This is a genomic window from Methanofollis formosanus, assembly GCF_019633745.1.
GTDB classification, from domain to species: Archaea; Halobacteriota; Methanomicrobia; order Methanomicrobiales; family Methanofollaceae; genus Methanofollis; species Methanofollis formosanus.
In genome coordinates this window covers 746957-804627 of sequence record NZ_CP037968.1, presented here as the reverse complement: position 1 = coordinate 804627, position 57671 = coordinate 746957, and the positions used below count along the sequence as shown (strand labels likewise).

General features: G+C 61.1%; 50 protein-coding genes (1 of these 50 cut by a window edge). 27 read left to right on the top strand and 23 right to left on the bottom strand.

Annotation, left to right across the window (positions count from 1 at the left end; genetic code table 11):
• Both fdhF and E2N92_RS03525 read left to right on the top strand, forming a co-directional pair.
• A protein-coding gene (gene fdhF, locus E2N92_RS03530; RefSeq protein ID WP_220682321.1) for a formate dehydrogenase subunit alpha crosses the window boundary here: on the top strand, positions 1-991 show its 3' end. Its footprint begins 1076 nt before the window's first position; the window shows 991 of its 2067 coding nt (coding positions 1077-2067); its start codon lies off the left edge, out of view; the stop codon is at positions 989-991.
• 2 nt (positions 992-993) lie between these two features.
• The gene (locus E2N92_RS03525; protein ID WP_220682320.1) at positions 994-2235 is read left to right on the top strand and encodes a Coenzyme F420 hydrogenase/dehydrogenase, beta subunit C-terminal domain; all 1242 of its coding nucleotides are present in this window, start codon (positions 994-996) and stop codon (positions 2233-2235) included.
• Positions 2236-2698: 463 nt separating this feature from the next.
• On the opposite strand, the gene E2N92_RS03520 is transcribed toward E2N92_RS03525, so the two are convergent.
• On the bottom strand, positions 2699-2953 hold the full coding sequence (locus tag E2N92_RS03520; protein WP_220682319.1) for a SemiSWEET family sugar transporter: 255 nt from the start codon (positions 2951-2953) through the stop codon (positions 2699-2701).
• 124 nt (positions 2954-3077) lie between these two features.
• Between E2N92_RS03520 and E2N92_RS03515 the strand changes: the two genes are divergently transcribed.
• The 4 genes from E2N92_RS03515 to E2N92_RS03500 all read left to right on the top strand — a co-directional run bounded on the left by E2N92_RS03515 (position 3078) and on the right by E2N92_RS03500 (position 5475).
• Complete coding sequence (locus tag E2N92_RS03515; protein WP_220682318.1) at positions 3078-3473, top strand: TspO/MBR family protein; 396 nt, start codon at positions 3078-3080, stop codon at positions 3471-3473.
• A gap of 115 nt (positions 3474-3588) precedes the next feature.
• Complete coding sequence (locus E2N92_RS03510; protein ID WP_220682317.1) at positions 3589-4119, top strand: PAS domain-containing protein; 531 nt, start codon at positions 3589-3591, stop codon at positions 4117-4119.
• A 106-nt stretch (positions 4120-4225) separates the two neighbouring features.
• Positions 4226-4813 carry a flavin reductase family protein gene (locus E2N92_RS03505; RefSeq protein WP_220682316.1) on the top strand — a complete coding sequence of 196 codons (588 nt, stop codon included), beginning with the start codon at positions 4226-4228 and terminating at the stop codon, positions 4811-4813.
• A complete protein-coding gene (locus E2N92_RS03500; protein ID WP_220682315.1) occupies positions 4810-5475 on the top strand; it encodes a class I SAM-dependent methyltransferase in 666 nt (221 codons plus the stop codon). Before E2N92_RS03505 ends, E2N92_RS03500 begins: the two co-directional genes overlap by 4 nt.
• Before the next feature lie 258 nt (positions 5476-5733).
• On the opposite strand, the gene E2N92_RS03495 is transcribed toward E2N92_RS03500, so the two are convergent.
• The 4 genes from E2N92_RS03495 to wtpA all read right to left on the bottom strand — a co-directional run bounded on the left by E2N92_RS03495 (position 5734) and on the right by wtpA (position 9295).
• Positions 5734-6192 carry an acylphosphatase gene (locus tag E2N92_RS03495; protein ID WP_246589298.1) on the bottom strand — a complete coding sequence of 153 codons (459 nt, stop codon included), beginning with the start codon at positions 6190-6192 and terminating at the stop codon, positions 5734-5736.
• Between the two features lie 25 nt (positions 6193-6217).
• Positions 6218-7300, bottom strand: a complete 1083-nt coding sequence (locus tag E2N92_RS03490; protein WP_220682314.1) for an ABC transporter ATP-binding protein — start codon at positions 7298-7300, stop codon at positions 6218-6220.
• On the bottom strand, positions 7287-8099 hold the full coding sequence (locus E2N92_RS03485; protein WP_220682313.1) for an ABC transporter permease: 813 nt from the start codon (positions 8097-8099) through the stop codon (positions 7287-7289). Before E2N92_RS03485 ends, E2N92_RS03490 begins: the two co-directional genes overlap by 14 nt.
• 98 nt (positions 8100-8197) lie before the next feature.
• The gene (gene wtpA, locus E2N92_RS03480) at positions 8198-9295 is read right to left on the bottom strand and encodes a tungstate ABC transporter substrate-binding protein WtpA (protein ID WP_246589297.1); all 1098 of its coding nucleotides are present in this window, start codon (positions 9293-9295) and stop codon (positions 8198-8200) included.
• Positions 9296-9412: 117 nt separating this feature from the next.
• Here wtpA and hisD point away from each other — a divergent pair, with 117 nt between their 5' ends.
• Together hisD and E2N92_RS03470 are read left to right on the top strand one after the other, a co-directional pair.
• Complete coding sequence (gene hisD, locus E2N92_RS03475; RefSeq protein ID WP_220682312.1) at positions 9413-10669, top strand: histidinol dehydrogenase; 1257 nt, start codon at positions 9413-9415, stop codon at positions 10667-10669.
• A 464-nt stretch (positions 10670-11133) separates the two neighbouring features.
• Positions 11134-11397: a hypothetical protein gene (locus E2N92_RS03470; RefSeq protein WP_220682311.1), complete on the top strand. Its 264-nt coding sequence runs from the start codon at positions 11134-11136 to the stop codon at positions 11395-11397.
• Positions 11398-12625: 1228 nt separating this feature from the next.
• Here E2N92_RS03470 and E2N92_RS03465 read toward each other — a convergent pair.
• The 6 genes from E2N92_RS03465 to E2N92_RS03440 form a co-directional block, all read right to left on the bottom strand.
• Complete coding sequence (locus tag E2N92_RS03465) at positions 12626-13594, bottom strand: HD domain-containing protein (RefSeq protein WP_220682310.1); 969 nt, start codon at positions 13592-13594, stop codon at positions 12626-12628.
• A gap of 12 nt (positions 13595-13606) precedes the next feature.
• A complete protein-coding gene (brxD, locus tag E2N92_RS03460; protein ID WP_220682309.1) occupies positions 13607-14881 on the bottom strand; it encodes a BREX system ATP-binding protein BrxD in 1275 nt (424 codons plus the stop codon).
• Positions 14882-14886: 5 nt separating this feature from the next.
• Entirely contained in the window at positions 14887-16689 is a 1803-nt protein-coding gene (locus tag E2N92_RS03455; RefSeq protein ID WP_220682308.1) for a tetratricopeptide repeat protein, read from the bottom strand.
• A 96-nt stretch (positions 16690-16785) separates the two neighbouring features.
• On the bottom strand, positions 16786-21915 hold the full coding sequence (locus E2N92_RS03450; protein WP_220682307.1) for a PAS domain-containing hybrid sensor histidine kinase/response regulator: 5130 nt from the start codon (positions 21913-21915) through the stop codon (positions 16786-16788).
• 234 nt (positions 21916-22149) lie between these two features.
• Positions 22150-22665, bottom strand: coding sequence for a DJ-1/PfpI family protein (locus E2N92_RS03445; protein WP_220682306.1), 516 nt, complete (start codon positions 22663-22665; stop codon positions 22150-22152).
• Between the two features lie 1318 nt (positions 22666-23983).
• Positions 23984-24211: a hypothetical protein gene (locus tag E2N92_RS03440; protein ID WP_220682305.1), complete on the bottom strand. Its 228-nt coding sequence runs from the start codon at positions 24209-24211 to the stop codon at positions 23984-23986.
• Positions 24212-24292: 81 nt separating this feature from the next.
• Between E2N92_RS03440 and E2N92_RS03435 the strand changes: the two genes are divergently transcribed.
• The 8 genes from E2N92_RS03435 to E2N92_RS03400 all read left to right on the top strand — a co-directional run bounded on the left by E2N92_RS03435 (position 24293) and on the right by E2N92_RS03400 (position 31396).
• Entirely contained in the window at positions 24293-24715 is a 423-nt protein-coding gene (locus E2N92_RS03435; protein WP_220682304.1) for a PaaI family thioesterase, read from the top strand.
• Positions 24716-25351: 636 nt separating this feature from the next.
• Entirely contained in the window at positions 25352-25531 is a 180-nt protein-coding gene (locus E2N92_RS03430; protein WP_220682303.1) for a hypothetical protein, read from the top strand.
• A gap of 50 nt (positions 25532-25581) precedes the next feature.
• Positions 25582-27168 (top strand): CTP synthase, encoded by a 1587-nt coding sequence (gene pyrG / locus E2N92_RS03425; protein WP_220682302.1) that lies wholly within the window; start codon positions 25582-25584, stop codon positions 27166-27168.
• Between the two features lie 14 nt (positions 27169-27182).
• A complete protein-coding gene (guaA, locus tag E2N92_RS03420; RefSeq protein WP_220682301.1) occupies positions 27183-28100 on the top strand; it encodes a glutamine-hydrolyzing GMP synthase in 918 nt (305 codons plus the stop codon).
• A gap of 12 nt (positions 28101-28112) precedes the next feature.
• A complete protein-coding gene (locus E2N92_RS03415; protein WP_220682300.1) occupies positions 28113-29252 on the top strand; it encodes an aspartate aminotransferase family protein in 1140 nt (379 codons plus the stop codon).
• The gene (hisC, locus tag E2N92_RS03410; RefSeq protein ID WP_220682299.1) at positions 29233-30297 is read left to right on the top strand and encodes a histidinol-phosphate transaminase; all 1065 of its coding nucleotides are present in this window, start codon (positions 29233-29235) and stop codon (positions 30295-30297) included. Before E2N92_RS03415 ends, hisC begins: the two co-directional genes overlap by 20 nt.
• Positions 30294-30806, top strand: coding sequence for an adenylate kinase family protein (locus tag E2N92_RS03405; protein WP_220682298.1), 513 nt, complete (start codon positions 30294-30296; stop codon positions 30804-30806). Before hisC ends, E2N92_RS03405 begins: the two co-directional genes overlap by 4 nt.
• Positions 30803-31396, top strand: a complete 594-nt coding sequence (locus E2N92_RS03400) for a CDP-alcohol phosphatidyltransferase family protein (protein WP_220682297.1) — start codon at positions 30803-30805, stop codon at positions 31394-31396. Before E2N92_RS03405 ends, E2N92_RS03400 begins: the two co-directional genes overlap by 4 nt.
• A gap of 958 nt (positions 31397-32354) precedes the next feature.
• On the opposite strand, the gene E2N92_RS03395 is transcribed toward E2N92_RS03400, so the two are convergent.
• From E2N92_RS03395 to E2N92_RS03385, 3 genes are all read right to left on the bottom strand, one after another.
• On the bottom strand, positions 32355-33212 hold the full coding sequence (locus E2N92_RS03395) for a PKD domain-containing protein (protein ID WP_220682296.1): 858 nt from the start codon (positions 33210-33212) through the stop codon (positions 32355-32357).
• Positions 33213-33223: 11 nt separating this feature from the next.
• Complete coding sequence (locus tag E2N92_RS03390) at positions 33224-36502, bottom strand: MEMAR_RS02690 family S-layer glycoprotein (RefSeq protein WP_220682295.1); 3279 nt, start codon at positions 36500-36502, stop codon at positions 33224-33226.
• Between the two features lie 376 nt (positions 36503-36878).
• Positions 36879-37934 (bottom strand): hypothetical protein, encoded by a 1056-nt coding sequence (locus E2N92_RS03385; protein WP_220682294.1) that lies wholly within the window; start codon positions 37932-37934, stop codon positions 36879-36881.
• On the opposite strand from E2N92_RS03385, the gene E2N92_RS03380 reads away from it, so the two are divergent.
• Entirely contained in the window at positions 37915-38106 is a 192-nt protein-coding gene (locus E2N92_RS03380; protein ID WP_220682293.1) for a hypothetical protein, read from the top strand. The genes E2N92_RS03385 and E2N92_RS03380 overlap by 20 nt on opposite strands.
• 640 nt (positions 38107-38746) lie before the next feature.
• Here E2N92_RS03380 and fen read toward each other — a convergent pair.
• Positions 38747-39748, bottom strand: a complete 1002-nt coding sequence (gene fen, locus E2N92_RS03375) for a flap endonuclease-1 (RefSeq protein WP_220682292.1) — start codon at positions 39746-39748, stop codon at positions 38747-38749.
• Between the two features lie 30 nt (positions 39749-39778).
• Entirely contained in the window at positions 39779-40093 is a 315-nt protein-coding gene (locus E2N92_RS03370) for a hypothetical protein (RefSeq protein WP_220682291.1), read from the bottom strand.
• Between the two features lie 56 nt (positions 40094-40149).
• On the opposite strand from E2N92_RS03370, the gene E2N92_RS03365 reads away from it, so the two are divergent.
• The gene (locus E2N92_RS03365) at positions 40150-41058 is read left to right on the top strand and encodes a presenilin family intramembrane aspartyl protease PSH (protein ID WP_220682290.1); all 909 of its coding nucleotides are present in this window, start codon (positions 40150-40152) and stop codon (positions 41056-41058) included.
• Here E2N92_RS03365 and E2N92_RS03360 read toward each other — a convergent pair.
• A complete protein-coding gene (locus tag E2N92_RS03360) occupies positions 40951-41976 on the bottom strand; it encodes an NOG1 family protein (RefSeq protein ID WP_220682289.1) in 1026 nt (341 codons plus the stop codon). The two genes, E2N92_RS03365 and E2N92_RS03360, sit on opposite strands and share 108 nt — an antisense overlap.
• A gap of 44 nt (positions 41977-42020) precedes the next feature.
• Here E2N92_RS03360 and E2N92_RS03355 point away from each other — a divergent pair, with 44 nt between their 5' ends.
• The 3 genes from E2N92_RS03355 (at position 42021) to E2N92_RS03345 (ending at position 44198) form a co-directional block, all read left to right on the top strand.
• Positions 42021-42896 (top strand): CBS domain-containing protein, encoded by an 876-nt coding sequence (locus E2N92_RS03355; protein ID WP_220682288.1) that lies wholly within the window; start codon positions 42021-42023, stop codon positions 42894-42896.
• Between the two features lie 760 nt (positions 42897-43656).
• On the top strand, positions 43657-43866 hold the full coding sequence (locus E2N92_RS03350) for a histone family protein (protein WP_220682287.1): 210 nt from the start codon (positions 43657-43659) through the stop codon (positions 43864-43866).
• A gap of 80 nt (positions 43867-43946) precedes the next feature.
• Entirely contained in the window at positions 43947-44198 is a 252-nt protein-coding gene (locus E2N92_RS03345; RefSeq protein ID WP_220682286.1) for a PRC-barrel domain-containing protein, read from the top strand.
• On the opposite strand, the gene E2N92_RS03340 is transcribed toward E2N92_RS03345, so the two are convergent.
• The 6 genes from E2N92_RS03340 to E2N92_RS03315 form a co-directional block, all read right to left on the bottom strand.
• A complete protein-coding gene (locus tag E2N92_RS03340; protein WP_220682285.1) occupies positions 44180-44878 on the bottom strand; it encodes a phosphoglycolate phosphatase in 699 nt (232 codons plus the stop codon). The genes E2N92_RS03345 and E2N92_RS03340 overlap by 19 nt on opposite strands.
• A gap of 12 nt (positions 44879-44890) precedes the next feature.
• A complete protein-coding gene (radA, locus tag E2N92_RS03335; protein ID WP_220682284.1) occupies positions 44891-45871 on the bottom strand; it encodes a DNA repair and recombination protein RadA in 981 nt (326 codons plus the stop codon).
• A 2227-nt stretch (positions 45872-48098) separates the two neighbouring features.
• A complete protein-coding gene (locus E2N92_RS03330; RefSeq protein WP_220682283.1) occupies positions 48099-49409 on the bottom strand; it encodes an OB-fold nucleic acid binding domain-containing protein in 1311 nt (436 codons plus the stop codon).
• Positions 49410-49421: 12 nt separating this feature from the next.
• Entirely contained in the window at positions 49422-50714 is a 1293-nt protein-coding gene (lysA, locus tag E2N92_RS03325) for a diaminopimelate decarboxylase (protein ID WP_220682282.1), read from the bottom strand.
• Positions 50711-51859 carry an LL-diaminopimelate aminotransferase gene (locus E2N92_RS03320; protein ID WP_220682281.1) on the bottom strand — a complete coding sequence of 383 codons (1149 nt, stop codon included), beginning with the start codon at positions 51857-51859 and terminating at the stop codon, positions 50711-50713. Before E2N92_RS03320 ends, lysA begins: the two co-directional genes overlap by 4 nt.
• Positions 51860-51953: 94 nt before the next feature.
• On the bottom strand, positions 51954-52328 hold the full coding sequence (locus E2N92_RS03315; RefSeq protein ID WP_220682280.1) for a transcriptional regulator: 375 nt from the start codon (positions 52326-52328) through the stop codon (positions 51954-51956).
• Positions 52329-52448: 120 nt separating this feature from the next.
• On the opposite strand from E2N92_RS03315, the gene fdhD reads away from it, so the two are divergent.
• The 6 genes from fdhD to E2N92_RS03285 all read left to right on the top strand — a co-directional run bounded on the left by fdhD (position 52449) and on the right by E2N92_RS03285 (position 57096).
• Positions 52449-53177, top strand: coding sequence for a formate dehydrogenase accessory sulfurtransferase FdhD (gene fdhD, locus E2N92_RS03310; protein ID WP_220682279.1), 729 nt, complete (start codon positions 52449-52451; stop codon positions 53175-53177).
• 3 nt (positions 53178-53180) lie between these two features.
• Positions 53181-53651, top strand: a complete 471-nt coding sequence (locus E2N92_RS03305) for a DUF1890 domain-containing protein (RefSeq protein WP_220682278.1) — start codon at positions 53181-53183, stop codon at positions 53649-53651.
• Complete coding sequence (locus tag E2N92_RS03300; protein WP_220682277.1) at positions 53639-53911, top strand: DUF1894 domain-containing protein; 273 nt, start codon at positions 53639-53641, stop codon at positions 53909-53911. The genes E2N92_RS03305 and E2N92_RS03300 overlap by 13 nt, the downstream gene beginning before the upstream one ends.
• Complete coding sequence (locus tag E2N92_RS03295) at positions 53908-54186, top strand: ubiquitin-like small modifier protein 1 (RefSeq protein WP_220682276.1); 279 nt, start codon at positions 53908-53910, stop codon at positions 54184-54186. Before E2N92_RS03300 ends, E2N92_RS03295 begins: the two co-directional genes overlap by 4 nt.
• 795 nt (positions 54187-54981) lie before the next feature.
• Entirely contained in the window at positions 54982-55812 is an 831-nt protein-coding gene (locus E2N92_RS03290; protein WP_220682275.1) for a sulfite exporter TauE/SafE family protein, read from the top strand.
• A gap of 27 nt (positions 55813-55839) precedes the next feature.
• Positions 55840-57096: an SLC13 family permease gene (locus tag E2N92_RS03285; protein ID WP_246589295.1), complete on the top strand. Its 1257-nt coding sequence runs from the start codon at positions 55840-55842 to the stop codon at positions 57094-57096.
• Positions 57097-57671 lie beyond the last annotated feature (575 nt).

Genomic DNA, 57671 nt, shown 5'->3' with positions numbered 1-57671 from the left:
GTTCGCCGACGCATGGGGCTTCCCCGACGGCATCTGCGAGCCGAAGAACGGCTACGAGGTCACCGTCATGATGGACGTCCTCACCGACAACCCCGGTGAGCTCAAGGCGATGTACATCATGGGCGAGAACCCGATGCTCTCCGACCCCGACATCACCCACGTCGAGCACGCCATCAAGAGCCTTGAGTTCCTCGTCGTGCAGGACATCTTCCTCACCGAGACCGCCGCCCTCGCCGACGTCGTGCTCCCGGCCACCTGCTATGCAGAGAAGGACGGCACGCAGACCTCCACCGAGCGCCGTGTCCAGATGTGGCACAAGGCCCAGGAGGCACCCGGCCAGGCCAAGCTCGACTGGCAGATCATCTCCGAGCTCGCCGCAAAGATGGGCTATGCAGCCCAGTTCCCGTACCAGTCCGCCGAGGAGATCTTCAACGAGATCGCCGAGGTTACCCCGTCGTACCACGGCATGAACTACGAGAGGCTCGAGAAGCCCGAGGCCCTCCACTGGCCCTGCCCGTCCACCGACCACCCGGGAACCCCGATCCTCCACATCGGCAAGTTCTCGCACCCCGACGGTATAGGTGTCTTCCATGCCATCGAGTACAAGCCGCCAGCAGAGGTCCCGGACGAGGAGTACCCGCTCATCCTCACCACCGGCAGGTGTCTCTTCCACTGGCACACCGGGTCCATGACCCGCCGCTCCGAGCACCTCGACGCCGAGGTTCCGACCGGCTGGATCGAGCTCAACCCCGAGGACGCCAGGGAACTCGGTATCGTCGACGGCGAGATGGTCAAGGCGACCTCCCGCCGTGGCACCATCAACGTGCCCGCGAAGGTCACCAAGGACATTATGAAGGGCGTCACCTTCATGCCGTTCCACTTCGCCGAGTGCGCAGCAAACGTCCTGACCAACAATGCCCTCGACCCGATCGCCAAGATCCCGGAGTTCAAGGCATGTGCTGTGAAGGTTGAGAAGATCCAGGAGGCCTGAAAATGTCAGCAAAAGGCGATATGTATTACGCATGGTCGACCGACGAGGACCTCCTTGCAAAGGGCGAGTGCGGCGGTGCCGTCTCCTCGCTCCTCAAGTTCGCTCTTGAGAGCAAGATGGTCGACGCGGTCCTTGCCGTGAAGAAGGGTGCGGACATCTACGATGCCGTCCCGACCCTCATCACCGACCCCGAAGAGATTGCGCAGGCTGCGGGTTCCCTCCACTGCGGGACGCTCCTCCTCTCCAAGCTCTTCAAGAAGTACCTCAACGGTGCCAACGACATGAAGATCGCGGTCACCGTCAAGGGCTGCGACGCAATGGGGATCTACGAACTTGCCAAGAGGCAGCAGATCAACCTCGACAATGTCGTGATGATCGGCCTCAACTGTGGTGGTACGGTCAGCCCGGTCACCGCCCGCAAGATGATCGCCGACAAGTTCGAGACCGACCCCGACACCGTCCTCAAGGAGGAGATCGACAAGGGTCAGTTCATCATCGAGACCGCCGAGGGCCACAAGGGCATCAAGATCGACGAGCTCGAGGAAGAGGGCTACGGCCGCAGGTCCAACTGCCGCCGGTGCAAGATGAAGGTCCCGCGCCAGGCAGACCTCGCCTGCGGGAACTGGGGTGTCATCGGCGACAAGGCCGGCAAGGCCACCTTCGTCGAAGTCTGCTCCGAGAAGGGTGCGAACCTCCTCGACGAGGCTGTCAAGGCAGGCAAGCTCGCCACCGAGGCTCCGATCCCCAAGGGCATCGAGATCCGCGGCAAGGTCGAGAACGCCATGCTCAAGCTCGGCGACTCCTGGCGTGCCAGGGACTTCGAGGCTCTCGGTGAGGGCAGCGACCGTCTGAAGAAGATCCTGGACGAGACTTCCCGGTGTATCAAGTGCTACCAGTGCATCGAGAACTGTCCGATCTGCTACTGTGTCGAGTGCTCCACCAAGAAGCCGTACCTGGTCAAGCCCGGTGAGATCCCGCCGAACTTCATGTTCCACCTCATCAGGTTCGCCCACATCTCCGACTCCTGCATCAACTGCGGTCAGTGCGAGGAACTCTGTGCCATGGACATCCCGAACTCGCTGTTCATGCACGCGCTCCAGGTCGACCTCCAGGAGATGTTCGGCTTTGTGCCGGGCGTCGACATGACCCTCCCGCTCCTTGCACTGGTTGAGGAGAACGAGGAGAGGAACAGGCTCTCTGCCACCGGCAGCGACCAGATCTTCAACATCTTCCAGAAGGAGTAAATCTCCTTCTTTTCGGGCCCTCCTGTGAGGAGGGCCTCGTTTTATTTTCAGGTTTCTTTTTTATCGGAGAGCATATCCCGGAAGAATCCCGGGCACGATCAATCATGGGGTCGAGATACTTCACGGTCATTTCTCTGCCTTCCCGACCGGCCCTATCTTCATCCCGGGGGTTCTGTGGCAGCGCCCCCGGCGCGATTGATGGGGGAAGGCGTGATGATCGATCAGGCGTGCCGCCCGCAATCGCAGACCCTTCATCGCTGTCTCACGCCGGGGGGCTTTGCCCCCCGGAGCCCCCCACGAAGAAGATAGCCGAGGGGCGGCACGATGCTCGAATTCGATTCACTCCTCGAACGCACGGATGAAGGTCAAGAATCGATCCAGATCTGATCTGATATTTTCATCGCGTATGCTTGAGGGGGGCGCTCGCCTCATGAAAAATTCTACAGAGCCGAGATTTTTTCATTCACCCTGAACGCACCTTCACTCCTCCGATCACGGCGACCAGGGCGGCGGTGACGCCGTTGGTGGCGACGATCGCCGCGTCGTCTCTCAGGAGACCATACACCAACCAGAGAGTGAGGCCAGTGAAGAGGAGGAACAGCATCAGGGCTGAGAAGTCATGGGCCGAGCGGGTGCGGAGGGTCCGTACCACCTGGGGAAAGAAGGAGACCGTGGTGAGCAGGCCGGCACTAAAACCGATGAGCATGGTCGCGTCCATGCACCCTCCTCCTCCTCTCCGGCTATAAATCCATCTCAGAAATCTGAGGGGCCGCCCCCACCAATCCGACGCGGCCGACGGGGAGAGAAAGGTCTATTTCATCGGGGGGTAGAAGGAGGACGCAATGGACCGCTCCACCTGGTACGCCTCGTTGAAGAAGCCATGGTTTAACCCGCCTGCGAGAGTCTTCGGGCCGGTCTGGGGAGTGCTCTACCTTCTGATGGCGGTTGCAGCGATCATCGTGATCATCGAGGACGGCCCGAACGCTCCACCGGCGCTCCTGGCATTTGCGGTGCAACTCGTCATCAACCTCCTCTGGCCCACGGTCTTCTGGGGTCGCCGCTCCCTCCTCGGAAGTTTTGTGGTGATCCTCCTCCTCTGGATCGCGGTGCTCGCGACGATCGTCCTCTTTTCACGGGTCTCGGGTCTGGCCGCCGCCCTCCTCCTTCCTTATCTCATCTGGGTAACCCTGGCCGCTCTCCTCAGCGGTGCGATCTGGCGGCTGAACCGCACGCCGTAAGGGTGATGCTCATGCTGTTGAGCGTTGCGGAACATGAGGGGAGAGATCCCGTGCGCCGGCCAGAACCCACAGGTTAAATACCTATCATTTATCTCCTACCCCGAAATATCCTCTAATGAAGATGGAGTTCATGGAACACACCCTGTCAGAACACGAAAAAAGGCTGACAAGCCTGAAATCTCACCATCCCTGCGACGAAGACACCCTCACCGCCGCCCGGATCCTCAAGTCCCTTCCCACCCCGGTCGTCGCACTCTCGCTATCCGGCGACCTCATCGCTCTCAACCGTGCCGCCGCCGTCCTTTTCGAGGTCGACCAGGAGAATGCCGTCGGCCAACCTGCAGAGGAGGTCTTCTCAACCGGTTGCGCTCACACCCTCAAAAAGATCGCACGACGTTCCGCCGACTTCTGCGTCGTCTCCCGGGCAACCCTGACCCACGCCGACAGGGACTACGCCGCCCTCGCCGCCCCGCTCAGACATGACGGAATAGTCAGCGGCGCGGTCGTCGTCATCGGCCCGTCCACACCCTCCGCCCCGGCCAGAGACCTCGCACCGGTCCGCACCGCCGACGGTGCGGGGTACTGGGTGCCGATCTATATCCCGAACTCAAGTGATACCTCGGACACCACCATCCACTTCAGGTGAGCGAAGGTCGTCGTCCGGGCTATGGGGGGGCAGGACCACAGCCTGATCTGAGGGGACATGCCGATCTTCCAAAAAAGTATTACTATTTTGAAAATAATTATGATCCATGGAACTACCCCCTCACCGAAGAGAGAATGTCCTCCCGCTTCCGGTCGTCCTCATTTCGACCGTCTCCCCTGACGGCATGCTCAACGCCGCGCCCTGGGGGAACATCACCCCGATCCTGCGACCGCTCGACGAGATCGTCCTTGCATCGTGGTTGAAGCGAGATACCCTCGAGAACATCAGGGCGACCGGCGAGTTCGTTGTCAATATCCCGACCGCCGGGATGAGTCGAGAAGTGATGGTCTGCGCACGCCACTATCCTCCAGAAGTCGATGAGTTTGCGGAAGCCGGACTCACCCCCCACCCGTCGAAAACCGTGCGCCCACCCGGCATCGAGGGGTGCATCGCATGGATGGAGTGCACCCTGGTCGAGGAGATCTGCAGGGACAAATATGTCCTCGTCATCGGAAAGGTGGAACGGCTCGAGGTCGACGACCGCTTCTTCACCGTTGACGGAGAGATGGACCCTTCAATTGCAAAGCCGCTCTGCATGCTCTGCGGGAAGAGCGGGATGCGGTTCACCTGCCCGGGAGGAGACGGGGAGTATCGATCATATGCCGAGATGTTCTCGTGGGAGGGATCTGCATGAAAGGAGAAGAGCACTTTCATGAGAAGGCAGACGTCTACGAAGACCTGATCGTCAGGATCGTCTCCGACGCACCGGCCTTCTTCGGCACGATCGCCGATTTCATCCCTGAGGGGAAGATCGAGGTTCTCGAACTCGGGAGCGGCACCGGTTTTGTCACCGAACAGATCCTCAGTGCCAACCCTCAGGCGAAAGTCACCTGCATCGACATGGACCCGGCCATGCTCGCGGTGGCGCAGAGAAAAGAGAACCTCAAGACGATCGCATTTCTCGAAGGGGACTTCAGGGAAGTCTGGCCGGACGGGATGTTCGACCTCGTCCTCACCTCGCTCTGCCTCCACCACCTCCCCGACGACGACCGGGCCATGATCCTCGGCCACGTCCACGACGCCCTGAAACCGGGGGGTCGGTTCGTCAACGGCGACGTCTTCAGACCCGAAGAGATTTGGGAAGAGAAGATCCTCAGCGCGCGGTGGTACCATTCGATGCAAACAAACGGTCTTCCAGCCGTCGAGGCGGAGAGCATGCTCGCAAAACGCGAGAGAAACTACCAATTCCTGGACACCTTCACCCACTTCAGAGAGAAGATGACCAGAGCAGGCTTCGAGCGGATCCTCTGCCCATATGTCGACGGCATCTATGCCGTCTTCGTTGGGTGCCGATGACGTTTATCTCTACGAGGGCGTGATGATCCGATGTGCCGCCCCTATTGAGACTTTTCACCGTCATCTCGCGCCTGGGGCTTTCCCCCCGGAACCCCCTACGGTGAGGATAGGTGGGGGCGGCAATGGGGTGGTGCTCCCACCCGGTGTCCCGTTTCAAAGGGGGAGCAGGGATCCATGCTCATTCCCGGGCTCCACGATAATATTCAATCGCGTATGCTTGAACCGGGGGTTCATCCCCGACTCTACACAGCCGGTATTTTATCTCTTCCCGGCCTCGACCAGTTCTTCGAGGAGGGCGTTCGTCTTCCTCTGCTCGGCGAGCATCTCCTGCTCGGTCTTGAGGATCTCCTTCATCAGGTCGAGGGCGAGCATGCTCCGCTTGAAGATCTCTTCTTTCCTGTCGCCGAACCGCGCCTCGAAACCGGTAAATTCGCCGGTAGGTTTTGTGAGGGAGATCGTGATCCCCTCGACCGAGATCACCGGTTCGTCCTGCGCTTCGACGGCGTCAAGGAAGGCAGCGAGGTCCGCGGCCTCTCCTTCGGCGACGATCTCGACGGTGCTGTCAGGGAGGTTTCTGACATATCCGGCCACACCGGTCCGTGCGGCACAGCCTGCCACATAACTCCGGTAGCCCACGCCCTGAACCCGGCCGTTCACACCCATCTCGATGCGGTGCACGCCGGTCATAGAAGAGAGGGGGTTCTCGTTCTCCTGCATTGAAGAACGTATGGTCCGGCGGGGTTTAAGGGAATACCGGTTGTTCTGTCGGGATGGCGAGAGCGGCGCTCGCCTTGAACCTGACCGAGACCTCGTCTCCAGGTTCGAGACTGCTCTCTTCCGCCGACCGGCGGGTGATCATGGCGACGAGCGGGAAACCGCAGTCGATCCTGACCATGACCAGCGGTCCGCCTCGCGGGACGACCTCGGTGATCGCTCCCTCTAAATGGTTGCGCGCCGTGTTCTCATCCCCTCCCGGACGCGCCAGGACCACGTCCGCCGCCCTGAAGGCGACCGAGACCCGGGTTCCCGGCCGGGCTTCCGAGAGGGCGAAGAGCATTCGCTCTCCGACACGGACCGAGGCAAGCCCGTCCTGGCTCGCGGCCACGACGCCCTCGACGAGATTCTCCATCCCCACGAAGCGCGCCACCTCCACTGACTGCGGGGTATCGAAGACCCCTTCGCGGGTATCTTCCTGGACGAGACGGCCGTCGATGATGACGGCGATCCGCGTCGCGAGCCGCAGCGCCTCCTCGCGTGCGTGCGTCACCTGGACCACCGTCAAACCGGTCTCCTTTCTCACCCTTGCAAGTTCGTCCATCAACGTCTCTTTCGTGACCGGGTCGAGGGCGGCGAAAGGTTCGTCGAGGAGGAGGATGTCGGGTTCGGTCGCGAGCGCCCTTGCGATCGCCACCCGCTGCTGCTCGCCGCCGCTCATCGTAAGGGGGTGGCGGTCGGCCAGGTGGGTGATGGAGAAGCGTTCCAGCAGTCGGTCCACTCTTCTTTCGATCTCGTCGCCGGGAATCTTTTTGAGACGCAGGCCAAAGCCGATATTCTTCCTGACGGTCATGTGGGGGAAGAGTGAGTAGTCCTGGTAGACCAGCGCCACCCCCCGCCGCTCGGGCGGGATGTCGCCGACGTCCTCCCCCCGCAGGAGGACGCGTCCCTCCCTGGGTGCGTGGAGGCCGGCGATCGCCTCGAGGACCACGGTCTTCCCGGCCCCCGACGGCCCGAGGATGCAGTAGTGGTCCCCCTGCCGGATCGAGAGACTCACGTCCTTCAGGGCAAAAGTTCCGAGTTCCAGTGATACATGTTCAAACGCGATCATCGTACCTCCCCACATGCTTCATGATGATCCTGAGCGCCGCAAAGAAGGTGAAACAGACCACGATCATCACAAATGCCACCGAAGTGCTCTCCCTGATCCCGTCGGTCGTGAAGGTGTTGTAGATGAGCGTCGAGATGACGAACGGGTAATAGGCGATGAACACGACGGCGGCGAACTCTCCGATAGCCCGGCCCCATGCCAGAATCGAACCGTTGAAGATGTGGCGCACGCTCAGGGGGAGCACCACTCTGGTGAATGCCTGGAACCTGGTGGCCCCCAGGGTGCGGGCCACATTTTCGAGGTGGACCGGCACCTTCTCGAACCCCTCCCTGACGGCGTCGACGAAGTACGGCGCCGAGACAAAGAGCATCGCGACGACGATCCCCGCGAACGCCTCTTCAAAGACGATCCCGACCTCGTAAAGGGGAGCACCGATGAGTCCCCGCCGCATGAAGAGGATATAGACCATGATGCCCGCCACGGTGTGCGGGAGCATCAGGGGCATGTCGATGAGCGCTTCCACGATCCCCTTCCCTCTGAAGTCGGTCCTGGCCAGGACATATGCCAGCGGGATCCCGAGGAAGAGGAGGATGACGACGGTGGCCAGGCCCGCTCCCATGGTGGTGAGGATGGTGCCGATGACTTTCTCCTCGGCCGCCACACGCAGGAGGTGTGGGATGTCGGAAAGTTCTCCGGCCGCCATGTTGAGGAGTGCAAGGAGCGTGTACAGGACGAGCAGGCTCCCGATGACGGCGAAGGAGAGGAGACAGCGGTCCGGGAGGGGGCGTCTTCTTCCCATGATCATATTCTGGACCTTCCATGCAGTTTGTTCTTTTGTTCTTCATCTGGAAAAGAGCGATTTTTGCCGGAGAAAATCTCAGTACAGAAAAAAAGAGGTTAGGGGGTGGAAGTGAGGTCTGCGAGTTCGGCAGGGACATCGCCGAAGCCGCTGGCCGGCACGATCGGGGGCTGGCCCTGACCGTTCATGATGGCCTGGCCTTCCTCGCCGATGAGCATCTTCACGAACTCAAGGCCCATTGCGGGGTCTTCGGCGTTCGTCGGGACGGTCACGCCGTAGACGACCGGTGTCGCGACCTTTATGCCGCCGGTGCAGTCGATCTGCACCTTCTTGTAGGTGTCGGCACACTCGACGGATGAGAGGTCGATGGCCTCGGGGAGTTCGAGGAAGTTCAGACCGTGCTGGACGGCGACGCTCCTGTACTCCCAGGCATAGTCAAGCCCGCCGGCCTGGAGCATCTGGACGAGTTCGACGCTCTTGGGACGGATCTGGAGCGGGAGTTCGGGTGCGGGCTCGGCGGCGTGGATGGTGTAGGTACCGTTCTCTTCGGTCACCGTGATGTTGCTGTGGGCGCTGACGGTGTTCTCAAAGATCTGGTCGTCGCCATAGTGGAGTTCTGCGAGCTGGATGACCATCGGGGAGCGGTAGCCGCAGGGGTCCTGGTTCGGGTCGGAGAAAGCCCAGTTGACGTCGTCCTTTGCGAGGATGGTGTACCAGTTTGCGTCGTTCAGTTCATTGGCGTACTTGCTCTCGTTGGTGTAGCAGAGGACAAGACGGTTCTTGGCGAAGGTGAGATACCAGTCAGCCTTCTCTGCCGGGACCATCAGGTCGGGGATGAGCAGGTAGTCGGCCGTGGCATAGACGTCGGCGGTCTTGCCGAGTTCGGTGATCTCGCGGGCGAGCTTGGTCGAGCCGCCGGCATAGAGCCTGACATCGACGCCAGGGTGCGCGGCCTCGAACTTCTGCTCGAGTTCCTCGAAGGGCTTGGCCAGGCTGCCGGCGTGGAAGACGTTCAGGACGCTTCCTTCAACCGGAGCAACGGTCTCGGTGGGAACTTTGGTGACATTCTCGTCGCCGGCCGCCGGGGTGGTGGCATCGTCGGTGGCGTCGGTCGTCTGGGTGCCGGTGCACCCGCAGAGGAAGACTGCGGCGCAAAGGAGCAGCACCGCAGCCATCAGCAGGGATTTCGATTTCATCACCCTGTAAATTGGTATCTCACTCAAATAATTCTTCTGAATTCATCTCTTCAGAGCAGACATCTTCCCGGTTCACGGCAAGCCTTAATGCCTTCGTGTGTCGAATCTTTTCGCACTATGTGGAAGGCGCTGGATGTTGCTGAATGGAAGGAACGGCGGCGGGCCGACCTCGCCGGGGTGCGGGAGGCCGTCGCCGGGATCGTCGAGGCGGTGGATCAGGACGGGGACGAGGCGCTCTATGCGCTTACGAAGAAGTTCGACCGCATCGAACTGGAAGACCTGGCGGTCGCCCCTGAGGAGTTCGAGGCGGCGTACGACGAGGTGGATGAGGCGCTGGTCGACGCCCTCGCCGATGCCGAGGCCAATATCAGGCGGTTCCACGAATTGCAGCGCAACCGTTCGCTCTGGCTCGAAGAGGTGGAGCCCGGCGTGGTGCTGGGCGTGAAGACGACGCCTCTCGACCGAGTCGGGGCCTATGTCCCGGGCGGCCGCGCGGCATACCCTTCGACGGCGCTGATGACCACGGTCCCCGCGCAGGTGGCCGGAGTGGAGGAGATCTGTGTCTGCTCCCCGCCTCCCATCCACCCCCTCACCCTCGTCGCTCTCGACCTGGCCGGGGTGGACGAGTGCTACCGGATCGGCGGGGCGCAGGCGATCGCCGCGATGGCACTGGGGACCGAAACGATCGACCCGGTCCAGAAGATCGTCGGGCCCGGAAACGTCTTTGTGACTGCAGCGAAGATGATGCTCAGAGACCACGCCGAGATCGACTTCCCGGCCGGTCCTTCAGAGATCGGGGTGCTTGCCGACACCAGCGCGGACCCGGTCTTCGTCGCCGCCGACGTCCTTGCCCAGGCCGAGCACGACCCCCATGCCGGGTGCGTCCTGGTCACCACCGACCCCACCCTCCCCGCGCGCGTCGGGGCCGAGATCAGGCGGCAACTCGAGACGGCCGAACGCCGGGAGATCATCGAGGCCGCCCTTAAGAACTCCGGTTATGTCGTCGCCGCCGACTTCGACGAGGCCGTCGTGGCGATGGACGAGATCGCTCCCGAACACCTCTCCATCCAGGTCGCCGACCCGATGGCCGCCCTCAACGCCGTCCACCATGCCGGCTCCATCTTTGTCGGGCCGTACACGGCCGTCGCCTTCGGAGACTATGCGTCGGGGACCAACCACGTCCTCCCGACCGCGGGCTATGCCAGGACGTACTCGGGCCTGGACATCCACCACTTCTGCAAGACATCATCGGTCCAGATGCTCAGCAGGGAGGGCGCCGAGGCGCTCGGCGATATCGTCGAGTCGCTCGCCACCGCCGAGGGCCTCCACGCCCACGCCAACTCGGTGCGGCTCCGCCGGCAGCGGCGGAAGTGAATTCTTTTTTTCTGTTTTTGGGGCTCTGTAGAATCAGGCATGAACCCCTGGCTCAAGCATACGGGATGAAAATTTCTCGTCGTTTGCTCTCTCTCTATTCAAGACAGGAGAATCTGGGGGGATCGTGTTCCATCGCCGCCCCCACCTATCTTCGTCGTGGGGGTCCGGGGGACAGCATGATGCTCGACTTCGATTCACTCCTCGAACGCACGGATGAGGATCAAGAATCAATCCAGTTCTGGTATGATATTTTCATCTCGTATGCTTGAGGCGTCCTCTCGCCTCATGCAGAATTCTACAGAGCCAAAAAAACTACACAATAATACCCGGATACTGGAGATGGTCTCTCTAATATGGCTTCTCCTTCATCCCTCCTCCACTGCTTTCATGTGCGGGAAGTCTGGAGGATACGACCCCTGATTAAAAGATCATCATTAATAATGATCGAAAGTACACTTGTTTGGATGAACTCTCAGGAAGTGCCGGCCATGCGGTATATCGTGGTCGACCGGGCGGCGGGCGAGACACTCTGCATCACCTCCGACCTGGAAGAGGCATGTACCGTCTTGCGGGAACAGATCGGGTACTCTGCCGAAGTCCATGCCATCCCCGCCCGGACCCGGGCAGTCGTCCTCGGTAGGAAAACCCGGGATGCCGGGACGAGGGCGGTGGAGTATGGGCAATGCAGGAGGGGGGTGCCATTTCCGGGGATGTTCGGGATTGTGTAAGGATGGTGTGGGATGGTGCTGTCTCACCCTCTGCATGTATAGAACCTGGAGAACTCGCCTCAGGCATACACATGAAAACTGTTTCATGGCAAATCCTCCGAGGGAGTCTCTCTGCCGGGGGGCCGCCGCCCCGGTGGACTTCCGGTCTTTTTCACGGTAAACCCTCTCCCTTTTGTCGGAGCGGTCCTCTGACAATAAAATAAGGACTCTGTAGAAAACATCCGCTTTTCATCACCTCAACCTCCTGTGACCTTCATCCATCGCCTTCCCTCATGCTCACGCCGGGGGCTCCTCCCGGGATGAAGATTGGGGCGGAAGGCGGAGAAATGACCCTGAAAGGGAGGTTGCAGTCCACCGCCTATCGCTCGCGCGGGGGGTTCGGTGGACGGCACGCCCCCCGTCGAAGAGAACCATCAAGAAGATTTACTATGAGCATATCCCAGAAGTAGCCGGACCGATCAGACGTGCCGCCCACCAAGAGAAGAAAGCGTGTTTCCTTCCTCTCTCGCGCCGGGGGGAGACCCCCCGGACCCCCCCACGACGAAGATAGGGGCGGGGCGGCAGCAATCTCTTGAACGACACTGTACTTCAGAAACTTCTTCCCATCACCCGCCAGGGCCAGAGTTTTGGGATGACCTCTATGAGCATATCCCAGAAGTAGTCGGGGCTCGATCAATCATCAGGATCGAGACACTTTCCAGCCATTCCTCTGCCTCCCCCACTTCAATCGCCATCCCAGAGGTCCAGGGCGGCGGCCCCTGTGTGAGTAACAGAGGGAAGCAGATCGATCAGCCGTGCCGCCCACAAAGAGAAGAAAGCGTGTTTCCTTGCTCTCTTCTGCCGGGGGAAATCCCCGGACCCCCCACGACGAAGATAGGGGAGGGCCGGCAACAATCTCTTGAAAGACACTGTGCTTCAGAAAGTTCTTCCACTCTCCTATCAAGGCCAGAGAAGTTTAGGGATGATCTCATGGCTATTTCTCTGCCTTCCCGGCCCCATCGTAATCCCGGGGGTCCGGGGTGCTAGCCCCCCCGGCGCGGCGGTGTGGGAAGGCATGAATGCATGGGTGCGCAACGAAAAGGGGAGGATATTTTCTCCACATCCACCGCTATCTTCTGAGAGGAGGAGGACTGAAGAGTTTTGGGATGACCTCAAAGCCAGAATAAGAATGATTCTCGGGCGCTGAGCGTCAGCAACCCCACCGAAAAAACTCGTTGCAGGGTGCCGGTCACTCGAAACGCCAGACCGGTCCGCCTGATCGCCATCCATTTCTCTTCCCGCTTCCCGGGACGAGATCGGCCTGGTCGTCGGCGGCCTCCCTGAGGGTGGCGCTGGTCAGGTCGGCGAGGTGGACCGTCCAGGCCTCGGGCGTCTGGCAGGGCACCTCGCCGTGCGGCCCGTGGTGGGCCTGGAGGATGTGGAGGAGGTGAGCGGCCTTCCCGGCCGGCAGGCGCTTCTTTGCGATGGGAGCGATATAGGACACGCCAAGCGTGACGTGGCCGACGAGGTCGTATTCCGGCTGCGCCGCAAAGCCGAGCCCCTGCTCCTCGAAACAGAAAGCCTTCCCGATGTCGTGGAGAAGGGCGCCGGCGATGACCAGGTCGCGGTCGGCATCGGTCCGTCCGGCCTCGCAGGCCGCCAGCGCGATCCTGGCCGTCTCGAGCGTGTGCTCTGCAAGCCCTCCCCTGTACTCGTGGTGCCTCCCCTTTGCCGCGGGTTTGATGAAGAACCCGTCGACCGACGAGATCGCCTCCAGCACCATCTGGCCGAGCACCGGGTCGGTGATCTCGCCGGCCATCCTGAGCACCCCGCCCTTCAGGTCCAGGTCTTTGACCGGCGAGGAGACATAGTCGTTCGGATCGACGAGCGCGGGAGAGACCGGTTCGGCGAGGGCGGCGATCCCCTCGTTCACCGAGACCTGGACCGATCCGTTGTAGATCTTCGCAAAACCCCGCACCTGGTAAACCTCCCCGGGCCGCAGGGATGAGGCGATCTCCATGACTGTGTCACCGTACCCCTGCACGCCCCAGATAAAGCAGGAGAGCGTGCCGGTGACGTCGGCGATCTCTGCCCAGATATACGGGCTCCCGTCCTTCTTCTGCTTCACCTCGAAGGTCTTGAGGAGGAAGAGGTCGTCCACCCCCTCACCGTCGGTGACCTCTGCTGCATACTTCTGTTTTCCGGGTCTCTCGCTCATCTCATGCACCCCTCAGAACTCGACCTCAAAGAAGGCCTCTTCCTCCTCGTTCAGTTCCTGCTTCACCTTCCCGGCATCGAAGGCATAGGTCTTGCCCGGGTCGTAGTCGGTATAGAGTTCGCACTTGTCCAGGACATCGACGAACTCGCGCAGGAAGACCCGCGGGATGACATCCACCCGCCCGCCGAAGCGCGAGGTGACTCCCTCGATCATCCCCCTGACAAAACGGTGAGAGATCCGCTCCCGGTCCACCGGCCCATACGCGTCCGAGTAGATCTCGGAGACCTTCCGGGCGGCCGACTCGAGTTTCTGCCCGTCGAAGGGCGAGAGTTCGATCTGGGCCTGGAGGGGATTGGCATACCCGTCGGCCCCTACGACCTTCAACCGGTCGTACAGCGGCGGGAGCGACCTGATCCCCTTCGAGCCTTCGAAAAAGGCCGGCGTCCCGGTGAAGAGGAAATAGCAGCAGGGCATCTGCCCGCGGTCGGCGGCGTCGACGATCTGGCGGAGGTTGTTGTAACCCCGCTGCCGCAGGTTGGAGGGGAGGGCCTGCACCGTCTCGACCTCGTCGACGGCCACGGCGAGACCGCGGTACCCCGCTCCCCGGATCACCCGCACGATCCCCTGGAGAAAGACCAGAGCCGAGACCTCGTCGACCTCGCCCTTCACCCCGGCCGCCCGGCGGAAGTCGCGGCCGACATGGGGCTCGCCGGAGAGCCAGCCGAGTGCTGCCTGGGCGAGCTGGAAATCTCCCGCGTTGTTGGCGGTGTAGTAGACCCGCAGCGCCGCCGCCAGTGCCGGGTTGACTGCCGAGATGTCGGTGAGCGCCTCCTCGATCCGCGCCACTGTCCCGGCCTCCAGTGCCTCGTCCTCCTCGGTCTTCTCAACCTCGATGATCCGCTCCTCGATCGAGAAGGTCCAGTTGTCGATGACCTCCTTGAGGGCGTTCTCGTGCTCGGCCGTCCGCAGGGACGAAAGGATCCGGTAATATAGCGCCCCCAACTTGTGGAGCGGCGTGTCGGCCGAGATCATCACATGGGCGGTCGCAAACCCTTTCTCGCGTGCGATCTCAAGCGCCCGCGCCACCAGAAAGGTCTTTCCGCTCCCGTAGTCCCCGCGTACGAACTTGACATCCGCCCCACCCGAGGCGACGTACTCGAGTTGCTCGCCGATCACCCGTCCCTCGACATCGAGTCCGACCGCAAGTCGCTCGAGCCCTGCGGCCGGCACGGTGCCGCGCCTGAGGGCGTTGATAATCCCGATACTCTCAGCCTTCTTCTCGTCCATCCTCTTCACTTCCCGCAGTAGACATAGATCTCGCCGTGCTCACCCATCCCCTGTTTCTCGATGAGGGAAATTCCGATGTCTGCCGCCTTTTTGATGAGCCGGTTGACCGTCCCGCTCACCCGCCTCGTCCCGAGCACTTTGCGGAGTTCTTCTTCATTGCTCTCTCGGTGCTGTTTTAAAAAGGCGACGAGCGCCTCTTCGCGTTCGTCAAGTTCCAGGTCGAGGAGGTCGTCGCTCTCCTCCTTCTCCTTGCTCTTCCCCGCAGGACCGGTGTTGCCGAAGGAGAGCACCGGTCGTTCGGCCACCGTCGCCCTCTTGCACCGGGCGACGAGATCGAAGAACTCGTCGGTATGGGTTCTGGTCAGATCAAGCCCGTACAGGCAGCATTCTTTGCACCGCACGTACTCGCCTGCCTCGAGCGCCCCCTCTGCGGCGCAGAGATAAACCCTGGCAAAGACCTCTACTCCTTCGGGCCCGAGGGTCCCGATTTCGCCGGAGAACCTGGTGATGAGAGCTTCGACCAGGCGCTGCATCTTCTGCCACCCGCGCTTCGCCTCGAGAACCGTCTCAGCCACCCGCACCAGGTCCCCGGTCTTTTTGAGGTGAGTAAGGACATAGAGAAGCACCTTCTCGCACTCGCGCAGGTCTCCCTCCTGTGCCAGGAACCCGGCATACTCGACCCCACCGTTGAGGTAGTCGAGGCGGTAGGCCCGGTACAGCCATTCGCGTGCCTCTTTCGTCTCCCCGAAGGAGGCATAGAACCAACCGGTCCGCACCAGACTGACCACGTTCGGGTCGCCCGAGACCACCGAGAGGTAACACCCGGGCACGGTCGTCAGGGTGTACGCTTTCCTGAGAAAACCCTCGTACGCCCCGATGATCATCGAGAGCGTCTCAAGGTCGTTGCCCTGCCTGATCTCCTCTCTGATCAGTTCTTCATATCCCTGCTGTGCCAGGTCGGTCTCACCGGTCCCGGCCACGAGTTCGCAGGCGACGAGCTGGTGGATCGGGTCCGGCCTCTCTTCGATGAGTCGTTTGCAGGCCTCCAGCGCCTCCCGGCACCGTTTTTCGGACTTGAGGAGGAGGACATAGTCGAGGGCCAGGTCGTCGTCCGGGCATTCCTGGAGGAACGTCGGGAAGAGATGCAGGGCGGCGGGGCGGTCGAAGATTGCCAGCGCGGCGAGGTGCTGGCGCAGGAACCCGGGGTCACGGCATGAGCGGTATGCTGCAAGAGCCGTCTTCGCCGCCTCCCGGTGTCTCCCGGCGATCATCAGGGCATCGATGTATTCGGTCTCCGCTCCCTCGCTGCCGGAGAGCGACGCATGGACCTCCAGCGCCCGCTCGCCGTCGCCGGTCTCGATGAGGCTGCGCATCAGGGCGATAGCGTCGTCCCGCTTCCCTGAGATGGACACGAGGGCCGAAAGGAGAGGCAGGGCGGCGCGGTGGTCGCCCAACCCGGTGAAGTGCGCCGCATAGGCCCGCAACGCCTCCTCGTTCCCGGGATCAAGTTGGACCGCCCGGGCGTACGCAGCGGTTCCTCCTTCCTTTCCGGCGGTCTCCAGTACCTTCCCGAGGAAACTGTGGTAATATGACGAGTCCGGCGAGTGCGTAATGAGATCGCGCAGACGCACTTCGGCCTCGTCGTACTCGCCGAGGGCAAAATAGTTGGTCACGACGAGGACCGCGACCGAAGGGTCATCCTTCCCGCCGGGGAGTGCGTTGCAACACTCGATCGACTCGCGGTAATGTCCTGCTTCATAGAGGGCGAACGCCTCTTCCCTGCCATCGGCGGGTGATCCCTCGGTCATAGCAGGGTGTACTGGGAGGTGCGGCCCAATAAGCATACTGAATCGTGTTCCTCGGAGGGGGCCGCTGGAAAGAGCCGAAAAAAAGTGGTTGTTGCCTTACCGGCCAAGAAGTTCCTGAAGAGTCCGGCTCAGTTCTTCGAACATGTACGGTTTCCCGATGCTCCCGTAGAACCCATACTTACCGGGGTTCTTGATGATCGGGTCGTTGAGATAACCGCTGGACACCAGGACCCGCACCTCGGGGTCCAGTTGTTTCAGTTGTTTCATGGTCTCGAGACCTCCCATCTTCCCCGGGACCGTCAGGTCGAGGATGACGCCGTCGAAGGGGGTGCCGGCGTCCTGTGCCTCGGCGAACCTGGCCACCGCCTCCTCGCCGTCATATGCCGTTGCGACCGTGTAGCCGAGGTGCCTGAGAAGGTCGCTCGTCGTCTCCAGGATCCCGGCTTCGTCGTCCATCAGGAGGATAGAACCTGACCCGCCCTGAGTGATGACTGCGGGTTTCATCTGCTCACCGATATCATTTGCCGCCGTAGGAAGATAAATAGAGAACGTCGTCCCGATTCCAGGCTCCGAAACGACGTCCATCCATCCGCCGTGGTTCTTGATGATCGGGAGGGCCATCGCCAGCCCGATCCCTGACCCGTGCTTCTTGGTGGTGAAGTACGGGTCGAAGATCCTGCTCATGTGCTCGGGTGAGATCCCCACGCCGCGGTCTTCGACCGTGATCCTGACATAACGCCCTTTCGGGAGCGGGATTGGGTCGCTCCCGGAGACCTCCACGGGCCCCGCGCCGATGGCAACCGTCCCGCCCTCCGGCATAGCCTGGTCTGCGTTGATGATGAGGGCATGGAGGACCTGGAGGAGCTGGGCGGCATCGCCCATCACCGGCATCGGCAGCGGTTCGAGGGCGAACCGGCATTTGCACTTCGAGCCGCGCAGGGCGTAACTCGCGGCCTCGCGGGCCAGGTCGGCGATATCGACCGTCTCCTTCTCAGGTTCGGAGAGGTCGGAGAAACTGAAGAGCTGGCGGGTGATGTCGCCCGCTTTCATCGTCGCCGCCTCCGCCTCGGTCAACCGCTGGTAGACAAAGTCTTCGGGAGCGAGTTTCATCTTGGCCAGGTTGATGTTGCCCATCACCGAGGTGAGGATGTTGTTGAAGTCGTGGGCGATCCCCCCCGCCAGATCAGAGAGGGAAAGGAGTTTCTCGGTCCTGACAAACTCTTCCTCCGCCTTCTTGACCATGGTGACGTCCCTCCCCACCACCTGATACTCGGTGACCATACCGTCCGGGGCGAAGATGGCCCTGACCGTCCACTGGTGCCACCGCTCCTCCTGGCTGCGGCCCTTCACCTTCCCGTCGAGAGTGACGCTCTGCCGGCCGGCGCGCAGTTGCTCCTCCAGCGAAGGGATGAGATCGGTGAACCAGGTGGGGAGGATGGCGTCAAGAGTCGTGGAAAGGAGTTCGTCTCTGGTAAAGCCAAACGATCTGCAACACGCCTCGTTGACGAAGGTCAGACTCATGTCGGGCCTGAAGCGACAGATCCATTCGGTCTGGTCCTCGACCACGGCGCGGTACCGTGCTTCGCTCGCCCTGACCTCCTCCTCCATCCTCTTGCGTTCGGTGATGTCCTTGGCAAGCGTGACGATCCCCTGGGGACGCCCCTCTTCGTCTCTGAGCGTGCGCGCGTTCCAGAGAAGGATCTTCTCCTCCCCGTCACTGGCGCGGACCGTCACCTCAAGATTTCTCAGGATGTCGGATTCGGTGCGCGCGCCCTGCACCACCTTCATGACCTCTGCCCAGACTGTGGGATCAGGGACGAGGCGTTCCCAGATCTCCGCACCGCCGACCACCTCGTCTCTGGCATACCCGGTGACCTCCTCGGCCGCCTGGTTCCAGACCGTGACCCGTCCCTCGCTGTCCGTGACCGCAAGGAGCATCGTGGCGTTCTCGATGATGCTCTCCCTGAAGTTGCTGAGTGCTCTGATGTGCTCTTCCGCCCGTTTCCGTTCGGCGATCTCGGCGCTGAGCAGTTCGTTCGTCTCGGTCAGTTTCTTCGTTCGTTCGAAGACGATCTCTTCCAGGTGCGAACGGTACCTTGCCAGTTCCTCCTCGATCTCGGTCCGCTCGGTGATGTCCATAAAGGAGAACATCATACAGAGCGGGTCTTCCTCCTCGTCGGTGACCATGCTTGCCGAGACGCTGGCATGGAACTTCTTGCCCCCTTTCTTCTTCCCGACAAGTTCGCCCATCCAGCCGCCGTCCTTCTCGATCCGTTCGAGGGCCTTGGCGACCTTCTTCTTCGGCTGCCAGAACCTCTCGAGGGGTTTGCCCGCCACCTGTTTGACCTCTTCAAAGCCCCAGAGTTTGAGCGCCGAGTTGTTTGCGAAGACCAGGTCGCCTTCCAGGTCGGTGATGGTGATTGCGTTGATCGAGGAGGTGATCGCGCTGTCCATCACCCTGAGCGCCTCCTCGATCCGCTTGCGCTCGGAGATGTCGATCGCAGAACCGATCACCTCGACCTGGTCCCCTTCCTCGTCCCGGGTCACCCGCATCTCGAAGTGGAGCCAGCGGTATTTCCCGTCCTTGTGACGCATCCTGAATTCAAGAGTCTTTTGCCCTTCTTCAAGGAGTTTCGGAAACTCTTCGTCCTGGATCCGGCGGCGGTCCGAGGGGTGGAGGGTGGCCGTCCAGAAGGTCGAGTCATAGATCACCTCTTCGGGTTCGTAGCCGAGGAGAGGGATGATATTCTCGGTCACGTAGGTGATCAAGCCCATCCCTCCGCTCCGATCTGTCGGGGGATCCAGGGAGAAGATCATGACCGGACTGGAGGAGAGGATATGCTGGAGACGTGATTTGGTCGACTCGAGTTCCATCTCAAGAACCCTTCTCTGGAGGGCCACCGAAGAGAGATGGACAAAGGTCTCGACGGTGGAGAGGGCCTCGGGGTAGCCGTCGTCCCGCCTGACCAGGATCACACACCCGAAGAGGTTGTCGCTGCGCGCGATCCCGGCCACATGCATCGAACCGACCGCTCCGTCAAGATATGCCCTGGTGGCGCTCTTCATCCGCCCCGCGAGGAGCGGCGAGGCGGTGCCGTCGTCAAGAGGTGTGAGCACCCCGGTAAGCAGGTCGTCGTAGAGGTCTTCGGGGAGGGGCAGGCTCGTCCCGATGCTGCCGCGCGCCATGGAATAGAGGCGGGGGTCTCTGTCCTCGTCAAGGCCGGAGACCGCTCTGACGATGAGTTTTTGCTCGAAGTTGTCGTACTGCGTCACAAAGACGAGCGCTTCATCGAAGATACTGCGGAAATTTTCGCTGATGAACCGGTAGATCTCGTCTTCCGGCGGGAGGTCGACGAAGCCCACTGCTGCGGAGGAGAGGAAGGAGAGTTCTCTGATATACTGGGTTTCCCGCTCTTCAGACTCTTTGCGGTCGCTGATGTCCCGCATCACTCCCATCACGCCGATCGCCGCACCCTCCTCGGCGTCGTGGAGGGAGTTGATCCGCACCTCAACCCAGAGCGGGCTGCCGTCAGCACGGAGCGCTTCGATCTCAAGCACCTTTGAAGAGACGGTCTTCTCCCCGTGCTCCCCGCCAGGTGCCAGGACTTCTATGGCGGCGTCTCGGAACCGTGCAAACGATCCCGGCGTGAGCACGTCGGCCATGGGCCTGGAGATCACGCTCGCGGGAGGTGTGCCGGTGATCTTCAGGACCGAGGGACTGACGTAGGTGAAGCAGAGGTCGTGGTCGAGAGTGAAGATCACGTCGGTGGCATTCTCGGTGATGAGACGGTAGCGATGTTCGCTCTCCCTGAGTTCGTGTTCGGTCTCTTTCTTTGTGGTGATATCGATCAGGGATAGGATTGAGAGGTCGGTACCCGGTATGAGGGATACATTGACGATGAGGTTCTTCGACGACCCATCCTTTGCATAGGCGCGACATTCATAGGTGGTGGGTGCATCCCCCGTATCGCTCAGCCGCGCCTGGTGGAAGTGTCTGACCATGTCCCGCTCGTCCTCTTCCAGACAGGAGAGCCAGCACATGCCGTCCCGGATCTCGGCCTCGGTGTATCCGAACATACGGGAGAACTCCCTGTTGACCATCTGGATCTCCAGTCCGGGACCGAGGAGGAAGGAGGCAGTGCCGGTCGTCTCGAAGAGCGTCTGGTAGGTGACCCGGGAGCGTTCGGCAGATTCCCGGGCGGTTTTGTTTCTGAGATAGAGGGTGATCTCGTCGGCTATGGCGAGAAGAAAGAATGAAGGGGAGGTGGATTTCTGGTCTTCCTTCTGGTACCAGACGGTCATCTTGCCGTCCTGGCCTTCGCCGGCATCGATGGGGAGAGGGGCCCGTGCTCCCTTCCCTTTTTCACCCGCCGACACAGAGAGACGGCCGGGAACCGAGATCTCGACGGCATGGATCCAGGGGACCGAACGCTCGATCATCTCCGCCCCTCTCAGGAGCGTCTCCTCCTCAGGAAGTTCCTCGTTGTGGAGGAGGTGTACGAAGTTGTACAGACACTGCATCTTCTTTACCCGTTCGCCGGCCTTGAACCAGTCTTCCTGCCAGATCCAGAGGATTTCAACGAGGGTGCCCTCGTCGGTGAAGATGCCGTGAACGATCCACTCGCGGTCCCGGTTCTGTATGGGAAGCCGCGGCTTTTCCGGTGTGAGGGATCGGACGGTATCCTCGACCGGGGCGACGCTCTCCGGGGGAATAAGGTCGGTGAGATAACAACCGTCCCTCTTTTCGGTACCGAAAATGTCGTAGAAAGCCTCGTTGGCAGAGGTGATTCTGAGGGTCGTATCGGTCGTGCAACAGGGGGCCGCGGATGATAAGACCAGTGCGTGGTTCCGTTTTTTACTGATTTTAACGGCGTTCTCTACTATTTTCCGCTCTGAAATGTCGCGGAAGATGTCGACCCGCACTCCCTGGAGCGGTCCGCTCCTGACGAGGTGGCTGGAGTATGCCACCCAACGGGGTCCCGGTTTGGTGAGGGCCCATTCTCTCCCACTGGTCTCCCGATCTTTCCGGTACATCGACCCAACCAGATTCTGAAATCCGATCTGGTCCTCGAAGAGTGGGGAGAGATCGGACTCCAGTACCTCAAGAGCGCTGCGCCCCGCGAGTCCCTCTATTGCAAGCCCGAAGAGTGTGCCGAAGATTTCGTTGGCATAGATGATCGAGCCTTCCTGGTCGATGAGCATGACACCGTCACCGGCCCGATCCATGGCCAGGGAGGAGAGAGAGAGCTCAGAATCCGGGGAGTTTAACTTCGAACTTTCCAATGTATACCAGCTCCCGCGTCCAGATAGGTTTTGATAATCAGCAACACATATATGCCTTCTGTAATATGCAAGTCATGATATGCGGGATTATCCGGATGGCACGCAGATGAAAATTATATTTCGGATTGTATAAAATTTTGGCCCGGTTAACCCTTGCAAGGGGGTCAGCCGCTCTGTTTATCTGGAGAGAGCCGAGAGAACAGCCTCCGCGAACACCCCGGCGACCGCCGGTCCGTTGGCCGTTACGATCATCCCGTCGGTGACGACGCCCTCTTCCACGAGTGTCGCCCCGCCCCGTTCCATCTCCTGTACCGAAGCAGGACTTTTGAAGACCGTTGCCCTCTTTCCGTTCAGGACGCCGGCGCGGGCCAGGACGACCGGAGAGAGACAGATCGCTGCGACGACCTTCCCGGCCTTCGCACACTCCTGCACGAACCCTTTCAGGTCGGCATCGGTCCAGAGATGGTCCTGCGACCCGATGCCCCCCACCACCACGATGCCGTCGTACTCTGCAGGGTTCAGGTCGGCGAAGGCGGCCGTCGCCTCTGCCATCGCCCCGACCATCCCCTGGCAGGTGCCTGCCCTGGTGGAGGCGACCACCATTTCGACTCCTGCTTCTGAGAAGACCTTCTGCGGTACCTCGAATTCTTCGTCGCGGAACTTGTCAGGCGCAATTGCGAGTACGAGTTTCATAGCAGTAGTTGGGCGAGCGTTTCTCATAACTTTATTCTTGTGATGAAGGGAGGGGACGCGTGAAGGGTGTTCGTGGATTCGTCCGAAGAAGTCCTCATGATGGTTCTCTGTGACGGGAGCGGTCGGGCATTCCTATCTGAGGGGCCATGACGACGGGGAGTGAGGTGATCATTGTGCCGTCCCCTCATCATCGAATCTTTCCTGCCGTCTCGCGAAGGGATAGGACAGGGGACGGCACCATGTGTGATCCCGCTAAAATAGATCAGCCCATTACCATCCAGAGTTTATCTTCGGGGTCATGAGAACAGGACAGCATAATGATCAGCCATGCCGTCCCCCCGTTATCGAATCTTTCCTGCCATTTCGCGAGGGGATAGTGCGGGGGACGTCGACAAAGATCGACCGCCCTCCGTTTGTGGTCTATCTTCGGGGTCATGCTTAAAGGAAAGCGGACTGATCAGAACATGCCGCCGCCTTCAATCGCACGGACTGGTCTGCCATCTCGCGAAAGGATAGCCAGGGGACGGCACGGGCGCGTGTTCTCACTGAAAATCGATCCGCGCTTCCCCGTTTGTGGTCTATCTTCGGGGTCATGAATACAGGACAGTGTAACGATCAGACCACGATGCCGTCCCCCCTTTACATGAACTTTTTTGCCGTTTCGCGAAAGGATAGGACGGGGACGGCGCCACGCGTGATCCTGTTGAATGATGATCGCCTCTTCCGTCCCACTCCAATCTTCGGGGTCATGCCAACAGAACGGCGTGGTGATCAGATGTGCCGTCCCCTCATCACCGAACCTGTTCCGCCATTTCGCGAGACGATAGGACAGAGGACGGCATCATGCATGAGCCCGTGGAGTGATGATCGCTACTCTTCCGTCCAGGTTCTATCTCCGGGGTCATAAAAACAAAACGGCATGACGATCCCCAACCATGCCGTCCCCCTTCACCGGGAGCATATCCCAAAAGTATCTGGACTGATCAGCCGTGCCGCCCACCGAGAGAAGAAAGCGTGTTTCCTTGCTCTCTCCCGCCGGGGGGAGACCCCCCGGACCCCCCACGACGAAGATAGCCAAGGGGCGGCAGCAATCTCTTGAACGAAGCCGTACTTCTGAAACGTCTTCTCGTCACATATCAAGGCCGAAGAGTTTTGGGATGACCTCCGGATCTGTTCTGCCATCTCGCGAAAGGATAGGACGGGGGACGGCACGGGGCGGTGTTCGTGTCCGTTGTCCTGTCACGATAGAGAGAAAAGGTCAGGCCTCCGACGTGGCTTTCGGTTTCACGCCTTCCTCCTCATCTCTCCCACGGCGGATTCACTGGTGGCCGCGCAGGTGGGCGGGGAGGGCCGTGCCCGGGCGGTACTTTTCCGCGATTGCAATCGCGGTCTCGCGCATTTCTCCGTGCTCGCGCAGACATGCGTCCGGTGGGGGCTGTTTCCTGAGGATCTGAGAGGTGTTCTCGGTGATCTGGATCAATTCGGTTGCGATGACGGCGTTGAGCCACAACAGGTCTTTGAACATCTCTTTCTCTTCGGTGTCCATGGTGAAGAGAAGGAAGTCCTTCCATATGGCATTTTTCCACCGGTGAGAAGGATTATCCGGGCCCGAGGCGAGATCAGGAGCATGGGTTATCTCGATGAGATCAAGGCGAGGGGCCGGGATGCCAATCCCTTTTTTGGCCTGATGGGGATCGATCCCGTCTCATATGGGGACGGCCGGGCCGAACTCTCGATGACCGTCAGGCCGGAGATGCGCAATGGGGCCGGGTGGCTGCAGGGCGGCGTCTACACCGCCCTGGCAGACGAGGCGATGGCCCTCGCCATCATCACGCTCCTCGGGGAGGACGAGCGGATCGCCACGATCTCCGAGACGACGAGTTTCTTTGCAGGCGTGCGGGACGGAACGCTCAGGGCCAGGGGCGAGGTGGTGAGAAGAGGACGCCGGGTGATCTTCGTGGAGGGCGAGGTCTCCGATCAGGAGGGGCAGGTGCTCGCCAGGACCACCGCGTCGTTCGCGGTGATGGGGCCGGAGAAGAGGGAGGGCTGAGAACGCGGATCTCCGGATCGTGTAGAATTTTTCATGAGGGGAAAGCACGCCTCAAGCATACGGGATGAAAATATCATCTCAGAACGGGATCGATTCTTGATCCTCCTCCTTGTGTTCGAGGAGTGAATCGAAGTCGAGCATCATGCCGCCCCTCGGCTATCTTCGTCGTGGGGGTCCGGGGGGCACGCCCCCCCCCGGCGCGAGATGGCAGGGAAATCTCGACGATTGGGGGCGGCCATTTTGATCTCGCATCAGTCCCCACACCTATCATCACGCCTTCCCATATCAATCGCGCTGGGGGCGCTGCCCCCGGACCCCCGGGATGAAGATAGGGGTGGGAAGGCACCATCAACGACCATGAAGAGGGTATTGCTATCCTCCGCCTATGTGCAGCCCTCATCGCAGTCCTCCGGGGCGCGGAAGGATCCTCGATCCGCCTCCTTGCGACAGGGGGAACGGCCAGAAATCGAGCAACCCGCCGTCCCCGGCGATCGCTCTGCGAGAGAGGGCAGAGTCTCGATCGTCCTGGCGCTTTTTCGTGGCGACCTCATGTTCCTGACGCGCCGCTGACGTGCTTTCCCCTGAAGATGAACCAGGGCATTTGTCGGATCATGGACCGACACCGCCGGGATCCCCATGGATGAGATCGACTTCGTGCAAGGTCATGAAACGTTCATCACCCCTGGCGATAGTTGGGGGGTTGCACGGGTTTTCACAGCTCATGAGATGGCAGAGATCAAGCGCCGTCTCGCGGTCTTGCCAACGGAAAAGGGATGTGCAGGAGAGCGTCAGTTCACCGTAGCCGAACAACTATAATCCCCTGATGAGATAGATATGGGTACGACGATATCCGCGGGGAATTTGTTTTGAAGTATATATTCGTTACTGGCGGCGTAATGAGTGGCCTTGGCAAGGGTATAACGGCGGCATCGATCGGAAGGATCCTGAAGAACCGTGGCTATCAGGTCACGGCGATCAAGATCGATCCCTATCTGAACATCGATGCCGGCACCATGAACCCTGCACAGCACGGGGAGGTCTTCGTGCTCAGCGATGGCGGCGAGGTGGACCTTGACCTCGGCAACTACGAGCGTTTTCTTGACATCGAGTTGACGAGCAACCACAACATCACCACCGGCAAGATCTACAAGAGCGTCATCGAGAAGGAACGGCGGGGCGACTTTCTGGGCGGGACCGTCCAGATCATCCCGCACATCACCGACGAGATCAAGGCATGCATCACCAGGACGGCCGAGGAGTTCGAGAACAACGGCCACCGGGCAGAAGTCTGCCTCGTCGAGGTCGGCGGTACGGTCGGCGACATCGAGTCGATGCCTTTCCTCGAAGCGGTGCGCCAGATGCGCGGCGAACTCCCGCCGCATGACACGGCCCTGGTGCACGTAACCCTGGTCCCGGCCGACACGATGGGCGACCTCAAGACCAAACCGACGCAGCACTCGGTCAAGGCGCTGCGCGAACTCGGGCTGCGTCCCGACATCATCGTCTGCCGGAGCGACCGGGTTCTTCCGATGCACTCGCGCCGCAAGATCTCCGACTTCTGCGACGTCCCGCTCAACGCGGTCGTCAGTGCGGCCGATGCCCCGGACATCTACCATGTTCCGATGGAACTTGAGAAGGAAGGGGCCGCCAACGTCGTCCTCGACCTCCTCGACCTGGAAAAGCGCGGCGTGGACGCCGAGTGGTACCGCACCGTCACCGAGGACTATACCAACCGGGTGACCATCGGGATCGTCACCAAGTACGGGATCGAGGACGTCTATCTCTCCATCAAGGAGGCCCTCAAGCACGCCGGCCGGTCCCTCTCGGCCGAGGTGCAGATCAGGTGGCTGGATGCCGAGACCTATGAGTCTGCAGAACTCGCCGAAGTGGATGGAGTATTGATCCCCGGCGGGTTCGGGAAGCGCGGGGTGCCCGGCAAGATCGCTGCGGTCAGGTACGCCAGAGAGAACCAGATCCCCTTCCTCGGGATCTGTCTGGGTTTCCAGATGGCGGTTGTGGAGTTCGCGCGTGACGTCCTCGGCTACGAGGACGCGATCTCGGAGGAGTTCGGCGAGGGCACCCAGGTGATCGCCATCCTCCCTGAGCAGGAGGAGGTGACCGACCTCGGCGGGACGATGCGTCTCGGCAACTATCCGGTCGAAGTGGCGCAGGGGACCAGGGCCTGGAGTCTCTACCAGAAGAAGGACATCACCGAACGGCACCGTCACCGCTATGAGGTGAACCCCGGGTATATCGAGGAACTCAAAGAGGGCGGTCTGGTCTTTTCAGGGACGAACGGGAACAGGATGGAGATCCTGGAACTCCCCTCCCACCCGTTCTTCTTTGCGACCCAGTTCCACCCGGAGTTCAGGTCGAGACCGACGAGGCCGTCCCCGCCGTATGTCGGGTTTGTGAAGGCGTGCATGGAACACAAGAACCAGAAACACCAGTAAAAAGAGGTTGAGCAATGGTCAAGGTAGAGCAGTTTATCGAGCGCGCAGTCGATGAGATCAAACGGGAGGCAGGGGACGAGAAGGTCGTCGTCGCGCTCTCCGGCGGTGTGGACTCCTCGGTCTGCGCGATGCTGGCGGCACGGGCGATCGGGGAGAACCTGATCCCCATCTATGTGGACACCGGCCTGATGCGCAAGGGCGAGAGCGAGCGGATCTGCGAGGTCTTCTGTGATATCGGCGTGAAGAGAGTCAACGCCGCCGACGAGTTCTTCGCGGCGCTGAAGGGGATCGTCGATCCCGAAGAGAAGAGAAAGGTCATCGGCGAGCGGTTCATCAGGATCTTTGAGCGCGAGGCGAAGGCCACCGGCGCGAAGTACCTCCTGCAGGGTACCATCTATCCCGACCGGATCGAGAGCGAGGGCGGGATCAAGAGCCACCACAATGTCGGCGGCATGCCTCTCGACATGATGTTCGAGAAGGTGATCGAGCCCCTGCGCGACCTGTACAAGGACGAGGTCCGCGAGGTCGCCGGCGGCGTGGGCCTGCCGGCCGAGATCCAGCACAGGATGCCCTTCCCCGGCCCCGGGCTTGCGGTGCGGGTGCTCGGCGAGGTGACCCCGGATAAGATCGCGGTCGTCCGTGAGGCGAACGCCATCGTGGAGGACGAACTCGTCGAGCGCTACCAGCCCTGGCAGTGCTTTGCAGCGCTCCTCGGCCGTGGTACCGGGGTCAAGGGCGACATCAGGTGTTTCGGCTGGGTCGTCGCTGTCAGGGCAGTCAACTCGCGCGACGGCATGACCGCCGACCCGCTGGAGGTGCCCTTCGACGACCTGGTCAGGATCGCCGGCCGGATCGCCTCCGAGATCGCCGAGGTCTCGCGGGTGGTCTACGATATCACCCCCAAGCCCCCTGCGACTATCGAATACGAATGAGATGATGACGGTATGGAGTTAGCAGAAAACTATCGGGAACTGGACGCCCGCTACTATATGCCCGCCTTCTCGCGCACGACCGAGATCGTGCGCGGGCAGGGGGCCCGTCTCTGGGACGCGGAAGGGCGCGAATATATCGACTGTGTCGCCGGGATCGCTGTCTGCAGCACCGGCCACTGCCACCCGACGGTGGTGGAGGCGATCTGTGAGCAGGCGCACGAACTGATCCACTGCTCGAACCTCTTCTATGTCCCGCACCAGGCCGAACTCGCCGAGAAGGTCGTGGAGATCTCCGGTCTTGTCGGGGGGAAGGCCTTCTTCTCGAACTCCGGCGCCGAGGCGAACGAAGGGGCGATCAAACTTGCCCGTCTTGCCACCGGCAGGAAGAAGTTCGTCGCCTTCACGCACAGTTTCCATGGGCGGACGATGGGGTCGCTCGCGGTCACCCACAAACCGGCGATCAGGGAACCGTTCGAGCCCCTTGAACCTGCATGCACCTTCGTCGAGTACGGCGATCTCGACGCCCTCGAGCGGGCGTTCGACGGCGATGTCGCCGGCGTGATCGTCGAGGCCATCCAGGGAGAGTCAGGGGTCATCCCCGCACCCGAAGGTTTCCTCGAAGGGATCAGGGCGTGCTGCGACCGGCACGGCGCCCTGATGATCGTCGACGAGGTCCAGACCGGGATGGGACGGACCGGGAAGTGGTTTGCGTTCCAGCACACGCAGGCGCAACCCGACATCCTCACGCTGGCCAAGGGGATCGCCAGCGGGTTCCCGATGGGTGCGCTGGTCGCCCGCAAGGGACTTGAGTTCAAGGGCGGCGAACATGGGAGCACCTTCGCCGGCGGACCGCTCGCCTGCGCCGCCGCACGGGCGACGATCAGCGTGATCGAGGAACTTCTCCCGTCGATCCCGGCGAAAGGCGCACGCTTCGCCGATGGGCTTGCCGCCTGGAACCCCAGGCAGGTGGGACTGATGATCGGGTTCACGGTCGGCGAGCGCTGTGCCGAGGTGCAGCAGTACTGTGCCGAGCATGGGGTGATCGTCAACTGCGCGGCCGACGGGAACATCAGGCTCGTGCCGCCCCTTGTCATCACCGATGAGGAGATCGACGCGGCCGTCGGTGTGATCAATGAGGCGCTCGGTCGTTAGGCGCTGTTACGCTACAGCAGGCGGGTACGTCTTTGCAAAGAGCGCGGAGGAGATCGCGCGCGAGCAGGGGCTTTCGAGGGTGGCGCGGCTTGCCAGCAACGAAAACCCCGCTTCTCCTTCTGAGGCGGTCATCGCCGCAGGGCTCTCGGCCCTGAAGGAAGGGAACCGCTACCCGGCGGCACGGGCCGCGGCGGTGACGGTGGCCCTCCGGCGGCTTCACGGCGATCATGCGTTCCTCATCGGCAACGGCATGGACGGCGTGATCGAGACCGTCGTGCGCACCGTGGTGGAACCCGGCGACCGTGTCGTCATCTCCACCCCGACCTTCTCCTTCTACAACCTGACCGCCGCCGCACAGGGTGCGGAGGTCGTCGAGGTCCCGCGTGAGCCCGACTTCTCGGTCGATCCGGATCGGTTCGTCGAGGCCTGCCAGGGGGCAAAACTTGCCTTCCTCTGCACGCCGAACAACCCCACCGGCAACGTCGTGCCGGTCGACGTGGTGCGTGAGATCCTGGACCGGACCGACTGTCTCCTCTTCCTGGACAACGCGTATATCGAGTTCTCTGACGTGGACTACCGCCCGCTGATGCGGGAGTACGACCATCTCATCGAGGGGCGGACGATGTCCAAGGCCTACTCGCTTGCTGGCCTGCGCTTCGGGTATGCCTTCGTCCCCGAATGGCTTGCTCCTCACCTGGAGCAGGCGGCCACGCCCTTTGCGGTGAACAGTGTCGCCCTTGCTGCGGCGGAGGCGGCGCTTGCCGACCGGGCACACATTCATGAGGTCGTGGCGCATGTCAGGAGATGGAGAGATCGTTTTATGGCCGAGATTCCCCTGCCGGTGGCCCCGTCTGAGGCGAACTTCATCCTCATCGACGTGGCGCCCATGAAGGGAGACGAGGCGATGGAGCGGCTTGCTGCGGGTGGAGTCGTCGTCAGGTCGTGCCGGAGTTTCCCCGGGCTTGAAGACCGGTATATCAGGGTCAGCATCGGGGCAGACTGGGAGAACGAGCTCTTTCTTGAGAAGGTCAGGGATCTGCGATGATGGTCGGGATCACCGGGACGCCGGGCACCGGGAAGAGCACGGTGGCGGCGGTGCTGGCCGGGCGCGGCCGCCGGGTGGTGCATACCACCGAGACGGTCGGGCCTTTCGTCCTCGGTGACGACCCTGAGCGGGACACGCGGGTCGTGGACGCCGAGGCATGGGCGGCGGCCTTTGAACCGGTCGATGGGGTGGTGGAGGGCCACCTCGCCCACCTCCTCCCCTGCGATCGGATCGTGGTGCTCCGCTGCCGCCCCGCTCTCCTGGAAGAGCGACTGGCGGCGCGCGGCTATGCCCGCGAGAAGGTGCGGGAGAACGCGGAGGCCGAGGCCCTGGACGTTATCCTGATCGAGACGCTGGACCTTTTCCCGGCGGAGCGGGTGCTCGAGGTGGACGTCACCGCCCTTGGTCCTGAGGATGTCGCCGACCTCGTCGAGGGCTTCATGGACGGCACGGTCGCCCCGTCTGTCGGGACGATCGACTGGTCCTCCTATCTCATGGAGGGGCTATGACCCTCGATCGCCTCCGCCCCTATGTCGCCGGCCTTCTCACCCCGGCGATCGCGGGGTCGAAACGCCTGGGGCTTACGCCGAACTTCTTCTCGGTCGGCGCGCTGGTCGCGGCCTTCGCGGCGGGCGTCGCCTTTTACTACGGCGAGGTCGCCTGGGGTGTCCTGCTGGTTGCGGTCAACGCCGTCTTCGACGCGCTGGACGGGGCGCTCGCCCGCGAACTCGAGATCGCAAGTCTGCGCGGCGACTTCATCGACCATGTCTCCGACCGGTACGCCGATATCGTCATCATCACCGGGATCTTCGCAGGCGGCGCGGCCTCCTGGCAGGTCGGCGTCTTCGCCCTCACCGGCGTGCTGATGTCCTCGTACATGGGCACCCAGGCCCAGGCCCTCGGGGTGGGCAGGTACTACGGCGGGATCCTGGGCCGGGCCGACCGCCTGGTGCTCCTCATCATCGCCGGTGTCCTGGACCTCGTCTTTGCGGCGCCGGTGTACGGGATGCCGTACCTCGGCTGGCTCCTGGTCATCTTCGGGGTGCTCGGGCATTATACCGCCCTGCAGCGGATCGTCTATATCTGGAAGCGACTCTGATCCGCTCTCTTTTTTTTTGCTGGGTGCCGGCCCCTATCTTCATGATGAGGGGATCAGGATTTCGCCACGGCGGACCCGCCCTCAAATACGACCATATCGCCCCCGGATCCTGGCACAGACTCCCCGATACGAGCCCGGATCGGGCTTCTTTATGGATCTGGCTATAGGGGCCGTATTTCCTCCGATGCGTGGGAGAAACCGGGCCTCTCAAGGCCCGTAGATCGGCTATATGACTCGGGGTAATGTCGGAGGCCATGAACCCCCGGTACACCCCTGAAAATGGCGGCAGAAAAGTCCGGATCGTGGGGGATTTCGGGAGCACCGCCTCTTAGATTTTTTAATCGGGCTTTGTAGAAATGCTCTGGATGGCTCTCTTTGCGGGGGGCTGGCCGCCCCTATCTTCGTCCCGGGGGTTCCGGGGGCAGAGCCCCCGGCGTAAGCGTGTGGGAAGGCGTGATGATCAGAACGTGCCGCCCCCGATCACAGGATCTTCACCGTCATCTCGCGCCGGGGGGAAACCCCCCGGACCCCCCACGACGAAGATAGCCGAAGGGCGGCGATGAAGCGATGTTCCCACCTGTTGTCAGGCTCCAGAGGAAAGAAAGGATTCGTGTACACCCTTGAGATCCACAGGAATTTTCATCCCGTGTACCTGAGGCGTGCTCTTCTCATGCCCAATTCAACAGAGCCAAATAAAGGCTTTGTAGAAATCATCTTGATGGTTCTCTTCGACGGGGGGCTGGCCGCCACCCTGCCCCCGCGCGAGCGATAAGCGGAGGACTGCAACCTCCCTTTCAGGGTCATTTCTCCGCCTTCCACTCCAATCTTTATCCAGGGGGTCCGGGGGCGGAGCCCCCGGCGTGAGCAGGAGGGAAGGCGATGGATTCAGTTCACAGAGGGGTTGAGGTGATGAAAAGAGGATGTTTTCTGCAGAGCCCAAAAAAAGATATTCTGGCCGTCAGGAGGCCGTGATCTCTTTGAACCACGGATCCCGCAGCCCCACGTTGTATTGGGCGATATAGAGGGCGTCGCCGATCTCGATGACCTCGTTGGCGTGGACGTCGGTCTGCCGGAAGACGGCGCTGTTGGGTTCCGGCTTCTCGGTCAGGCCGACGACTTCCTTGAGCACCCTGAGCGTGTCGGCCTGATCGATGGTCCCGTCGTCGTTGGCGTCACCGAGAAGGATCGGCAGGACGTTGATATATACCGGTTTCGTCGCGGTGTCCTCATCGCTGTTCACGGTGAGGCTGACGGTGTAGATGCCTGAGGACCGGTAGGTGTGGACCGGGTCCTGCTCGGTCGACCCGGTGCCGTCGCCGAAGTCCCAGGACCATGTCGTCACGTCGCCGGTCGAGAGATCGGTGAACCTGACCTCGAACGGAGCCACGCCGAGGGTGGGCGAGGCGGTGAAGGCGGCATGGGTTCCCGACGGGACGAGAGCGCTCTCCGGTGCCGTGAGATTGAAGCGGGTGACGGCGCCGGGGGTAAAGGTCAGTTCTTCCTCGGCGGGTTCGCCGTTCACCCTGAATCTGACGGTTGCACCCGCATCCTCGCTGGAGATGACCAGACGGTCATGAAAGATCCCGGGGCCCCCCATGGTCCCGGCCTCCTGCAGGGCGAACCTCCCGCAGACCGTGCCGTCGATATGGGCGGTGACGATGGTTCCGACCGGCGCGGGGGTCTCTCCGCAGGTCACCGACCCGTAGACCTCCTGCGGAAAAACAGGCATGTCGTCCGCCGCGGCCGGGACGATGCATACCGCGGCGAGGAAGAGGCAGAGGAGGAGTCCCTTTGCAGGACTGATGGATGATATCATGCTTCCCCTCCTCACGCCCCGATCGCGCAGAGTGTGCCGTTTTCGGTCATGTAAAGCCAGTATCCCTTCGCCGGCAGCATCTCTCTGCTGTCGCTGTGGATGCCGCTGCCGCCCCTGATGATCGAGGTCTCGTACTGCTGGTTCATCCTGTCGAACCCGATGAGGGTGGTCCATGTGTCTTTCAGGGAAAGAAGGGCGTCTCGTGCGGCCGCGGGCCTGGTTTCCGAGAGTCCGACGGCGTTCCACCCGGCCGTCAGCGCGCGTTCGGAGGGCGGCTGCACCGAGGCGGTGGAGTAGGTGAGGGGGATGGTCGTGGCCGTGGTCGAGTAGATCCAGTAGCCCTCAAGCGGCCTGAGGGGGTCGTCGGCTTTCAGGGCCGACCAGGTGCCGGAGGCGGTGTCGTACCTGAGGACCGAGTGATCGGCGGTATCGACGGCGGCGAAGATGGCGGCGGTGTCGCTGCCAGTTGCCAGGTTCCTGGGGATAGAGACGAAGTTCCATCCGGTGGAGAGGGGTATGGCGGTCGTCACCGGCGGCGTTCCCCCTGAGGGGGTGAAGCGGAGGATATACTCGCTCCCTTCTACCAGGGTTTCGTTGCCGTCCATCTGTCTGACTCTGAAGAGGGTCTGATCATGGGGGGAGGAGGTTGCAGGGGCGTTGCCGTTCAGACTGATCTCGATCCTGACGTTGTTGGATCCTGCTTTGTACGCGAGGTCCCATCCCGAGAGACGGAGATACCTGGATGAAGATTTCTTTGGATCAATGAAGAGGTTCCTGCCGTTCACCTTGAGGTTATAACTCCATGTCAGATCCTCCAGTTCGGAGTAGAATTCAAGGCTTTCGTCATCAGGGAAGGTGTAGTCACCCGCGTCCTTCAGGTCAAGCACCCCCTCTACCAGAACGCTCTCGCCGGCATTGATGCGGTCCGGGAACGGAGAAGAATAGAGAAATACCCTATAGTTCCCGCCCGAAGGCTCGGGCGGCAGATACGAATCTCCCTCCAGGGTGAAGGTGGCGCTTCGTGAGACATCGTTGTCCACCGACTCGATAATGAAAGAGTATGTGTCCGGCTGGAACGTTTTCGTGTCAATCTCGCAGGACCACCGGTTGCGATCGGTGCCCTCGTCGATCCAGACCCATCCGGAAGCATGGGAGAAGGGATCATAGTACGAAGTCTTTTCAGAGGGCTCGAAGGACGTGGAGGAGACGTCGAAATTCAAATAATCATTGACGGCGATGTTGGTGGTGCCGGTGATCGTGAACCGGTCCCCGACGCTCCTGTTCTCGATCGGGTCGATAGCGATCCAGGGTTCTTCGACCATAAAGGAGGCCTTCTGGTAGATATCATAACAGTGTGGGGACTCGATCATGTCGGTCAGGGCGGTCGCTGCGTCTGAGGCGGGAAGAGTTCCCAGGTCGACGATATCTGAGGACCAGTCGTTGGCGATCCTGCCGTCGGTGGCGTTGTCGGGCATGACCGGGAAGACGTTGAAGAGATGATCAGCCATCGGGTGCTGGACGACGATATAATGCTGGCCGCTGGAGAGCATCCGGGTGTCCTCGCGATAGAGGGTATACTCGAAGGTACCGTCGGCCCTGACCGGCACCTCCGCACCGAAGATGCGGAAGTTCTTTCCGAATAGCCAGAGGGCGACATGGTCAGGGGCACCGGTGGCGGTGCCTGAGATGGTGAGGTAGCCGCCTTTGGCGAACCTGGACTCGATGTCGTCGAGAGAGAGGGTCGGATTTTTGAGGTAGACACCGATGGTCTGGTACCTGACGTCATCCAGGTTCGACCTGTGGACGTACCCGTCCGCGTTCTCGCTGGCACTGACGGCATAGAGGGTGTACGTGCCGGAGTCAAGGACAAAAGGAGAGTCGGCGTCGAAAAATTTCGAGGTGTCCCAGCGGTATCCCCAGGTATCGTCGGACTCCACCTGGCAATGGACATAGTTGCCCCTCGAAGCATAGGCGGTGAGGTCGTCGAGCGAGACCCCGTTGCCGTCGCCGATGTTCGGACCGGTCATGAAGAGGTAGATCTCCTCGCTGTCGGTGTTGGTCCCACAGAGTTTGATCTCCTCCCCATGGTAGTAACTGCCCGCACCCTCGGCCGTGACGGTGACTTCACCTCTCTGGACTGTGACCGTCACCTCGTCGGTCTTCGTGGCGCCGTCGGGGTCGACGACCTTGATGGTGAAGGAGCGGTCTTCGGTGCTGGCGGTGGTGTCGATACCGATGGTCCTGAGGCCTGAGGTGGTGGTGGTGATGATCGCTGCCGTACCGTCGACGGTCGTACCGCCTGCATCCTTTGCACGCTCACTGTTGGCAAGGGCGTCAGCGGCCGTATCGGATGCACCGGTGAAGGATGCACCATCGGTAAGCACCACACCCGACTGACCGGGCTTGATGTACGGGTACTGGTCGGCCGGGATCCCGGCGTCTTTGATGTACAGGTAGTAGGACTTCTTGAGGTCTTCCTGGACGGTCACAGTAAAGGCATTGTTCCTGATAACATTCTCCCTGTCGGCCTCGATGGAGAGGTCGATGGAAGAGATGGTGAATTGCACTCCGTTGGAGTAGTCGGCATAGTCGGAGAAACCACGAGGGCTGTCCCAGACGGCGCGGGCCATGTACGTGTCGTCGTCGAGGTCGGCAAGGTGGACGTCGTCACCAAGGAAGATTGTTGAGTCGGTGAGATCCTGGTTGGTGAGGTCCACGTCGCCGATCTTGGAGAAAACGGCGCCGTTCGACGCCTTCAGTTCGATCCTGACCCGGGCATACTCGTCACCGTCCCGGTAGTTGGTCCCGACCCTGCCGGAACCGACCTTGAAGAGGATTCCGGTGTCCGGGGTCACGGTCTTGCCGGCGACCGAGGATGACCTGTCAGAGGCAAGGACGACGTCGAGTAAGAGTTTGGGTTCGCGGAGGTAGACCCTGGAGTTCGTGGTGTAACTCGCGGTCTCGGCAAAGTAGGTACCGAAATCGACAGAATCGTAGTCGTACGACGTCAGATCCGTACTGATCGTGAGAACCCCATCCCGCTCCACAAGCCCGAACTGGTTCATCTGACCATATTCGGGGTTGTCTTTCTCGTACCTGGTCAGGTACCTGAGGCTCTCCCCGGTCCCGGTGAACACCGTCTCGTTGAGTGCGGAGAAGTCGAGGTTTTCCGTCTCTTCGTACGCGAAGAAGGTATCGCCGACCGCGATGTCCCGTGCCGTACCCGGCGCTGTCATCAGAGAGAGCCCGATGACCAGCAGCACAACACATGCTTTTCGCTCTAAATTCATAGTTAAGTCCTCTTTTTTTCTTCAGTGCGTTCACAGGAGGGGCTGAGTCTTTAAGAAATCATTTTTGGAGGGATTTTTGAGAATATTGGGCGTTGAAAGGTACTAAATTGGTAAATCTGCTCTCCTGTAGTCTGATTTGACTATTATGTCATCGACCTTAAATGTGTCGTTTTTATTTTAGTTCCAGGATGGTGTTCGGCGCTCTCCTGAAGGGATGACGGATTCGAGAGTGGTCGCGCCGCAATCGGGGGTGTGGACCCGCCTGATATTCTCTATCATGAGCGATTCAATAAAGCAGAAAAAATGGTTCTAGGGTGTACCCTGTTGTGGAGAGAGGATTTGGAACCTCCTGTCCCTGAGCCCTCTCCCCTACGGATCACCGACGACCAGCGATCGGAACAAGGGCGGTGCCGGAGGCAAGAAACCGTAGGTTATATTCATCAAATTTTTCAAGGGGAGTGACATATTCAGCCAGGAGAAGATAACCGTCGTCTGTCGTGACGATCCCTCTGCCCATGTCTATCCCGGGATAACCGCTGGTCTTCTGCCAGCAGAGTTCTCCGTCAGGACCGAACACCACGACACAGGAATCGGTGACAGATTCGGTGAAGGGCGGGCAGGTGCGATTGTACGAGCATGTCCCGAAGGCGACGATCTCGCCGTCCGCCCCCTCGACAAGGCCCTCGATCGTTACCGGTTCCAGTTCTTCATACTGTCGCTCCCAGATGATGGAGCCGTCAGGATCTATTTTTTTCAGGGTCCGGACCCACGTATGCTCATGGAGCACGCTGCCGGCAACGACAAAACCGTCCTGCACAGGGAACGCGTCTGAGAAGTCATGTGGCCATCTCTCTACAGAGAGCACGGTGCCATTCGGGTCGGTCGTGATACGCGAAGATGTGGTGGTGATGAAGAGCGTGTCACCTGCATCTGCGATACCGGTCACAGAATCACCGGTATCGCTCTGAGGGACGACACAGGAGGTCTCAAGAAGGGGGACGCCGTCGGCGTCGAGGTGTCCGAGAAAGATCTCGTCCTTCTGATCTTCTTCGGTACTCTGGTTGTCCAGTTCCCCTGCGAAGAAGAACCCGCCGTCGGCGGCGCGGGCGATTGCCAGGATTTCAGAGTCATCCTCCCGCGTGCTCACGCGCTCCCACCGGAGCGTGCCGTCGTCGGCAAATTTTGCAGCCCACGCTTTCCTCTGGTTGCTGCCGGCGACGACCCACCCGCCGTCGGGGGCGGCGACGGCGGCACGGGGTCTGCCGTCTATGGAGAAAGTCCAGCGAGTTGAACCATCCGCTCCAGCCCGGGTGAGGAGGGTTGCAGAGGTCGGATCGTCCTCCGGCAAGTAGGTGACCGCGTTGACGACCTGGAGGTAGCCCCCGTCCTCTGCCGGGAGGAGAGCGATGGGGATGAGGTCGGCGGTACTCATCGGTGCCCTCTCCACAAATTTCGGGGGAGAATCCGGCAAAGAGAGGGGCGTGCCAGCCGTTGGGCATATCGATGTGAGGATGAGTACCAGAAAGATGAATGAAGCGATCAGACGCATAAAGATCATCCGGGGTGTGAATAGATACGTTTTGGGTTTTGAGAATTGGTGGTGAGGCGAAAGCATGCCTCAGGCATATTGCATGAATTTTTTTCGTCGCAACTCTGTGGGGGTGGTGTGAGCATAGATCCTTGCTCCTCCTTCGAGCAGGAGGATACCCCATGGGACCACCACTTCATTGCCCCCTCACCTATCCTTGTCGTGGGAAGTTCCGGGGGGCAACGCCCCCCGGCGCGAGACAGCGGGAAAGATCCTGCGATGAGGGCGGCCGATCCGATCGACGTGCCTTCCCGCAACACCGCGCCGGGGACACTGCCCCCGGACCCCCGGAATAGCGATAGGGCCGGGAAGGCAGAGGGCGGATCATTCTGAAGATGGATCTGGAATGTGCGTACCAGTCCAGAAAGCGTTTGGTGGATTCAAACCATTATGCAAACACGGAGAGATGATCGTCAGGATCATTTTCATGGAGCATATTCCAGAAGTATCTGGACTGATCAGCCGTGCCGCCCATCAAGAGAAGAAAGCGTGTTTCCTTGCTCTCTCCCGGCGGGGGGAGACCCCCCGGACCCCCCACGACGAAGATAGGGGCGGGGCGGCAGCACGCTCTTGAACGACACCGTACTTCAGAAACGTCTCCCCCTCACATAGCAAGGCCGGAGAGTTTTGGGACGAATCAAAAAAAGTTCGGAACTTCAGAACCACGCGTCCAGCGTCTTCTGCCCCGTCTTCATCCCCAGGCGTTCGAGCGCGCTCTCGACCCTCCCCTCTGAGAAGGCATACTCCTCGCAGAGCATTTCCACGATCCCGTCGCGCGCCGGGCTCTCCCAGGTGAGACGGTAGTCTTCGGTGACCGGCGGGTCCAGGAAGAACCTGCGGATCGGTCCGGGGTCGAACTCAGGGGCCTTCTCCGAGATCGTCTCGGCGAACATCCCTTTCTGCACGATCTTCAGGGCCGTCTTCGCCCCGACCCCCCTGATCCCGGGATTGAAGTCGGTCCCGACCAGGATCCCGATCTCGACAAGGCCCTCGCGGGTGATCGAGAGCCCGTCCAGAACGCTCTGGAGGTCGTACGTCTCAGGGCGCACCGTCACCGTCCGGCCGCGCATCTTCCTTTTGCCTGAGATGGTGAGGTTCCTGACCAGGTGCGGCGCCCCGAAGAGGAGGGCGTCGTAGTCCTGGGAGGCCGCCGCGCCGACGTCGCCCCGCTGTGCCATGAACGCCGCCTGGGCCTCGCCCTCGCTCGGCGCCTGGACGCACGGGATGCCCATCAGCGCGAGCAACCGTTTTGCCGACGAGATCATCGCCGCGTCGATCTTTGCCGAGGCCCTGGCCTGCTTGTAGGCCTCCTCCTGGTCGCCGCGCGCAAGCGCCTCTTTCCACGCCTCGCCGGCGGCGTCCCGCACCTCCCGGCGCTTCTCGATCGTCGTGCTCTTCAGCTCCGGCGGCGCGCCGTCGAAGACGTAGACCGGCCTGACCCCTTTCTCCAGGAAATTGACGTTCCTGAAGAAAAGTCCCGAGAGATGGGAGGTGACCCGGCCGTCCCTATCCATCAGCGGGGTGCCGTCGGGCTGCCTGATGATGGAAAGAAACTGGTACAGTGCATTGAAGGCATCGACTGCCACGACGCCCCGCATCTCCTCGAGGTCGGTCTCCTGCCGGTAATCCTTGATGATATCTCTGAGTGCAACGCCCATGAAAAAATCACAAAAACATTGTGTGGTCTTTTATCGGTACATCCTGCGAGTGATCTCGCTCACTGTCGTATCGATATGCTGGACGGTGTTATCATATTTCTGTGCCATCGTGCGGGAAAGTTCCTCCATGTTCACCCTCATCGTCCGCTCGCGCGAGACGACGCTCTCCTCAAGCCGCCAGACCTTATAACTGAGGGAAAGAAAGAGTCCGCCGAGAGAGAGCATCATCAACGTCGTCGCCACGGCCATGGTCAGGTCCTGCCAGACCCGCCAGACCAGCGTGAGGGTGGAGACCACGAGGACGATGGTGAGGCCGATGTCGACGAAGACTTCTCTGATCTCCATGCTTTTAGATAATAGAATACCATTAATTAACCTAACGATACTAGAAGAGGTCTGCAATGGATATCAGGAATAACATCCCTCTGTTGGTGATGCCGATCATGCTCCTTCTCGTGGAGGCCGTCGGTATCTTTCTCGCCCTCCCCATGCAGGCGGCCGGTGTCGTCGCCTTCGAAGACCCCTCGTCGGTCGCAAACCCCTTCATCTTCATCGCCCTTCTCCTCGGCTTCACCCTGGTCATGCTCGTCCTCATCAAACTGGGTGGCAAACGGGTGATCCTCGCGCTTGTCGCCCTCTCGGTGTTCCTCACGCTCTACTTTGTTTTCTGGAGCCTTGGGGTTACTGCGCTCGGCCTTTCGACTTTCGGACTGCCGTTCGCCCTTGGAGGTGCGGCGCTCGGGACCGCTCTCCTCTTCCTGTATCCTGAGTGGTACGTCATCGACACCCTCGGCATCCTCATCGCCGCCGGGGTCGCCGCGATCTTCGGGGTCTCCCTCGCCATCCTCCCGGTGATCCTCCTCCTCGTCCTGCTGGCCGTCTACGACGCCATCTCGGTCTACAAGACGAAGCACATGATCGCCCTCGCCGAGGGGATCATCGACCTCAAAACCCCCATCCTCTTCGTCATCCCCAAACGGCGGAGTTACTCGTATCGGCAGGAAGGAGTGAACCTTGGAAAAGAGAAAGACGAACGGGGAGCCTTCATCATGGGCATGGGGGATCTGATCATGCCCTCGGTCCTCGTCGTCTCGGCCCAGGTCTTCCTCTCCGACGCCACGGTCCTGGGCCTCTCGGTCCCTGCGCTCGGCGCCATGGTCGGATCGGTCGCAGGGATGGCCGTGCTGCTGTACTTTGTACTCTCAGGTCGGCCGCAGGCCGGGCTCCCCCCCCTGAACGGCGGGACAATCCTCGGCTTCCTCCTCGGGTGCGCCCTCGTCGGGGCGTGGGGTTGGCTCCCGATAATGTGAGAGGACGACATCGAGCACCTCTTTTACTCCTTTTCCGGTCTGAGCCGACATGGAGTACTCGGCCTCGCTCTCCGCGCCGAGGTCGGCCTTGTTGGCGACGATGAGCACCGGCACCTCCACTCTTGCCTTGATGGCATCAAGGAGGCGGCGCTGGTCCTCTATCGGATAACCGCAGTACTCGCTCGGGTCGAGGATGAAGACGACCAGGTCGGCGGTATGGATGATCGCCGAGATCGCCTGTTCTTCGATGGGGTTGCGCTCCTCTTCCGCACGGTTGAGCAGACCCGGGGTGTCGACAAACTGGATCCTCTTGCGTCCTTCATACCGGTGGCCGACGATCACTCCTTTGGTCGTGAACGGGTACGAGGCCACTTCGGGTTCGGCCGAGGAGATGCGGTTGATGAACGAGGACTTGCCCACGTTCGGGTACCCGGCGATGACCACCGTGAACTCGTCATCCTTGATGTCGGGAAGTTTGCGCAGGACGTTCCTGGCCTCGTTGAGGAAATGCAGGTCGTCGTCGATCTGGTGGACGATGGAGGCGATCCTGGCAACCGCCCGCTTCCTGATCACGGCGGTGTCCTCGGCCTTCCTGATCTGCGTCCCGCCGTGCTCCCAGCCCATCCGCTTGGTGTGCATCGCAGCCCACCCTACATTGCCGAGTGCCATCTTCAGCCGTTCGATCCCGAAGAGCGCCTCGACGGTGTCCCGGTAAAAGGGCGGTTGCTCCTCAAGGACCGGGAACGACTGGATGATGTGGACGAGGCGGTCGTGGACCGCACTTGAGACGGCCCTGACGAATTCCTCGTTTGCACGATCTTTGTTCATCTTTTTCTGCATTTTTTTCGCAGCACGTCGGAAACTGCGGTCTAGTACTTCGTCTGCCGTCGGAACGGTCGGTATTCTTTCAAAATCCACAGCACCCACAACCAAGATATTAATGAAGAGTCCCTAATTCTATTATGGATTTGTCCCTTATCCAGAAAGAGATACTCATCACACTCATCACTCTCTACCATCAGCACTCACGCGCGATCAAAGGCGAAGAGATTGCTGAGGTTCTCAAACGCAATCCTGGAACGGTTAGAAACCAGATGCAGTCTCTCAAAGCGCTTGGACTGGTCGACGGTGTCCCCGGCCCGAAGGGAGGGTACAACCCCTCGACGCGGGCCTACGCGGAGCTCAACATCGGCGAGTACGAGCGCGAGTACATGGTGCCCATCTCCAGGGGCGGCGTGGAAGTCGAGAGCGTCAACGTAGCTGAGGTGGACTTCACCACGCTCTGTCATCCCGATATCTGTCATGCCCTGATCAAACTCATCGGGAGCGTGAAGATCTTCGATATCGGTGACGAGATCACCGTCGGCCCGACGCCGGTGAACAAGATGCTCATCAAAGGTGAGGTCTTCGGGAAGGACGAGGTGCAGAGTTCTCTGCTCATCTCGATCGGCGAGATGATCTCCCTGCCCAAAAAGTCGGTCAGGTATTATATGAGCTCGCCGCTCATCTCCCTGCCGTCCACCGCCACGCTCAAGGACGCCGCATCGATCTTTGCCAGGCACCACATCCACGGTGCCCCGGTGATGGACGGCGACGATCTGCTCGGGATCGTCACGCTCAGTGACCTTGCCAAGGCCATCGATCAGGGGTTCGATCCCTCGACGCCGGTGACCCGCGCGATGACCTCTGACGTGATCGAGGTCGAGGCCGAGAACAAACTCTACGAGGTGATCAGGCGCTTTAAGGAGAAGGAGATCGGGCGCGTGATCGTCGTCGAGGACGGGAAGCCGATCGGGATCATCACCCAGACCGATATTATCGGTGTCTTCCTTCTCTGATCTTTTTTTGCTGGATAGTGGCTCTGGAGAGTCGTGTGTGAGGCTTCTGTTTTAGGGGCTTTGGAGAATTCACCATGAACGCCGGGCTCAAGCATACGCGATGAAAATTTCACGTCGCTTGCTCTCTTTCTTTTTCAAGACAGGAGAACTGGTGGAGACCTCGCTTCACCGCCGCCCCTGTCTATCCTCGCCGTGGGGGTCTGGAGGGCACGGCCCCCCGGCGCGAGACGGCGGTGAAGATCCTGTGAAGGGGCGGCACGCCTGATCATCTCGTCTTCCCATACGCGCCGGGACGTTGCCCCCGAACCCGGGGGGTGCCGCACCCCCGGGCAGGAGGTGCGGGGCGTACTCTCCCACCGGTTCTCATCCATGGTGGCGACCCCCCTTCTCCCTCGTGCCCGGGGTTTCGCCGGGGTCTGGTTCGGTCCTGATGCCGCCTCACTCGTGTGATCCTGAGGTGATCGTGGCGTGGCTTGAGGGGGCTTGAAATTTGAAAAAAACCTATTAAATATCTTTTCTGATCTGCCCTCTCTGCCCCCGACCGGTGCGGTCGGTCCTCTCTGCCAACCACCCGGCCGATGGGTATGCCCTGCCTGAAGACCCTGACCGCGACCCAAGAACATCCATATGGGTGGCATGGATGGGTCGTCACCTGATTGAGACACCCACAAGTATAAATATTGGTATCTACATCATGGGATGTGTTATTTCAACTCTCCTAAATGCAATGAGGCAGGGTTGACCGAGGAGGTGAAGAAGAATGAGTGAACTACCTATTGCTCCGGTTGGCAGGATAATCAAGAACGCCGGTGCAGAGCGCGTCAGCGCTGATGGAAGTGAGGCGCTCGCTGCGCTCATGGAAGCATACGGAACTCAGATGGCGAAGGAAGCGATCAAGCTCACCAGACATGCCGGCCGCAAGACTGTGAAGGCGGTCGACATCAAGATGGCATCCGAGATTCTCAAGTGAACACCCGCAGAATTCTGCGGAAAAGCAAATCTCCCTTCTTTTCAAAGGATATATATATTTACGAAGCGCACCGAAAAATCATGAATACTATCTTCTCACGGAGTCTTGCGCGCAAGCAGGTGATGAGCAGCGACGGTATGCTCATCGGCCAGATCAAGAACCTGCTGGTCGACCTCGACAGCGGGGAGGTGATCGACCTGATCGTCAAACCGGATCACACCTTTGACGCTTCAGGGTACCGGATGGACGGTGAGATGATGCTCGTACCCTTTGAGGCGGTCAAGGACGCCCGCGACTACATCGTCGTCGACCGTTATCTCTCCAGAAAGTAAGGCCGGTATTTCCTGACAATCTCGACGAAGCCTTCCCCATACTTTTTTTCTGCGACATATTCGGCGGCGGCCATCGGGCCGGGCACGGCGTTGCCGACGGCGGCCCCGACGCCTGCGCGCCTGATCATCTCGGTATCGTTCTCCGAGTCCCCGATCGCCAGGAAGTCGTCGGGTACGAGATCCATCAGGGCCGCCAGTTCGGCGAGGGCCGATCCCTTCGTAACCCCGTCGTACTGGAGATGGATCGCAAAGCCGGTATCGACGGCCCTGACCGGCATATCGGCGATGACCTCGGCGGTCTCCGCCGGACTGACGGTGCGCGCGAAGGCGACGTCGGCAAAACGGTTTTCCGGGGAATAAAGCGTGAGGGCTTTGCCCTCTTCTGCAAAGTGCTCCTCGATACGGTGGTACGCATCCCAGCAGGCCTCCTGACGGCCGGCGACCTGGAGTTTGCCGTCGAACCGGTAGCGGTAGACACCGCCGTTCTCACCGATGATGCTCCCGTCGGTCCCGATCATCTTGCAGAGGATGTCCAGGGAACAGGTGGTGTTGCCGCTTGCAAGCACCACCGGCACGCCGGCGTCCACCAGGTTACGGATTGCTTCGATGGCGGCGGTGGAGATCCGCCGCCTCCGGTCGGTGAGCGTCCCGTCCAGATCGGTGACGACCGCCTTGAGCACTCCCGACCACCTTCAGGGCTTGAGCCCGCCTTCTTCGACGACGAATGCCGCCTCGCCCTCGGGCAGGTTCGGGCTGTCCACCAGTTTCGCGATCCGACGGCCGCCCTTGCTCTTGCGGAGGTACAGTCTGAACTTCGCGGCATGGCCGACGATGTTCCCGCCGATCGGTTTGGTCGGGTCGCCGAAGAAGACGCCGGGGTTGGACTGGACCTGGTTGGTCACCAGGACCACGGCATTGTGCTCCTCGGCCAGTTTGGCCAGGTCGTACATGTGGCGGTTCAGTTTCTGCTGCCGCACCGAGAGGGTGCCCCTGCCTGCATATTCGGCCCTGAAGTGAGCGGTGAGGGAGTCGACGACGATGAGTCTGACCGGGTACTCGGTCTCCTTCAGTTCGTTTGCGAGGTCGCGCGCACTCTCGACCAGGAGCATCTGGTGGTCCGAGGTGTAGCCTTTCGCCACATGGATATGTTCGAGGAACTCCTCAAAGGGCGGCACGTCGTATCCTTCCACTTCAAGGCCCCGGACCATCTGCTCGATACGTTCGGGACGGAAGGTGTTCTCGGTATCGATATAGACGCACGATCCACCCAGGCCCCCGAACTCCTCAGCGAGATAGGCATTGACCGCCATCTGGTGGGCGATCTGACTCTTGCCTGAACCGAACTCGCCGTAGACTTCGGAGATAGACTTGGTCTCGAGTCCGCCGCCGAGGAGTTCGTCGAACTCAGGGACGAAGGTCTTGAGTTTCTTGACCTCTTTTCGGTCTTCCAGAACAGCGATCCCGGTCTTGAACCCGCCGATGTCGGCGAGCTCGCGGGCAGCCTTGATGACTTTCTTCGCGCTCGACTCCCCGATCTCCGCCGCTTCGGCGAGGTCGGCGGGCGAAGCCGTGGCGATGCTCTCAACCGTTGCATAACCTGCTTCCCTCAGTTTGTCGGCCGTGGTCGGGCCGACACCAGGGAGGTCTTCAAGATCCAGTGAACCAGAGGACATGATTTCTTTCACTCCGTTAGATATGGGGTCTCACACCAGCAGAAGAGGTGCGGAAAGCCGGGAAAATACACGCGAGATGGTGGTCTCCGGGCACACATATCATTTTCGTACCTTCTCATTAGTCACCTTCCCGTGCGCGGGGTGAAAGTGAACGCGCGGGTGCGCGGGAGGTCGGTGCCCTCTCTTCTCATGCGTCTTGTTTCTCTCCCTGAGGGTCGCGCGGGGACACTATCGAAAATCGGCTCTGTAGAAAACATTCTCTTTTCATCACCTCAACCCCCTATGAACTGAATCCATCGCCTTCCCTCATGCTCACGCCGGGGGCTCCGCCCCCCGCCCTATCCTTACGCGAGACGGCAGAACAGATTCGACGATGAGGGCGGCATGTTCGGATCACCACGCTGTCCCCGCTGTCATGACCCCGGAGATAGAACCTGCACAGAAGAGCACCGATCCACTCTCAGCGGGATCATGCGCTTCGTGCCGTCCCCTGTCCCATCTTCTCGCGAGAAGGCAGGACAGATTCGATGATGAGGGGATGGCATGACGCCGTCTCCTGTCTAATCTTTTCGCGAGATGCCGGAAAAGATTCAGTGATGAGGGGGACGGCGCGGATTATCATGACGCTGTCCTGTTGTCATGACCACGAAGATAAGTGGAGGACGGAAGAGTGGCGATCATCACTCGGCGGGATCGCATGTGATGCCGTCCCCTGTCCAATCTTTTCGCGAGATGCCGGAAAAGATTCAGTGATGAGGGGGACGGCGCAGATTATCATGACGCTGTCCTGTTGTCATGACCACGAAGATAGGTGGAGAACGGAAGAGTGGCGATCATCACTCAGCGAGATCGCATGTGACGCCGTCCCCCGTCCTATCTTCTCACGAAAAGGCAGAACAGTTCATGTGAAGGGGGATGGCATGTTCTGATCATCACGCCGTCCCGCTTTCATGACTCCGAAGACTGGAACTGGACAGGAAAGGGTCGATCATTCCTTTCAGCAGAGAAGCGCACCAGCCCCGTGCCGTCCCCGCTCTCTCCTTTCGCGAGACGGCAGAACAGATCGTACGATAGGGGACGGCCTGTCTGGATCATCACGCCGTCCTGTTTTCATGAACCCGAGGATAGAACCGAGATGGGAGATGACTGTCCTTCCTTCATCAGGATCACGCACCCTACCGCCCCCGCTTTATCATCTCGTGAAATCGCGGGAGAGATCCTACGATACGGGGCGGCACACCTGATCGTCGCACGTTTTTTCTCGTCTCAACCCCGGAGATAAACCCTGAACGGAAGAGCGCCGATCATGATTCAGCGGGAACGCGCGTGATGCCGTCCCCCGTCCTATCCTCACGCGAGGCGGCAGAACAGACCTGGTGCGGTGGGACGGGTATCTCTGACTCCCTCATCTCCTTCCCACACCCATACCTGCAGGGACACCGTCCCGCATCCCAAACCCCGAAGATAGAATCGGGCCGGCCACGCCAGAAAACCGATCACTTCTTTTAGAGCAGAACAGCAGAGGGGCACACCACCGCGTGCCGTCCCCGCCCTATCTTCACGCGAGATGGCAGAACAGATCCGGTAAAAGGAGACGGCACGTTTTGATCATCATACCTTTCCTGTCAGCATGACCCCGGAGATTGGAGCAGGACGGGGGGTCGGTCAATTATCGGCTCTGTAGAAAACATCCTCATTTCATCACCACGACCCCCTATGACCTTCATCCATCGCCTTCCCTCATGCTTGTACCGGGGGCGCTGCCCCCGGACCCCCGGGATGAAGATAGAGTCGGGAAGGCGGAGAGATGACCACAGAGAGGGGGTTACAGTCCACCCCCCTATCGTGATGCAGGGGGACCGGGGGGCGGCCAGTCCCCCGGCGAAGAGAACCATCAAGATGATTTACCATGAAAATGATCCTGACGATCCTCTCTTCAGGTTTGCATGAGAGTTTGAACTTGCCATATCACATTGAAGCCGATATGCAGAGGATAAAAAATTCCTCTGATGGATCAGCCGCCCCGAATCGCCAAATCTCTCCTACAATCTCGCGCCGGGGGAAACCCCCGGACCCCCACGACGAAGATAGGTGGGGGCGGCGATGGAACACGATCCCCCCAGATTCTCCTGTCTTGAATAGAGAGAGTGCAAACGACGAGAAATATTCATCCCGTATGCTTGAGCCAGAGGTTCATGCCCCGGTCAAAAAAAGAGCAGGAGGCGATTCAGATCCTGGGTACTTTTGCAATCTGCTCAGAGATGTTTTCCAGGCGGTGCTCCAGGGACGAGCGACTGATCCCGGCCGGTTCGATCGCGAAGGGGGTGATCAACCGTCCTTTCAGAACTCCGTCCACCCGCACCTCCTGGCCGGGGAGGAGGTCGCAGGATAGGAGGAAGGTCTCGTGCCCGTTGTCGAGCGTCGTCCCGAGCGGAGAGGGGACGACCGTCCCCTCGAAGGAGACCTCGTTCTCCCGCGCCTGTGGGAGGACGAGCAGACTCCCGCGCCCGACCGAGACCTCGACCCCCCCGTACCGTCCTTCCTGAGCGCGGGCATGATAGACCGTCACCTCGTCGCCCTGACTGAGGTCTGCAAGGGCCTGGTCGCCCCAGAGGACGAGTTTTATCGTTCCCGAATCGTCGGCGATCTCGAGGTTGCGCACCCACGACCGTTCCCCGTTCCTGGTCGTAAACCCGTGCGGCGGCTGTACCGCCGTGACCTTCCCGGCCACCGAGATCGTCTGGCCTGGCCGCACCTCCTCTGCTCTCGTGAACCGGACCGCCACCTCGGTGGCGACCCGTTCGATGCTTCCCCCATCGCCGAGGCTGAACTCGGTTCCCGCATCCCGGCCACGGCCGCCCGGGCGTGCGCCGACGATCCTGACCGAATCGCCGGGAGCGATCCTGGCGAGCATCTCGGTTTCCCAGCAGACAAGCCTGGCCGTGCCGGTCTCGTCGCCGATCATTGCCGGGACCATCGTCCCCACCGACCCGTCTCGCCTGGAGAAGGTCTTCTGATCCTCGATGGCCAGCACCCTCACCACCAGGTCGCCGGTCCCGACCGGCGAGGTGCAACTCCGCTCGGTGTCGAGGGGGCACTCGATGGAGACGCTGGACTTTCTGAGGGCCATGGCCGAGAGGCTCCACCCGCTCCTCCCCGAGAGCCGGCCGATCACCTCGAGTACCTCTCCTTCCTCGACCTCCTCCACCGCCCCGGCCTTCTCGTCCCAGAGCACGACCTCCACCCTGCCGGTGGCGTCGCCGAGGAGAAGGGTGGCGCGCACGCCCAGGTCGCCGTCGGCACGGGAGAACTCCTCGGGCTCACCGACCCTGAGCACCCTGCCGAAGAACGAGAAAAGAGAGGGGCCGGGGCGGATATCGGCGATCCTCAGATGTTGCCGCCCGCAGTCGCCGACGACCAGAAGGGCCGCGGCGTTCTCGTCGAGCAGCCCTCCCGAATCGTGGACCCGCTTCTGGACCCGCTGTTCGAATTCCTCACGGTTGATAAGGTCGTCGACGAGGGCGTAGTGGAAGTGCACTCGCGACGCTCCTCAGTCCTGCCAGGCAGGCTCCTGCATCGCGGCGGTGACGTCGCCGAGGTCCTCGGCGCGACGCATCAGGGCGTGCTTCCCGCCGCGCACCGCCACCTCGGCGCAGCGCGGGCGGCTGTTGTACTGCGAGGACATCGCAAACCCGTAGGCCCCGGCGTCCAGGACGGCGACGAGGTCCCCGGCCTCGGGCGCGGGGAGGTCGCGGTCCTGGGCCAGCAGGTCGCCGGTCTCGCAGATCGGTCCGGCGATCGTATAGGTGCCGTCGGCCGGTCGGTCGGCCTTGTTCGCGACGACGACCTCGTGGTACGAGTCGTACATCGCCGGCCTCACCAGGAGGTTGAAGCCCGCGTCGACGTTCACGAAGGTGCGGTGCGCCCGTTTCACCGAGTTGACCCGTGCAACGAGGACCGAGGAGTCGCCGACAAGCCAGCGGCCTGGCTCCACCCAGAGGGCCGGGTCGATCCCCGCGTCCCTGATCCCCTGCAGGAAGACCGGCATCACGGCGGCGGCGTATTCCTCGGGAGTCGGGGCCGCGTCGGTGTCGTGGTGGTACGGGATCCCGAGACCCCCGCCCACATCCAGGAACCTGATCTCGGCGCCGAGATTGGTGACCTCCTTTGCGACCTCGACCATCACGGCGGCCGCCCGTGCAAAGGGTTCGACCTCCAGGATCTGGGAGCCGATGTGGCAGTGGATCCCGGCCGGGTCGATATGCTCGCAGGCCAGCGCCTCGGCATAGGCCCCGACGATCTCTTCTGCCGGGATCCCAAACTTGCTCGTCTTCAGGCCGGTGGCGATCTTCGGGTGGGTCGGCACCTCAAGGGCCGGGTTGACCCTGAAGGCGATCTCGACGCTCTTCCCGGCCTCGGCGGCCGCCGCCTCGAGCTGACGGAGTTCGTCGATGGAGTCGACCGAGACCCGCACGCCCGTCTCGACGGCGAGGGCGAGGTCGGCCGGGCTCTTGGAACTCCCGTTGAAGAGAAGGCGGTCTGGTTGCATGCCGGCCTGCAGAGCGAGTTCGAGTTCGCCCGACGAGAAGACGTCGGCGCCCGCACCCTGCTCGGCAAGCGCCCGCATGACCGCCAGGTTGCCGTTCGCCTTGGCCGCGAAGAGCACCTGGACCGCGGGGTAGTGGGCGGTGAGGGCCGAGGTGAACCGTTTAAAATTCCCGACGATGCGGTCGAGGTCGGTGACATACAGCGGCGTGCCGTAGGTTTCGGCGAGGTCGACGATATCGCGGCCGCCGATATGGAGGTGACCGCCCTCGACGGTGAGGTGGGACGGGAGTTTCACAGGGCCACCCTCCCGATCCGCTCGACGGCTTCCTCGATCCGTTCCACCGACCTGGTGATGGCGAAACGCACGTAACCTTCGCCGCTCTCGCCAAACCCAACTCCCGGCGTAACGACGATCCCGGCATCGTTCAGGAACTTTGCCGCCGCCGTCATGCAGTCGTCGACCGGCATCCAGACATAGAAGGTCGCCTTCGGGGCCTGGACATCAAACCCGACCTCACGCAACCCCTTCACCAGGGCGTCCCGCCGCTCCTGGTACACGGCGCAGGCGTCGGCGACGCACTGCTGGGAACCGGTGAGCGCGGCGATCCCGGCGTGCTGCACGGCGTCGAAGACCCCTGAATCGACATTGGACTTGACCCGCGTCAACCCGGAGAGCACCTCAGGGCTGCCGACCGCCATCCCGATCCGCCATCCGGTCATGTTGTAGGTCTTGGAGAGGGAATGCATCTCGACCCCGACCTCCTTTGCCCCGTCCGCCTCCAGGAAGGAGGGGGCTTTGTAGCCGTCGAAGGTGATCTCGGAGTAGGCGTTGTCGTGGACGACGACGAGGTCATGCTCGCGGGCGAACTCCACGACCTCGTCGAAGAAGGACATGGGTGCGGTCGCGGCCGTCGGGTTGTTCGGGTAGTTGAAGAAGAGGAGCTTTGCCCGCTTCAGGACGTCCGCCGGAATATCGTCGAGGACCGGCAGGAACGCGTTCTCTGCGCGCAGGGGCAGCAGATGCGTCTTCCCCTCGGCAAAGAGCGTCGAGGTCTTGTAGACCGGGTAGCCCGGGTCGGTGGCCAGGACATAGTCGCCGGGATTGACGAACGCCTCAGGAATGTGGGCGATGCCGTCCTTTGAGCCCATCAGGGCGACGACTTCATTGCCCGGCTCCAGGGAGACCGAGAAGCGGTTCCTGTACCACGTCGCGACCGCCTCCTTGAAAGGAAGCATCCCGTCGTAGGCAGGGTAGTGGTGGTTCTCGGGATCCTTGACCGCCCTGACCATCGCCTCGACGATATGGTCCGGCGTCGCGAGGTCGGGGTCGCCGACGCCCAGGTCGATGACGTCAACGCCTTCGCTCCTTTTCTGAGCTTTTAGTGCGTCGATCCTGGCAAAGAGGTATGGTGGAAGGTTCTCCAGTCTCTGCGAGTACATCGTCCTAGTTATCGCGTGGCAAGGATAATTAAGTTCGCACCCCTTTCCGGGGCGAGGGATCGGCACCCCGGAGAAGAGGGAAAACAGGGTGTATTCAGGGGTGGTCGTCAGTGACGTGGTGCGGGGAGATGTTGCAGAACATGGTGCGGGCGCACGGACTCCCGTCATCTTCGATCAGGCCGCCGGAGCGCACCTGCATGCAGATGTCGCACATCCGCAGGCCCATATGTCCGACTCGATCGGCCACCATATCGTCGGCGAGTATTCTGATAGAACCGATCACCTCGGTGCCGAGTTCGATCTTGCAGCCGCGCTTTTTGGAGGCGTACTGGGAGACCGATGCCGGCGTGATCCCGAGCATCTGGGCAACCTGCTTCTGGGGCAGCCCTTTTGTGATCAGTTCCTGCACAAGACATGCCCGGATAGACGGGAGGATCAGCCAGACGCCAGTCTCACACGGGAGCTTCATAGAATCACAATCCATAAATTCGGAGCGTTATGATTAACAATTGTTAATGGGGATATCATATAATGGTTGGGAACGTGTCAACGTCAGGATCCTTGAATGCATCCGCACAGGAATGATATGATGGATCTCTATAAATGTCGGTGTATCCAGGTCAGGGGGGGGAAGGCGAACGAGATCGTTGACGAGGTCTGTGCCGAACGGCGGTATCGTCTTCAGGTGAACGGCATGCCGGTCACCGGGATGGTCGCCTCGGCCGAGCAACTTGAGGAGCTTGGAGCGGGTTTTGTCGTTGCAGAGGGGCTTGCCGGGCATGTCGAAGGGGTCGAGGTGCAAGACAGGGAGATCAGGGTTACGGCCGCTCTCCGTCCCCGCGGCGAAGAGGTCGTCGGGTCCTCTGGGGGAGCATCCTTTCTCCGTCCGTTGCCTCGCGTTACCTCCGATCTGCAGGTCGGCGTCGACGATATCTACCGGATGACCGCCGCCATCGAGTCGGACGACTGGCGCCGGACCGGAGGTCTTCACTGTTCGGTTCTCTTCTGCGGCGGCGAACTTGTAGCGAAGGCCTGCGATGTCGGTCGGCACAACACCGTCGACAAGGTGATCGGCCGTGCCGTGCTCGGCGGTCTCGACCGGTCGCGCTGTGTCATCGGGTGCACGGGCCGGCAACCGGTCGGGATGGTGGCCAAGGCCGCGCATGCCGGGATCCCGATCGTCATCTCGCGGGCGGCCTCGACCGACCGCGGGATCGCGGCCGCAGAAGAGGCCGGGATCACCCTCATCTGCTTCTCGAGGGGGGACCGATTCACCGTCTACACCCATCCGGAGCGGGTTGCAGGGTTGATGGAGTGAAAAATGGAAATATCGGATGAAAAAAGAAAGGAAGGTCTGATCATCCTGGGGTGTCCGGAGGCCCCTGCGCAGGTGAGTCTTGCCGTCCACCTGGCGCACGGTCTCAGGCGGTCGGGGTATGCGCCGGTGGTCGCCGGCAACCCGTCCGCACGGCAGCTCCTTGCGATGGCCGATCCTGAGCATCACTATATCGGTGAGATGCTCGACCTCGAGAGATGCATCGAAGAGATCTCGACGGATGAACGGGACTATGACCTCTCCTTTGTGCTGGTACACCGTGAGAGCGGGGTCAGTTATGCCGGCACGGTGAGTGTGGTCTCGGCCGGGCGGGTGGTCGCGGTGGTCTTCGGCAAGGAGGCGGAAGCCCTCGCATCGCTCATCGACTTCGACTGCGAGACGGTGGTCGCCCCGGCAGTCCACAACCCCATGCCGCTGAAGAAGGCGATCGACAGGGTGATGAAATGGGATGTGTAGAGGCCCTCAACTATGAGGTGCTCCTTCGACATTGCTCGTTCAAGGAGTACCGCGCATTTATCAAGAAGCATTACCGAGAAGTCTATGAGGTACAGCCGGGGTACAAGATATTCGACCTGGCCCTCATCGGGGTGCCGCCGATACCCATCGGCGTGGACGGGAACTTTGTGATCTTCCCGTATACCAAGCCGTGCCACGGCACCTTTGTCCTGAAGGTTGAAGGAAAAGAAGAAATAGAGAAACTGAGGTCCGGAAAATGAGAATCAAAATAAAGTCCTTTGCAACGTTCAGAAATATCCTTGAGAACGAGCGTGAGATGGAAGTGGCTGAGGGCACGACTGTCGCTGCTCTCCTTGACCTGCTCATCAAGGAGCGTCCCCCTCTCAGGGATGCGATGTTCGAGGCACCCGGTGTCCTCCTGGACCATGTCAATATCCTCAGGAACGGGAGAAACATCCATTTTGAGGACGGTCTCGAGACCCGTATCGCCGACAAAGACGTGATATCGCTCTTCCCGCCGGTCGGCGGCGGATGAGAAAAAAGTTGAAGTCAGGTGAGGTTGGGCAGAGACGGCAGGAGGTGGGCGGGTCCACGCCCCCCCAGAAATGGACCGCAGCCCTTCCTGCCAACAGGATAGGAGGTATGGTGAAAAGGGCCTCCACCTGCTATATCCTGCACACCAGTGTGGCTGTGCTGTGATGAACTCCGGCAACCAGCATGTTGCCGTCCGCCAGTGCAACGATGTACGATGGAGTCACGTCCATCCCGCCCCTGAATGGGGACGGCCTGGCAGGCCCGGCAAGCCTGTACTTCTCCTTACTTTCCGACACCCCGTCATCGAGATGAAGCGCGTCCCCCCACTTACGCACTTCATAGTGTCTCTGGGGCAAAGGACTCCTATCGGGGATCTGGTATTTAAATGTTTTCTGCACCTCCTGGTCGGGTGACGGGAGCGGAATGATCTCTCATTTCAGAGGGCGGGAGCGAGATCGAAAGATCCGGGGATCTTTTCTGAATGAACGTGTCCATGCCAGGGGCCGGTCAGATTGCCGGGATCTCCGGTTCCAGGATCCGGCCCGCGGGTGCTCAACAAGCTTTATATATTGGTTCGGAGTTACACAACACTTTCTGCAGCCTCAGACCTGACGCCCGGGCAGCCCGGTTCCCGGCCCTCGGCACCGTTTTCAGGCGGTTCATCAGCCTCTCCGCCCCGCAAAAGATTTCATCTATTCTGTGTCCCTATCTCCTTCAGGAAATTTATCGGTCCCGCCACGATGGTGCGACCGCCCGAAAAGAAGAAATAGCAACCTATCAGGAACGCGCATAGACCATGACCGACCTCATCTATCTTCTGGTTCTTGCCGGTACCGGCCTCCTTGTCGGAGTGCTCTCCGGACTCCTCGGCGTCGGCGGGGGGTTCATCATGGTCCCGATACAGTTCAGTCTTTTTTTATCGCTCGGCATCCCTGAAGACCTCGCGCTCAGACTCTCATTCGGGACAAGTCTGGCGGTCATCCTCCCCACGGTGGTGAGCGGGGCCCTCGGCCACCACCGGAAGGGTGCGGTCGTCTGGCGTGCCGGTGTCCTCCTTGGTCTCTCCAGTCTGACGGGCGCCGTCGTCGGGGCGTTCATCGCGACACATCTCCCGGCCGCGCCTCTCGAGATCTTCTTCGGGCTCATCGTCATTGCTGCGGGCGCCCGCACTTATCTCTCTTCCCCTGAAGGAGAAGCGGGCGGGGCACCCCTGGTTAGCACCCGCACCTGCCTCCTCTGGGGCCTGCCCGTCGGTCTGGTCTCCGGGCTCAGCGGGATCGGTGGTGGTGTCCTCCTCGTCCCGATCCTGGTGGTGGTCATGCACTTCGGGATGCGCCATGCCGTCGCCACCTCGATGGTCGTGATGATCTTCACCGCGAGCGGAGGAATCGTCTCGTACATGCTCAACGGCCTCGGAGTCCCTGGCCTGCCACCCACCGCCGTCGGCTATGTCGACCTCCTCCAGGCAGCGGTCCTTGCGGCGGCGAGCATTCCGGCCGCCCAGGTCGGGGCCGTCATGGCCCACCACGTCCCCCAGCAGTTCCTGAAATACGCCTTCGTTGCGCTCACCGTCTTCCTCGGGCTGAAGATGATCGGTGTCTTCTCTTTCCTCGGCATCCCTCTCTGAGAGAGTCCATGGGAAAAGAGATCCCCTTTGAGCGCGTACATAATCGGCACGGATATCGCCCTCGTCATCGCGCTGGTGGTCTTTCTCCTCATCGCCTTCAGGCAGGTGCTCCCCTCGCCTCCGGCGATCTGGCAGATCATGGTTGGAGGAGCCGTCGCCATGCTCCTCGCCGGTGCCGTGACCCCTGTTGCGGCGATCACGGCCATCGACCTGGAGGTGATGATCGTTCTCTTCTCGGTCCTGCTGCTGGGCGCCGCCCTGGAGGAGAGCGGATGGCTTGCCGCCTTCGCCGGGAAACTTCTCGGCAGGGCCGGGACGACCGGGGCGCTGGTGACGCTTGTCGTCGTTCTGGCTGCGGTCGGCGCTGCGGTTCTCACCAACGACACGATTGCCGTCATCGGCACCCCGCTTCTTCTTGGCTATGCCAGGCATACCGGGATCAGGCCGCACCTCCTCCTGCTCGCTCTCGCCTTTGGGATAACAACCGGGAGTGCCGCCAGTCCGGTCGGGAACCCCCAGAACCTGCTGGTGGCGGTACACGGTGGTTTTTCCGAACCCTTCGTCCAGTTCTTCACCGCGCTCGCTCCGCCGACCGCAATCGCTCTGGTCCTGGTCTGTGCCGTCCTCTACGCTACCGCCAGAGACGAATGGGGAAGGCCATGCGGCCGGGCCGCAGTATCGGCCGCCGAAGACCGTGTGCTTGTCGGCCTGGTCCGCCTCTCTCTCCTGACCGTCGTGCTCCTCCTGGCGGTCAGGACCTTCTTCCCCCAGATCTTTCCTGGGGCCGCGATACCGCTCGCCGCCGTCGCGGCATCGGCCGCCGTACCCTTCCTTCTTTCCGGGCGGCGGACCGTTCTCCTCCGTAGCGTGGACTGGCCGACGCTCGTCTTCTTTGCCGCCATGTTCGTCGTGATGGAGGGGGTACGGGAGAGCGGCGTCCTTGAGGGGGCGCCGGGGTGGGGGAGTCCTGCGGCCCTCGGCGTCCCTGCCGTCATCGCGACCGGGATGATCGCCAGTCAGGTCATCTCCAACGTCCCCTTCGTTGCCCTTGCCCTCCCTCTCCTCGAACAGGCCGGGGCAGGCCCAGAAACCCTGCTTGCCCTTGCGGCCGGGAGCACCATCGCCGGAAACCTCACCATCCTCGGGGCGGCGAGCAACATCATCATCGTGCAGGGCGCGGAACGTCGCGGGGTCACCCTGAGTTTTGGCGCGTTCATGCGTCCTGGTGTTCCGCTCGGTATTGCGCAGGCGGTGGTGTACACGGCCTGGCTTGTGATGGTCTGAGGGACTGTCGCGCCTCGGAATTGAACTGAAAATCGGCTCTGTAGAGAACTCACTTTATCCAGGAGGTCATCCCTAAACTCTCCGGCCTTGTTATGTGAGGGGGAGACGTTTCTGAATTACGGTGTCTTTCAAGAGCTTGCTGCCGCCCCTTGGCTATCTTCGTCGTGGGGGGTCCGGGGGGTCTCCCCCCGGCGCGAACCGACGGTGAAGGTTCTGCGATTGAAGGGCAGCCGATCATTCTGAGGGAGTTTCTGTACTTTGTATCTCAGGTATGAATGATCCTGGTGAGGAGAAATCATCATACAAGCCGTCCTGATCGATCGTCAGGATCATTTTCATGGTAAACCCTCACCTTTTCCGGGTGCGAGCGTGATTCACCCGCCTTCCCCCATCTTCTCGCCGGAGGCGAGTGCCGCCCGGACCCCCGGGATGGCGATAGAGTCGGGAAGGTAAATCGATGGCCATGAAAAGCGTACTGCCTTCACCCGCCTATCTTCGCGCGGGGGGAGCGGGGGGCGGCGAGCCCCCCGCAGAGATATTCATCAAGAGGCTTTCTACAAAGCCGAAATAACAGA

Coding starts and splice junctions, on each gene's coding strand:
- E2N92_RS03350 (WP_220682287.1), top strand. CDS start 43,657: ATGAGTGAACTACCTATTGCTCCGGTTGGCAGGATAATCAAGAACGCC.
- E2N92_RS03315 (WP_220682280.1), bottom strand. CDS start 52,328: ATGAAGCTCCCGTGTGAGACTGGCGTCTGGCTGATCCTCCCGTCTATC.
- E2N92_RS03435 (WP_220682304.1), top strand. CDS start 24,293: ATGGGTTATCTCGATGAGATCAAGGCGAGGGGCCGGGATGCCAATCCC.
- E2N92_RS03390 (WP_220682295.1), bottom strand. CDS start 36,502: ATGAATTTAGAGCGAAAAGCATGTGTTGTGCTGCTGGTCATCGGGCTC.
- wtpA (WP_246589297.1), bottom strand. CDS start 9,295: ATGAAATCGAAATCCCTGCTGATGGCTGCGGTGCTGCTCCTTTGCGCC.
- E2N92_RS03440 (WP_220682305.1), bottom strand. CDS start 24,211: ATGGACACCGAAGAGAAAGAGATGTTCAAAGACCTGTTGTGGCTCAAC.
- E2N92_RS03465 (WP_220682310.1), bottom strand. CDS start 13,594: ATGAGCGAGAGACCCGGAAAACAGAAGTATGCAGCAGAGGTCACCGAC.
- E2N92_RS03345 (WP_220682286.1), top strand. CDS start 43,947: ATGAATACTATCTTCTCACGGAGTCTTGCGCGCAAGCAGGTGATGAGC.
- E2N92_RS03405 (WP_220682298.1), top strand. CDS start 30,294: ATGATGGTCGGGATCACCGGGACGCCGGGCACCGGGAAGAGCACGGTG.
- E2N92_RS03355 (WP_220682288.1), top strand. CDS start 42,021: ATGGATTTGTCCCTTATCCAGAAAGAGATACTCATCACACTCATCACT.
- E2N92_RS03290 (WP_220682275.1), top strand. CDS start 54,982: ATGACCGACCTCATCTATCTTCTGGTTCTTGCCGGTACCGGCCTCCTT.
- hisC (WP_220682299.1), top strand. CDS start 29,233: ATGAGGCGCTCGGTCGTTAGGCGCTGTTACGCTACAGCAGGCGGGTAC.
- E2N92_RS03445 (WP_220682306.1), bottom strand. CDS start 22,665: ATGAAACTCGTACTCGCAATTGCGCCTGACAAGTTCCGCGACGAAGAA.
- E2N92_RS03515 (WP_220682318.1), top strand. CDS start 3,078: ATGGACCGCTCCACCTGGTACGCCTCGTTGAAGAAGCCATGGTTTAAC.
- fen (WP_220682292.1), bottom strand. CDS start 39,748: ATGGGCGTTGCACTCAGAGATATCATCAAGGATTACCGGCAGGAGACC.
- E2N92_RS03370 (WP_220682291.1), bottom strand. CDS start 40,093: ATGGAGATCAGAGAAGTCTTCGTCGACATCGGCCTCACCATCGTCCTC.
- E2N92_RS03455 (WP_220682308.1), bottom strand. CDS start 16,689: ATGACCGAGGGATCACCCGCCGATGGCAGGGAAGAGGCGTTCGCCCTC.
- guaA (WP_220682301.1), top strand. CDS start 27,183: ATGGTCAAGGTAGAGCAGTTTATCGAGCGCGCAGTCGATGAGATCAAA.
- hisD (WP_220682312.1), top strand. CDS start 9,413: ATGTGGAAGGCGCTGGATGTTGCTGAATGGAAGGAACGGCGGCGGGCC.
- E2N92_RS03470 (WP_220682311.1), top strand. CDS start 11,134: ATGAACTCTCAGGAAGTGCCGGCCATGCGGTATATCGTGGTCGACCGG.
- E2N92_RS03450 (WP_220682307.1), bottom strand. CDS start 21,915: ATGGATCGGGCCGGTGACGGTGTCATGCTCATCGACCAGGAAGGCTCG.
- E2N92_RS03500 (WP_220682315.1), top strand. CDS start 4,810: ATGAAAGGAGAAGAGCACTTTCATGAGAAGGCAGACGTCTACGAAGAC.
- E2N92_RS03485 (WP_220682313.1), bottom strand. CDS start 8,099: ATGGGAAGAAGACGCCCCCTCCCGGACCGCTGTCTCCTCTCCTTCGCC.
- E2N92_RS03430 (WP_220682303.1), top strand. CDS start 25,352: ATGGATGAGATCGACTTCGTGCAAGGTCATGAAACGTTCATCACCCCT.
- E2N92_RS03385 (WP_220682294.1), bottom strand. CDS start 37,934: ATGAGTACCGCCGACCTCATCCCCATCGCTCTCCTCCCGGCAGAGGAC.
- E2N92_RS03510 (WP_220682317.1), top strand. CDS start 3,589: ATGAAGATGGAGTTCATGGAACACACCCTGTCAGAACACGAAAAAAGG.
- E2N92_RS03495 (WP_246589298.1), bottom strand. CDS start 6,192: ATGCAGGAGAACGAGAACCCCCTCTCTTCTATGACCGGCGTGCACCGC.
- E2N92_RS03300 (WP_220682277.1), top strand. CDS start 53,639: ATGGGATGTGTAGAGGCCCTCAACTATGAGGTGCTCCTTCGACATTGC.
- E2N92_RS03490 (WP_220682314.1), bottom strand. CDS start 7,300: ATGATCGCGTTTGAACATGTATCACTGGAACTCGGAACTTTTGCCCTG.
- E2N92_RS03295 (WP_220682276.1), top strand. CDS start 53,908: ATGAGAATCAAAATAAAGTCCTTTGCAACGTTCAGAAATATCCTTGAG.
- fdhD (WP_220682279.1), top strand. CDS start 52,449: ATGGATCTCTATAAATGTCGGTGTATCCAGGTCAGGGGGGGGAAGGCG.
- E2N92_RS03395 (WP_220682296.1), bottom strand. CDS start 33,212: ATGATATCATCCATCAGTCCTGCAAAGGGACTCCTCCTCTGCCTCTTC.
- E2N92_RS03400 (WP_220682297.1), top strand. CDS start 30,803: ATGACCCTCGATCGCCTCCGCCCCTATGTCGCCGGCCTTCTCACCCCG.
- E2N92_RS03380 (WP_220682293.1), top strand. CDS start 37,915: ATGAGGTCGGCGGTACTCATCGGTGCCCTCTCCACAAATTTCGGGGGA.
- E2N92_RS03525 (WP_220682320.1), top strand. CDS start 994: ATGTCAGCAAAAGGCGATATGTATTACGCATGGTCGACCGACGAGGAC.
- brxD (WP_220682309.1), bottom strand. CDS start 14,881: ATGGACGAGAAGAAGGCTGAGAGTATCGGGATTATCAACGCCCTCAGG.
- radA (WP_220682284.1), bottom strand. CDS start 45,871: ATGTCCTCTGGTTCACTGGATCTTGAAGACCTCCCTGGTGTCGGCCCG.
- E2N92_RS03320 (WP_220682281.1), bottom strand. CDS start 51,859: ATGTACTCGCAGAGACTGGAGAACCTTCCACCATACCTCTTTGCCAGG.
- E2N92_RS03365 (WP_220682290.1), top strand. CDS start 40,150: ATGGATATCAGGAATAACATCCCTCTGTTGGTGATGCCGATCATGCTC.
- E2N92_RS03415 (WP_220682300.1), top strand. CDS start 28,113: ATGGAGTTAGCAGAAAACTATCGGGAACTGGACGCCCGCTACTATATG.
- E2N92_RS03305 (WP_220682278.1), top strand. CDS start 53,181: ATGGAAATATCGGATGAAAAAAGAAAGGAAGGTCTGATCATCCTGGGG.
- E2N92_RS03520 (WP_220682319.1), bottom strand. CDS start 2,953: ATGGACGCGACCATGCTCATCGGTTTTAGTGCCGGCCTGCTCACCACG.
- E2N92_RS03505 (WP_220682316.1), top strand. CDS start 4,226: ATGGAACTACCCCCTCACCGAAGAGAGAATGTCCTCCCGCTTCCGGTC.